This is a genomic window from Leptospira alexanderi serovar Manhao 3 str. L 60 (genome assembly GCF_000243815.2).
GTDB lineage: Bacteria > Spirochaetota > Leptospiria > Leptospirales > Leptospiraceae > Leptospira > Leptospira alexanderi.
In genome coordinates, this window is the sequence record NZ_AHMT02000005.1 from 72,501 (window position 1) to 127,500 (window position 55,000).

Consider the following 55,000-nt stretch of genomic DNA (forward strand, 5'->3'; position numbering starts at 1 on the left):
CTGGGACGAAAACATACGACTCAACGTTGTTTTAGATCAATATCAGGACTTTAAGGAATTTAGGATTTGGAGAGCCTTTTTTCCGTTTTTAGAATCCCCCACCTGGCCTCCGCTTCGTTCGTTCCTATCCTTGATTCTTTTAATGATTCCGGGAGACATGCCCATCACTTGGAAGGATTCTTTTTTAGGACTCGTCTTTTACGTAATCTGCTTTCCTTCAATTCTTTATATCGTTTACAAAATCACAGGTTCCTTTTGGAAAGCGGGGTTGACATCAATTGTAACAATGGCTCTAACCCTACATACTACGGAAGCGCCTTCTTACAGCCTTTCCTCCATGCTGGAAACACAAGGAATGTTCTTTTTATTATGGGTTTATTATATTCTTTACAAAATCTATAGTTGGACCGAACAAAACCCACACCGCTTCGAGTTTGACAAAACCGAAAGGATAGAACTGTCGGTTTTTCTTTCTCTTTTCGGTTTATTTTTTACGAAATATCCGTATGGACTTCTTTTATTCATCGCAATTTTTCTGTATGAGATCGTTTCAAAACCGAAAGAATATTTTGAAATTCTAAAGTTTTCTTTGGCTCAACGGTATAAGGGCTTTAGAAGACTTTTCGTTGCCATAGTAGTGCTGCTCGTATTTTCCCTACCTATTTTAAGAGTAGTCACGAATATCAATTTGGACCAGAGACAGTTCAAACTCGTCATCTATTATTGCACCGTTTTGTTGTTCATCGATTTCAACCTTTTTCTCTATAAAAAAAGGGAAGAATGGAAACGGATTGCCCCCTCTTCGATTCGGGTAGTTTATCTGTATGCAATCGCTCCGTCCTTGGCTTGGATTTTCGCCAACCCGGACAGAGTGATGAGTCTGATCAACGCACAGATGATCGTAAACGAACACGTGAAAAGTTTTACCCTCGCTTTATTCTCATCCCCGACGACTACGAGCCCGGTCAGCCACGTATTTCAAGAACCTTGGATCTTTCGGTTTTTTTCTTCGGAGTCGCCGTTCTAATTTTCTCGTTCTTCAGAGAAAGAATCAAGGCGTATTCTATTTCCTCAATCACGCGGACTCTCAAAGATCCGTTAGTCGCAGTGACAAGCATTCTATTTTTGCAGTACATCATCATCGACCTGACCACGGGCAACAAACAGTTACGACATGTGTTTCCTCCTCTGCCCGTTCTGTTTACGATTCTTTCCCTTTGGATCTTCCGTTTTATCGAAGACACATTCAAATACGTTCGATACGCCGCGACAGGATTTGGGCTTCTCGTCTTTATATGGAGCGGAAGTCTTTATGTGAGGGAAGGAGGACTTTTAAGAGACAGCTTTGAAAAGGTTCAACACTTCTGTTTGAAGGGTTTTCAAACCGACCTATTTCAACCTGCAAGGGATTTAACGGCTAAGATTTCTCCAGAGGGAAAATACATCGTGTTTAACGGATTTCATGAAGATTTCAATTTCGATAAAAAAGGAAGACTGGTCGCTTCCGAAATCGACCTTCTCATGAGAATGAAAACTTTCATAAAAGGAAAATATCGAAACGACTCCAGACACAAATGGAAATCTTGGGACGAATTTTCATCCGCTCTCATAATCTCTCCGACTTGCGGTCAAAAAGAATTAATGAACAAGTTTGCAATTCGTTCCGCGGCGGTCGGAAAAAGTACGACTCTCAAAAAAGAATACAAACACCCTTCCGGAAATTTTTGTCTGAGGGAGTATTCGATTCAGTAATCAAAACCCGCTAAAACAACACATAAAAGAAGATAGATTTGTAAGCGATATTTCTCTCCAATTCTTCGGGACTCGTATAACCTAATCCGTTATAACACACCTTGAGAAAGCAGTAATCTCAGAAGCATCCAAAAAAGAAGTTTAACAGTTTTTTTACAGTAGCGAAAGGTGGGGTTCATTGGGTGCTCACCGATTTTCTCTGTAGATTTTATGAATATTGATGAACGATTCGATTTCGAGTAGGCTGGAAGAAAATCTGTAATCGTCCCCTATCCAACTTTCATACGATAATTCGTAATTGGTATCTTCAAAAATGATGGAAAGAAAAAAGTTAGTCTCGATATAAACCGGCATGAAAAGGGAAATCAATCCCGATCTTTATAGTATGTTTTCATCCAATCCAACTGAAACTTTTCTTTTACTTTGGACGGTGGTTTTAAAACAGTAGATTTTCTTTTTGCTTTTAAGAGAAGACCGCTTTTTTGTTCTTTCTCAATATAACTTTCGACGGTTAGATCCGAGTTTAGAGTATCAGAAGCAGGTTTTTTGATTTCGGCAATGATTCGACTGTGATCGGTCACAAGAATGAATCGTTTCACCTTCTTTTACAAGGCGTAAAAACGTATTCAAGTTTTCTTTAAGTCTTGACTCCGACAGCTTTCCTATCTCAATAAAATAGCCTTGTGCATTCCGCGAGGTTAACCGGTTTGGTTTTACCAAAAAAATCAACGAGTCCGCATCATCGGAAAGATAAAGTTGATTCCGAAGATCATTCCCTGTGCTTTGACTTCTTCCGGAACCTTTCCGAAATTTTGTCCTCGGATAGAATCGACACAAGCCTGACTAACCACGTCTTGTCCCTGACTGGATACGAGTTTCGTATCCAGAACCTGACCACTTTCGCTTAGCATAAAAAGAACTTTGACCTGTCCCGGAAGAATTCCTTCTCGAATTACAGTTCCCGCCATATCTCGATACGCGTAATTTCCTCCGCCGGGAGGTGCAAAACTACCTTCGATCTGTTTCAACATCCGTTTGAAGTATTCGTAACCTGCGAGTTTTTTTCTAGGAATCGAAAGCGCTTGATTCCCGTCCCAACGAAAAAGAAAGTCTTGTTCGAATCGATAGTTAAACGGAATCTTCGTCATTCTTCCGTAGGTCTGAGAGCTTTGTTTGGTTTCTTCCGTAGTGGTGGTTTGCACTGGGTCGATCTTATAAATTCCCACTTCAAAAACTTTCTCGTCGTTCTTTTCTTTAGCCTCCTGTTTCTGCGCTTCGGAAGGCCTTCTCGCCATACTGCCCATGATAAATTCACGAAAGGGACTCGCGGAATGAAATCCTTCCTTCTTCGTGATTCCCCCTGCGCCCGCGGCGTCCACGTTGGAAAGGGCCTTGTATTCGTCTTTGATATTCTTATCCACAAAGTCTTGTTCAAGAAGTACTTCGTAGATCTTTTCTTTTTCCTCATTACTTTCCATTTTGACCATGGGTTCGCTTCCGAGAATTTTCCAGAGCATATTACGTGTGAGTAAATGTGCGGTAAAAAAAGACGCGAGTACAAGAACTAGAAAGGATGCATAGATCAACCTTTGGTCGTCTTCGGGAATTCCGGAATATTCAGAATAGAGTCGGGTCTTGTCCATGGTTTTCGGAAAAATCTTCCATTCGTTTCAATTGCCGATAGGCCTTTTCGGTCGCCACCCTACCGGCGGGAGTTCGATTGATGAGTCCGATCCGAACCATAAATGATTCGTAAGTATCTTCGATAGTTTTCTCTTCTTCTCCGACTACGACAGCAATCGCCTTTAAACCTACAGGGCCCCCCTTATAACGATCGATCATACAACCCAGTATTTGTCGATCCATACCATCCAATCCCAGGTCGTCAATCCCCATCTTTTCGAACGCCTTGAGACAAAGATCCTTTTTCACGGAAAGATTACCTTCTACTTCGCTAAAGTCCCGAATTCTTTTTAAAAGATGATTTGCAATTCGGGGGGTTTTACGAGAACGTTTTCCGATTTCCAAGGCAGCATCATTTTCGATCTTAACTCCCAAAATCCGAGAAGAACGTAAAACGATCTCCTTCATCTCTTCATCGTTGTAATAATCCAGCCTCAATTGAATTCCGAAACGGCTTTTGAGAGGTTCGCTGATCAGTCCGCTTCTGGTAGTCGCTCCGACTAAGGTGAACGGTTTGAGAGGAATTTGAACCATTTGAGCGGTCACTCCTTCTCCGATCACTAGATCGATCATATAATTCTCCATCGCCGGATAGAGAATCTCTTCGAGTTTTTTATGAAGAGTATGGATCTCATCTATGAATAGAATTTCATTCTCACCCATACCCGTAAGTAGGCGCGCAAGATCGGCGCCTTTGGTAATCACGGGGGCCGAGGTGATGGTGAGTCTGGTCCCAAGTTCGTTGGAAACAATTCCAGCAAGAGTCGTTTTCCCGAGACCGGGAGGGCCGGAAATCAAAACGTGATCGAGCGCTCGCTTTCGATTTTTAGCGGCCTGAACGTAAACTGTAAGATTATCGAGAACTTCCTTCTGACCTATAAATTCGGAAAGAAGAGAAGGACGTAGGCCCGACTCTTCTTCAAATTCTTCCTCAGGATTAAGCGTATGGGATTTTGCCAATCAGTTCGGTCTTTCCTTAAGTTGGATCGAGATTCTAGAAACGTTTCCCTGACGCATAACTGTAACGGTGATACGATCACCTACCTTACTCTTCTTAACCGTGCTGACCACTTCCTCCGGAGAATTGATTTTAGTTCCGGAAATTTCAGTGATCACATCCATCAACTGGATTCCGGCACGATCCGCCGGAGAATCATTCATGATCTGAACGACAACCGCACCGCCCGAAATATTCAACTTCTTTGCGTCTTCCTCATGAAGATAATCCACTCCGACTCCAAGCCAAGCCTGTGCGGGACGTTTGACCTTACCGGTGGTTTTTAATTCTTCCATGATCGCTTTCGCTTCGTTAATCGGAATCGCAAATCCGATTCCCACCGAACCCCCACTCTGAGAAGCGATCATACGATTGATACCAATTACACGACCGTTGATATCGAGAAGCGGGCCGCCGGAATTTCCCTGATTGATGGAAGCGTCCGTTTGAAGATAATGAACTCCGCTATTATCAATTCCGGTTCTACCGACCGCACTGACAATCCCCGCGGTCAGAGACTGTTCGTAACCCAGAGGGGCCCCAATTGCAATCGCCCAGTCCCCGACTTTTACCGCGGAAGAATCCCCAAGTTCGATCGGAACAATTTCACCGTCTGGCTTGATTTTTAAAAGAGCCAAATCAATCACAGGATCAGAGCCGACAAGTTCCGCGTTAAATGTCTTACCCGTTTTTAAACGAACGGTGAGTTTATCCATGGAGCGAACCACATGTTCGTTGGTTAAAATATATCCCTGAGTATTGAGAATAATCCCCGAACCGAGCCCGGTTTGTTTTTGTTTCATCACTCTTCCGCTTCCACCTTGATGACCTCTGCCGAAGAATTGATCGAAGAAAGGATCTCCGAAAGGTCCGGAATGAACGGGAACGTTTTGAATTTTTTCCGTAGCGATGGAAACTACGCTTGGAGAAGCGGTTTGATAAACTTCCTCAAAGGCTTGTTGAATCGTGATCGCCTGACGAGTCGCCGGACTAGGCTCCCTATCACCTTTAGCATTTAAAAAAAGAGGACTGCTTTGACCAGTTCCACAAAACATGACAGGAGATAAGAACGCTCCGAGCAGAAGTGAAATGCTTACGATCGCAACATACTTCAGTTTTTCCATGTTTTTCATTGAATTCTATCCCTCTGAAAATGTATTTCCATTTGGTATCTAAAAGAATCGGCTCGCTTCTATGACTGTCAAGTTAGATTTGGAAGCCAGTCCTTAGAGCACACATTCGATTAGACAAGTTGGATTTAAACGAAAGGGAGAATCCTTCCGTTTTCACTCTTAGACCGAGCCACCCAGAAAAGAGTTTCCGTTTTCATCCGACAAATCGAGAAGATTTACAAATCGGGAGTCCGGTTTTTGGATTTTGGCTGATTGGATTCCCGATTCTTTTTGATCTGCATTTTTGCATTGATATATTTTCGAATCGCCGCTTCTCCTCTTTGAAGAGTATAATAATCCAACTTTTCCACGGGAACGATATCTTCATCCGGAGTGACTTGCAAAATCGCTAAATCGATTTTTTTATCCTGACCGATGATGACCGCTTCGTAGGATTTACCTGATTTTGACTTCACCAAAAGATGATCGTAAGTCCCGATCACATGAGCGTTCGTAAGAATGTAACCCTGCGGATTCAGAACAATTCCATAGCCGAGGGTAACCAAAACTTTTTCCAGAAAATGCCCGCCCTTAGAATGAAGAAACCGAGATTTGGTCGTTTTTTCAGCGAGAATCGAAACCGAACTTGCGGAAGAACTCGGATAGACTTCTTCAAAAATATGATGTACTCGAACTTTATTTTTGGGATAGCGCAAAAGAGAAGAATGATGATCGGAATGAGGAGATTCTTCAGAAAGAATCTCCTGCTTACCTTCGATTTCTGGCTCCGTCTCTTTTGTTTGTGCAATCGGAGAAAAACAGTAGAAATGAAATAACCCGAAATAAAGAATCACTCCGAAAAATTTCAAAATCGAAAAATATGGGCCCATAACGGAATTTTCATTGGATTCTCAATTTCCAAAAGAATCCATGTAGATAGAATGATTTCGTATAAATCCCCCTTTGTCAAGAATTGAATCGGAACCGTAAAAATGAAGATCGAAAAACCAATCTTTGCAGTTTTTGAAGGAATCGATGGAAGCGGTAAATCGACTCTTTGCAAATCCTTAACCGAAAGACTTACGGAACGAGGAATTTCTTCCGTAAACTTTACCGAACCCACAAACTTTGAAACTGGAGAATACCTCCGAAAATTCTTAAGAGGAGAAATAGAACTTGGAAGAGAAGAACAAATCAACGCGTTTTTAAACGACAGAGAAGAATCTTTAAGACAAAACATCCTTCCTTCTTTAGAATCCGGTAGAAACGTTTTACTGGATCGTTATATGTATTCCACCGCCGCTTATCAGAGCGGCGAAGATCTTCTTCCCGAATCAATTATCGAAAAAAATTTGAATAGGAACTTTAGGATTCCGGATCTTCTATTTTATTTGGATCTTAATCCCGTAATCGCATTCGAAAGGCTGAGTCGAAGAAAAAAAAATAAAGAAAGATTCGAAACGTTAGCTCAACTTGAAAAAATTCGTTCCGCCTATGATAGGATTCTTCCGAAAGAAACGATCCGAATCGACGGCGAAAAAGGTCCGGATCAAATCGTTTTCGAATGTCTGGAAATTTTTTTAAAAAACGTTAATAGGAAACTCCTATAAAATCCGAAAACAACCACTACTCAATCCAATTTCAGCGTAAAATTGTCATTTGGTGAACGTAATTTCTAAATAGGAATCAATAAAATGCAGAGTGTTTATCTGTTTGTAGATGAAGAACCTTATCTGTATCACGGAGAAAATGTAGATATGGAAAATTTAGAATATATAAAAAGTATAAACTATAATTACTTCGAAAAAACATCAAGGATAATATATAAAGGGTTCAAAAGAAAAAAAGATAAAGACTTTGCAATTTCAATACGTCTTTTACATAGTCACTGCTTAGAGCACTTTTTCTCGATACTCTTCGCTGCAATACAAGCATACGATGCCATAAATATATGGTTATTGTTATATACTCCGAACGATTTAAGAGAATTAATCAAAAAAACTCAATCAGGGGCACCCTTCTTTCGGAAATTTCCAGATGTTAAACCGAACTGGGAATCAATCTTAAACAAAATACACTTTGGTTTAAATTTTTTTAATTCATTTCCAAAAGAAGTTATTCTAAAAACAGTGGCTGAACTTGCAAATCAATTTAATTCAGAAGCGTATTCCCTCGAATATAATTCCATAAAACATTCTTTACGGAATAAATTTGGATCATTTCAAATTGAAATCGGTCCTTTAGAAAATAAAATAAAAATTAACGGCGGGGATTATGGCTCAACTTTTAGAAAAATAGAAAGACTATCGAAAAATAACAAACACCACTTATCAACAAGTAAAATTTTTTCTCACTGGAATCCGGGTAGATTATTCAGTGAAATTCAAATTTTATCTTTATTGATATCTAATATTAAGAACTTCTTGATAGCAATCAATTGTAAACGACCTCATAAAATTGAATTTAAATTACCAAAGACTGAATTTTTAAACGACTATCAAAATTTACCAAAATCAGAACTACTATCAGGAAAACTTGATAGATGGAGCATATCGCCTAATTATAAACTTATTGATAAAAATGAACTTCTAAAGAGAATCCAAGAAAAATTTCCTGAATTATTTAAACAATAACACGATGTTTAACAACTTTTTTATCATTTGATTATCGGACTTCTAAATGAGATAGTTTTGACCGATCTAATTTTTCCAAACTTTTAATTTTTCGTGACCAGCCTCGTTTTCTTCTATAAGCCATTTAGGATTCTCAAATCCGTTTTTCTTTGATATGCAATATCAATGACTTTCGATTTGAAATTCCTTGAGAGTTGTTTCATGACGATTCGCTTGGCGATCCAGAGAATCCGCCATTTTAAATAATTTCTCTTTGCGAACCCTGGCCTGAAGAAATTTCTCTCCCCTGGAAAGTTTCGCCAATTCTCTAAGCTCATTTGCTCTCGCTCTTTTGGCAACCGCAGTCGCTTTGAGATAATTCGCGATCGCTTGTTTTTGTCCCGGAGTCACCGCACTTTCCACGAGAGCTTTTTCCAAAAGCCTTGCTTCTTCCTCTTCGCTGACCGAAAAAATCGGCGTAAAAACTCCGCATGCCCAAACCAATACAAAAATGGAAACGACCCTCCGAAAAAAAAGTCCTTCCCATAAATTCAGAAACGAAACCTTCATCTTTACCTCTATTTTTAATTTTTAGGAAAACGATTTTTTATACGATTCATTTTTCAAGGACTTTCCTTTACTAAACCTCTTCAGGATTTGCATTTGACAGTCCAAACCTTTTCAAAAGACTCACTTATAAACGTACCTATAGCTCAACGGATAGAGTACAGGCCTCCGGAGCCTGGGGTCCGGGTTCGAGTCCCGGTAGGTACATTTTAGGGATCAGTGGTTAGGGTTTAGGGGCTAGTTATCGTATTACATAATATTAAAGTGGGACTCGAAGCTTTCTCGCAAGAGCATTTGCAGCGATCCTTAGAGAGCGTCGCAAATGCGACATGAGCCAGGGATGGCGAATGAGCGAGAAAGACGCCGTGGAGCTAAGTTTGCCACGATGGCAAACTGCGTAACGGCGAGTCCCGGTAGGTACATTTTAGGGATCAGTGGTTAGGGTTTAGGGGCTAGTTATCGTATTACATAATATTAAAGTGGGACTCGAAGCTTTCTCGCGAGAGCATTTGCAGCGATCCTTAGAGAGCGTCGCAAATGCGACATGAGCCCATGGATGGCGAATGAGCGAGAAAGACGCCGTGGAGCTAAGTTTGCCACGATGGCAAACTGCGTAACGGCGAGTCCCGGGAAACTCAATGTAACGACTCCCTACGAGTCGCTACGGATCGCTCGAAGAAAACTCAGCAAACACCTTCCTATGGGTCGGTGTTTAGGGCGCGTTCTGGGACGTAAGTTTCACAAAGGATTGTCGTAATTCCGACAGATTTATCTTCAGACCCAAGTATTTGTGGGTAACGTTATGGTAGAGAGCGTTTCACTGAGTTTAGGGAAGAACTTGCTGAGTTTCCCGCAAGTCTGCACTAGGAATCAGTGGATAGGGGTTAGGACTTTACAGTCAGTTATACCGGATGTAAATCCGTTTCAGAGCGAGATTTGCTGGAGGATAATTGGGCTGAATTTGAATGGCTTTTTCGTATTCCAAACGAGCGAGTTCAATATGACCTAAAATTTCCAAACAAGAACCTGTGTTGAAATACGGATATACGGGAACCTCATAACGAGGAGCAGACTTCGCCTTTTCAAACCAAGGAAGTGCCTCCTCGAAACGTTTTTGCTGAATCAGATAAACCCCGATATCATTATAAGGATTTCCTAATGTAGGATCCGTTTCGATCGCGATTTTACAGAACTCAATCGCGCGATCCAATTTACCGGCAAGAGAATAAGACCAACCCAAAAACGTCCAGGCTTCTGCTGTCGGTTTTGCCGCAATGGACATTCGATAGTGTTTGGAAGCCAGTTTGAGATTTCCCTTGGTTTGATACTCGTAAGCGGTCAAAAAATGCTTCTTCGCATCTTCGGATTCTCCAAAAGATTGTAAATAGAGTGGATTCATTCTACATTTTAGACGGGATTTACTTCACGGAAAAATTCAAGAATTTCAGAAAGGTCGTATTTAAAAAGCCGTCTATTTCCGGAGAAAAATTGTTGTAGAGAATAAAACCGCACCAGTAAATCAAAGTTGCACTCACAAGAGCCTTTACAAGGGATTTACTTGCGTGGGGAGAAGCAGAATAAAAGATTCGAAATAAAGCGATGGGCCAAAGAAACAACAGAAAGAAATAGAAACCTTTTCCAATTCCGTAAATCCAAGAAATAATTTCCATTGGATAACCCACGGTCAAACGTTCATAACTCGTTTTTAACTCGGGAAAGTATTGAAAGAAATAAAAGACAAAAACGAAAACAAAAATGATCTTCCAGACGAACTCGAAATCGGAACGAAACAAAAGTAGAGTCAATCCGCAGAACCAAAAAAGAAAAATCGGAAATACAATTTGTTCTAAAAGTCCCGGCATAAAACCTCGATTGTAATACGATTCATGAATATTGTAAAATCCGGTTCAGACATTCTACAAAGCTCGTCGAATCCGCAAGCCCTTTCCCGGCAATGTCAAAAGCCGTTCCGTGATCCGGTGAAACTCGGATAAACGGGAGACCCAAGGTTAGATTCACACCCTTCTTTCCTTCCCACATTTTGAAAGGAATCAAACCCTGATCGTGATAACAAGCAAGATGCAGACCGAATTTTTTTCGTGCAGACTCACCGAATACAGAATCGGCAGAAAGAGGTCCTTCCACTTTCAAACCTTGCCTTTTTAAGAATCGAATCATCGGTACTAGAATTTCTTCCTCCTCTTTACCGACCTTACCGCCTTCCCCCGCGTGCGGATTCAAACCGAGAAATGCGATCGGTTTTTGGAGATTGATTTTCTCGCAGGAAAGAATAGAATTCGCAAGCGATTTCAGATCAATCTCTTTCAAAAACTCGGGAACTTTTACAAGAGGGATATGAGTTGTGAGAGGAAGCACCTGAAGATCGTTTCCGGACATAAGCATAAACGTTTTTGTCCGATACGCCTCCGCTAAAAATTCGGTATGACCTCGAAACGTGGAAACACCGGACGCAATTACCCATTCTTTGCTGAGAGGAAGAGTAATCAAATCTCCTCCACCTTCTTTTTGAAACTCTATTGAGAGTAAAAGAGCCGCTAACGCAGATTTTCCCGACAAGGCAGAAGGTCTACCGGATTTCAAAGAAGAGATTTCTTTTTTGGAAAGCGAATCGTGGGCAATCGCAAACAAACCTTTTTTCAGGATTTCGGAGGAAGAAAAAATCGAAACGAATTCTTTCGGGAGCGGAAACTTACCCGAATGAAAATAAACGATCGGTCTTATTTTGGAGATTTTTCTTAAAAGAAAAAGAGAATGAATGAAGATTTCCGGACCGATTCCACAAGGATCGCCTTCTGTAATCAAGATCCGCTTCACTGTTTCGAGAAGTCGGTTTTCATTCCGGAAATTTTTTTCCGAAAGGAAAACCTTTCGAATTATTCTCTCGCTCCGGATTGTTTTCCGAAGATTTTTTCGACGCTGAGAGAATCTTTAGAATACTCAAGGTCAATTAGGTCTTTCGCGGAATGTTTGAGATCATTCGAAATCATACAACGTCCCTCAAGGATCACTCCGTTCTGGATGATCAATTCCGGTGTGCGGATATCTCCGAGAATTTTAGAAGTGGGAAGGAGCATTACCCTGTTTCTTGCGGTGATGTTTCCGATTACGATTCCTTCGATGATAACACTGGCTGCCGTGATATTAGTTTTTACCTTACCTGTAACACCAATATAAAGTTGTTCGGCCTGTAAGGACTTACCTTCGAATTTTCCGTCAATCTTAAGAGATCCGTTGATAAAGAATTTGCCACTGAAGTAGGAATTTTCTCCGATAGTGGAGTTCGTAACTTCGGATGAATTTTTAACGAGTGCCATGCGCCTGTGTATCCTTTTCGGAGGGAGTTAAAATCACAAAATATGTAGATCCCATCAATCGGAAAAGGATTTTTCAAGGCTTCATTTTGAAAATTAACAAAGAGAACAGGAATCAACGGATATTGGGAACGTTGATTCTATCTAAAACTTCGGATGTAAATTCCTGGAATTCCTTAAGAGCATCCATAATACTCTTTCCCTCCAGTTCGGTGGCTCTTTCGAATCTCGGGTTGAACCGGATTGAATCTTCCAAGTTCATAATAACACCTCCGACTTCTTTGGCCTCCCTGATTACCTTGTTTAAAAATTCGTTGAATTTTTGAAACATTTCAAAAGCTTCCGCAATGAAGATCCGAGTCTGTTTATTTTTCATCCTACTCAGCTGTTCTCTGAATTCCTGTTTTTCCGCGGCGTGAAATTCTTCTATAGTTTCGGTGAGAACCTTGATGTTCCTTCGAATGTTCTCCATATATTTCACGACCCCGTCTTTTTCGTTCGTATGTGAAAAGTCGAAACGGACGTGAGTTTCGTTTAATAGAGGCAGATATTCCCGATCCATTATATTGATCCAAGTTCCAATCTGATTGACCTCGGGATCGTTCGAGTTGGGAGAAATTTTCATGATCGGATATTTTGCGAGAACCCTTCCGGCCTCATTCGGGTTCTCTTTGTATCGTTTGATCTGTTCCGCGGTCATGTCGAGATTATCCGGAATTCCTTCGGGAGAAATATCCTTCATCTTCGTTTTGTATTTTTCCAGTTCCCTAGAAACTCGATATCGTTGTTCGTCGTTCTGAGATCCTTTTGCGATTTTTTCCAATTGGAGGATCATCTTCTGGTATTTCTGCAACTCAAGAATTTGTTCGTGACTGATTGCCATTTTAATTCTTTTCTAGTTTCGCGCAAATTGAAGACTTTTGTCAAGGAGTTCTAAAGGAAAGAATCGAGTAGAATAAACTTCACTGAAAAAAACCATGCATGAATAATGCTTGCAAATACATGAAATTCCATTATCGTATGAACTGAACTCACTATGGCAAACCTACAAGTACGCGATATCGACGATAAACTTTATGAATCGCTCAAACGTAGAGCGGAAATCGAACACCGTTCCGTCAGCCAAGAAGTTGTAATGATCATAGAAAAGCACCTTCAAAGAGATCACCTTGAGATGGAATCGCAAACGATGGAATTTTTAAAATTATCCAACTCGTGGGGGGACAAACGAGAAGCAAAAGAGATCGCAAAAGATTTACGTTCTTCGCGATCCAAAAACAATCGGGATAAAACAGTCAATAAGCTATTTGATTGATACAGATATCATCATTTATAGCTTGAAAGAACACGAAAGAGTCCGTCAAAATTTTTTAGACCGAAAGAACTTTTCCAAATCGATTTCAGTGATTACCTACGGCGAGCTGATTTATGGGGCCAAAAAATCTCAAAATAGGGAAAAGAATTTAGCGACCGTTTATCGAATCGGAGAATTATTCCCAATCATCGAACTGACTCGAGGTATCGTCGAAACATTCGGAGAATTGAAAGCGACTCTACAGAAAAAAGGAACCGCTATCGAAGATTTTGATCTTTTAATCGGATCAATCGCATTGTATCTCAACTACACGTTGGTAAGTAACAACGAAAAACACTTTCATAAAATTCCGGATCTAAAAATCGAAAACTGGACAAAGTGATTCGAGACCAAAAAGCGGAAGTCATCACATGGAATTTTTCAACAACTCTAATGTACTTTGTGGAATAAGTATTTCGTATATTCGGTATAAAAGTATTTTTCATAAACCGTCTTCTTAGAGGCGATAGGAATGGCCTCGGGGTCCGCATTCTCTTCGCTTTCCAATCGATTCCATTGATATAAGTTTTTTAAATGTTTAAGAACTTCCTCTTTTCGAGCCCTCTTTGAATCAAACGTAAGTTTGCGTTCCATCGTTTATAAAAATAACTCATGGCAGGATCATAATAACCAAAATCCTTTGTATGATTTTTTTCATCGTATATAAACCGGATTTCTTTTTTATTACAAACCCCTACATAATTGAATGTCATGAATTTTGAGACGAATCCCTGTTTTAAAGGCGGAATTGCGAGCGCTCTATTATATGGTTCTTGAGTAAGAACTTGTCTCAAAACCTAACATTCGGCTTTCTAAAGTTCATATCTCATTACATTTCTTCCGGTTCCGGCCCTTTTTACAAACATAAATCCTGCTTTCTCAAACATTGTCGTAAAACCCGTAAATCTATAACTGGGAGATTTTTTTCAACCGGATACGCTTCCAAGTCGTTCCGGTTGTTTTTATCCGCGAGCTTTATGATCACGTTCTTATTTTTATCATAAGCTTTGGGATAAACGTTTAGGACGATTTCTTATAACGCTCTAAAACCAAACGGAGATAATCGGCATCGGGAAACTTCATCAAAAGGCTTTCTAAAAGTCCAATTCCTTCGCTGGTTCTACCGATTTCGACAAGAGCAGAACCTTGAAGATAAAGCATCTCCGGAGAAAATCGGAAACGGCCACAATGTTCAAGAGACTTCAAAAATTCCTCGAAGTTCTTTTTGAAAAAATAAAGAACCGCCTTGGCCCTTCTCGTTAAATAAGAATCCGGAAGCCTTTTTTCCACACCTCCAATTTCTTTTTGAACGTTCGAGGATTCGGTGGAATTCAAAAGAATTAAAAGTTCGAAAGGGCTCAAAGTATAAACGAGATGATTTTGCTTTAAAATCGCATAACGTTTCTCTAAGGATTCGTCTTGGCCTTCTAAGATCTTATCCTGTAAAGAGCCCAATAAAACCGATCTGCCGTTCTTTCTTTTTTCTCCCTCAAGCCAGGCCTTTCTGTATTCCAGAGGATAAATCCTCTTCAAAACGAAATAATTCTCCAGATAACCGTGACGGGAAGAATAAGCTTTGAAAAAGGATTCTTTTTCTTCGGAACTAAACGTTTCGATCAGGGTAAGGATCCTTCTCTCAATCGGAAATACGGTCCTAAAACCGACGGTCTCGTGTTTGAAAAGGAGCCACGCAAGTCCTAATAAACCGGGTTCTTCGCCTGTAACGACAAGATCGTAGATCATTTCCCTATCCTCAAGTTGGAGGCCTCCAAATTTCCAAAGGGCTCCATATTTCTGAAAACGGGAAGCTCCCTTATCTTTTAAAGAAGCTGAATATTCAATTTTTCCCATAAGCGCTAAGAGTTGTTTCGCTTCCACAATAAACGGAAGATCCTCGTCATAGACACCGATTAATTCCAGATATTCGTCCAGTTTTTGTTCGTGCAATAGAAAGGATTCTAAAATCTGAAAGACCTCGGGATCGGCCTGGTGTTCTTCAAGCGCCTTATCCAAAAGTTCTTCGAAAAAAATCTTGAGAAGATTTTTCTCTCGCTCAGAAAGACCTTCCTCTTCGAAAGGAGAGGTAACGTCGGATTGAAAGCGAAACTCGCCGAGTAGATCGATTCTCAGATTGTAGAAAGGAGAATGGATCTTGTTTAAGGCTCCGGAAAAATATTCTAAAATTTTGGATTTGAGTCTGATGATTTCCGAATTACGGGAAATCGGGCCCTTTGACTTTTTTTCTTGGTGAGAAACTGCTCCGAATAAGAAGACAATGTGATTTCCGGCCAGAGATGGTCCGTTTTTTCTTTTTCCAGGATTTGCATGGGAATTTCCTTTTTGCGATTGAATCCTTAGGCCGAAAAGGTAAGTAAAGAATACGAATGAAAAAATTCGCCCTAACCAGCCTACTCCTATTCATTTTCGGCAACCTTTCCGCAAACGATGATCTCAAATATCTGATCAAATCTTACAGTCTTCAAAAAATCCATCGTATTTTTCGGGAAAGGCACCCGGGAACAGAATCCGAAGCCTACGCGTTAGTCCGATACCACGAAGAACATCCGAACGGAAACCGGGATAAAAAATTCGCTTACCTGGTTTCTCTTCTTAAGGGAAAAATTGTGCTCACACCCGGAAGACAAGACCTTCTGGAGATTCTCCATTCCCCACTGCCCTCGACTTCGGTTATTACAAAACTATCTCTCTGGAAACTCTATGAGGAAAGTTCGCACAGAAAAATTTTGGGAAGAGAAGAATTAATCGGTCTTTTAAAAAAATTTCCCAGAGAAAACGATCCGCTAAGTCAAAACGCAATCTCCGAAATTTTCAGAATTTATTACGAAGCCGGAATGATCCGGGAATGTTTGGAATTCGTCAAAAGTTTTTCCGACCGGGAACAGTCGGAAATTTTTTCTCCGATGATCTTATATCGTTATGCGAAATCTCTTTATAAATCCGGGAACACGGAAAAAGCCGAGACTATCTTTTACTCGATCCTGGAAGACTCTTCCGTTTTTTCTTCCGTAAAAAAATTCATCCAGGTAGATCTTCAAATTTGGAAAGGAAACTCCTTTTATACTTCCTTGACTCCCGAACGCGCGGCCTTGCTTCTTCCGCATTTGGATTCTTCCGAAAGGAAACATCTGATCTTATCGAAAGATCTCAAAAGAGTTTCCTTTTCCAAAGGAGAAGCGTTTCGTAACACCGCAAGAGCCCTCATAACCTTTGAACCGGAAGCTCTCCCGAACTTCTTTAAAAGAAATGCGAACCTCGCAAGGTCCAATCCGGATTTTACGGCCGCGATATCGAGAGAACTCACAAACCAGAATCTTTCCGGTAAGGCCTTGGATTTGTTAAACGACGTGAGTCCAGAAAAAAACGACGAGGTTCTTTACAGCTACGCGAGGGCTTATAAAAAACAGGGGAACAAGGATCTATATTTCAAAAATCTAATAGACTCTCTCGAAAAAAGCCCTACGAATTTAATTCGACAAGATGAACTCATCGATCTTCTGACCGGAGGTCACAAACATTTTTTGGGAGACGCTTACTGGAAGGATGCTCTCCGTAAAATTCCGGATCTTCCCGTCAAGGGAAGACTTGTATATTGGTATCTCCGTTTTCTAAAACAAAACGGAAGAACCGAAGAATTAAATTCCTGGCTTAAGTCTTATTACAGACATATCCCGGGTTCGTATTACACCCGCGTTATCCGAGAGGAATTCCAGGAGGAAATTTCCTCTTTCCCGCTTCCTTCCAATCCGACTTGGAACAAGGACAACCTCTTCGAGTATCTTTCTTTAACTGCGGGAATTCCAGAACTTTCCGAAAAAATCTTGGGCAAGGATTTGGGCTTTGCAACTCAAGCCGCGGCATTTCAATTGAACGTGAGAATCGACGGTGCTCATTCCAAAATTCGAGAGAACACCACTCTGCGATCGGCTAAGGAATATTTGGAAGTCGGAGAGATGGCGTATGCGCTTTCCTTAGTTCAAAGATACAAAGTTCAACAAGGAATCGGAGAAAACGAAAAGGAAGAAATTCTCGCGGCTCTAGGAGAACAAACCGGAACTCCTTACTTGACCGTCTTCTACACAAGATCCCTGATGAAAAAAGAAAAACTCAGCGACGATGTCATCCTTCTTCCATCCAAACTCGCCGCAAGAATTTACCCGAGACCGCATAGAGGACTTGTGGCTTCCGTTTCCCAAAACGTCGGAATCGAAGAGGACATCGTCTACGCAATCATGCGTCAGGAATCTTTTTTTAAGGAAAACGCAACTTCGATTTCGAATGCGCGGGGATTGATGCAGATCATGGGCCCAACAGGAAAAGAAATCGCCAAAAGAATGAATCTAGATTCCTATTCTCTTTTTGATCCGGAAGTTTCTATCGAAATGGGCGCTCGATTTTTACGTTATCTTGTCGCTTCGAACGGAAATCTCCAGTGGGCTTCGATCGCTTATAACGGCGGACCGGGAAATCTTCGCAAATGGAAACGAAATCATTACCGCGGAGACTTCAATCATTTCTTGGAAGAACTCCCGGTTAAGGAACCGAGAGATTACTGTAGAATCGTCAGTTCGAACTACTATAACTATCAGAATTTACGAAGATATAAGAACCTTTAACGGGAAAATCCTGAAGAATTTATATCCGTCAATTTCAAATAACCTAGGCAAATTCCGATTTTATATTCTATCAAATTCCTTACACCAAAAACTATTCATTTGTATAGTATTACAAAATTCTAAAATGAAAATAAAATCTTCAATCAAGTTCTTGGGTCATTTTGATTTTTTAGATTGTCTATCTAACGGAAGGAATAGGATAGGAATCTGAAACGATTTAGAACGCAATTTTTGAACGATTGATAACTTGGTAAAAACAACGAACAATTCTTTAGGAGAAAAACATGGCAGAGGTAGCAATTCTGAAAATCGACGGGAAGGAATTCGAACTCCCGATCATCGTAGGTACCGAAAACGAAAAAGCAATCGATATTTCAAAACTTCGTCAACAGACAGGATATGTAACCCTGGACAACGGATACCTAAACACGGGAGCCTGTACTAGCGCGGTGACTTTTCTCGACGGAGAACTCGGCATATTAAGATACAGAGGAATTCCAATCGAACAACTTGCGGAAAGTTCCACATTTACCGAAGTCGCCTATTTACTGATTTACGGAAAACTTCCATCGGACACGGAGCTAAAGACGTGGAACGACGAACTTACGATACACACTCTCATTCACGAGGATCTCAAACGTCTCTACAACGGATTCCCGAAAGACGGTCATCCAATGGCGATCATGTCCTCTATGATCGGCTCTCTTTCCACTTACTATCAGGATTCTTACGATCCCGAAAACGCGGAACACAGACACATCTCCATGATCCGTCTTCTCGCAAAATTCCCGACGATCGCCGCATTCGCGTATAAAAAATCTATCGGACAACCTACAATTCATCCTCTGAACAGTCTCGACTATTGTGCAAACTTTATGAACATGATGTTCTCCGTTCCTAGCGAAGACTACAAAATCGATCCAGAAATCGTAAAGGCGCTCAACTTATTATTGATCCTTCACGCCGATCACGAACAAAACTGTTCCACTTCCACGGTTCGTCTTGTAGGTTCTTCTCTCGCGAATCTTTACGGCGCAATTTCTGCCGGAATCTGCGCTCTTTGGGGACCAAGACACGGCGGAGCAAACCAAGAAGTGTTGGAAATGCTCCAAGAGATTCAAGCAAGCGGACTGCCGGTTAAAAAGATCGTGGAAAAAGCAAAGGATAAGAACGATTCTTTTCGTCTTTCCGGATTTGGCCACAGGGTTTACAAGAATTTTGATCCAAGGGCAAAGATCATCAAAAAGGCTTGTGATTCCGTACTGAAAAGACTCGGAGTTCAAGATTCTTTATTAGATATTGCTAAAGAACTGGAAGAAACCGCCCTTCACGATCCTTACTTTGTGGAAAGAAAGCTCTATCCGAACGTTGACTTCTATTCCGGAATCATCTATCGCGCACTTGGAATCCCCGTGAACATGTTCACGGTGATGTTCGCTATGGGTCGCCTTCCCGGTTGGATCGCTCAGTGGAAGGAAATGATCGAATCGACCGATATGAAAATCGGTCGTCCAAGACAGATCTACACAGGTGCCACCGCAACTTCCTACAAAGAGGCCAAGAAAAAAGCCTGAACCTTCCTATGGCAAACTTCCGGTTTCGCGGATACCAGCTGAACCGGAAGAGCGAACTTTCCGTCCGACGCAAACATCCCTGGATCTTCAGCGGAAATCTTTCTTCGGCAACTTCCCCCTTTGTCAACGGACAGTGGTTGAGCCTTTTCTCCACGGAAAATTTACCAGTAGCAACCGGAATTTATTCGGACATAGGTCTCGTGGCAATTCGGGTGATACAATTTTCACCTTCTTTTTCCAAGGAAAAAATTCGAGAAAGTTTAATCTGCGCCTTACAAAAAAGAAGCGAACTTAGAAAAACCACTAACGCATATAGAATTTTACACGGAGAGAACGACTTCTTTCCGGGAGTTACGATCGATCGATTAAACTCAACCTGGGTCGTTCGGATTTATTCATCCTCCTTGCTCGCGTATGGACGATGGCTCGTTTGGAATCTCTATGATATATGCAAAAATTCTAAATTAGGAGAACCACAACCGAAACGAATTTTATTCGATCCCGCCGAAAAGATCGGAGACGACAGGTTCGTTTTTCGAAGACACAATTCCGGAGACACATCGACAACTTCCTTCTCTTCTGGAATATCCGATTTTCCCCGAAGTTTCACCCCTTCGACACCGAATCTCAAAACCGAAGAAAATAATATATTACTAAAATCGAATTTATACAATACGACAAAACGGATCAAAGAGAGGTTTTGGAGAGGAAAGTACGAACCAATCAAGATGAAAACCGGCCCAACAAAAGACAGCCAGAAATTTGTTAAACGAAAAGATAAGTCTGAAAAAGAACCTCTTCGGATCCGAGAAACGATCCAACTCTACGGCATCCAATTTCCGGTTGAACTCCCGGGACAAAAGGGAGGCATCTTTTTAGACCTTAGAAACCTGCGCAGATTTCTCCTCGAAAAAAAAGAACTCAGCAAAGATAAAAACTGCCTTCATCTTTTTTCCCATACTGGACTCACGTCGATTTGTATGGAAGTTGCGGGGGCAACTTCCGTTCTCTCCGTGGACGGCTCAAAACAGGCTTTGGATTCTTTTCAAAGAGTTTTGAGTTTAAGGAAGAAACGCGAAAGCGACTGCAAACATAAATTCGTTCAGAAAAATCTTTTCCAAGAATTGGAAGATATTCTCAAGGACAAAACATTCGGGCTGATCGTAATCGATCCTCCCAATCTCACACCGGACGCAAAGTCGAGACAAAACGCACTCAGATCCTACTCTTATCTGTTCGGGAGTTGTCTTGCGTCTTTGGAAGAATCGGGAACGATCATTCTTTGTTCTTGTTCCGGAAGAATTCGGTCGGAAGAATTAGAATCGCTCGCTCAGAACATTCTAAAAGCAAAAGGCCGGACATTTGAACGTTTTACGAGTTTAAAACCGGAAGCGGATCATCCGATAAGAAAAAATTTTCCGGAAGGAAATTATTTTAAGGTGCATATCTATGAAAACTGCAAAAAAAACTGAACCTCAGCGATCGAAAACGAATTCACTGAAAAAGTTAGAACGCCCCTCCCAAAGTCACAACGCGATCATCGTAGCAGGTTCTTATAAACTACTCGATTCCGGGGATTTTCGAAAACTCGAACAAATCGGTCCTTATACGATCATTCGCCCTTCTCCCGTTTCCGCCTGGCCCCCAACAAGGCCGAATTTATGGAAAAACACCGACGGAGAATACGTCCGTTCGGACAAGGGCGGTGGCGCCTGGAACTGGCACAAAAAAGTAGACGAAGAATTTTACATTCAAATTTTAGAATATTCTATTAAAATTAAGTTCACCCCCTTTGGACACCTCGGAATCTTTGCCGAGCAGTTGGAAAACTGGAAAAAAATCCAACAGCTTTCCTCCGGACTAAAAAAGGAAGAGGAGGTTTTAAACCTGTTCGCGTATTCGGGAATTTCCACCTTGGCAGTGTTAGACGGAGGGGCTTCGGCGTGTCATCTGGATTCTTCCAAAGGAATGGTGGATTGGGCGCGGGACAACGCTAACGCTTCCGGTCTCGCGGACAAAAAGGTCCGTTGGATGGTGGAAGACGTTTTGAAGTTTTTAAAACGGGAAATCAAAAGAGGCAAAGATTATCGCGGTTTTATTTTGGATCCTCCTACATTCGGAAGAGGAGCGAGTGGGGAAGTTTTTAAGATCGAAAAAGATCTTCCCGAACTCATGGACCTTCTGATGCAACTCTGCGGAAACAAACCGGACTTTATCGTTCTCACCTGCCACTCCACAGGTTTTAGTTCATTGGCTCTTCAAAGAATTTTAGAGGGAAGAATTCGCAACAAAGGTCGTTTTTATCTTGGGGAACTTTCCATCCCGGAAGAAAACGGAAGACTTTACCCCGCCGGTTCGAATTGTATTTATGTATCGGAGAGACTTTCGCTTTGAACTGGGAAAGGGATATTTCATTTTTAGAGATCACCAGTTTTTCGAACGAGAAACTGAAACATATTTCCAATCTCAAAGAAAAAAAACACAGGGAAACTTCGGGGCTTTTTTTTATCGAAGGGTATCGCGAAATTCTCAGAGCGCAAAAATCGGGTAAGGTTCGGTTTCAAAACGTACTCTATTCTCCCGAATGTTTCCTTGGTGAAAACGAATTTTCTCTCATCCATTCGATCGGAGCCAAAAACATCAAAGTTCCTAAAAAGGTCTTCGAAAAAATTTCCTATAGAGATAGGCCGGACGGGCTTATCGCAACCGCACATTTTTTTCCGATAGGACTGGATTTTTTTGAGAGAGAATCAAACACATTCAAAAAGTTGAAACCGATTTTAGTCATTGAAGGCGTGGAAAAACCGGGAAACCTCGGGACGATCCTTCGAACCGCGGAAGGCGCGGGGTTCCATACGGTAATCGTCGCCGATCCGAGACTGGATCTGTTCAATCCGAACGTGATCCGCGCTTCCACCGGAGCTTTGTTCACTCTGGACGTTTATCTCGGAGAAGTCGAAACGATCTACGAGATTTTGAAGAAAAATCATTATAGAACATTAGCCGTAACACCGGAGGCAAAAAAATTTTACTTTGACGCGGACCTCAAAGGAAAGATCGCTCTCGTCTTTGGATCGGAACAATACGGACTTTCTTCTTACGCAAGAAATTATTCCGACGAATATCTTTCTCTTCCTATGTTCGGGGAAGCCGATTCTCTCAATCTCGCGATGTCTGCAGGAATCTTAATGTACGAAGTTATTCGACAGGGTTCCCAAACGTGAAAATTACATATTACGTTAGCGGTCACGGATTTGGTCATATCAGCCGATCCATGGAAATCATCCTCCATCTACTCCGTAGTTTTCCCGATTTGGAAATCGATCTCGTAACCGTTCGGGAAAAATTTTTAAACACACTTTCTCTTTCGGAAGAGGATTCGACGAACTTAAAACGCCTACAAGTCCGCAAAAAAGTCGTGGACGTGGGAATGATTCAGAAAGATTCTCTTTCCATCGATATTCGCGCCACAGAAGAAAAGCTCAAGGAATTCGATTTAAAAAAACAGTATATTCAAATTTCCGAAATAGATTCCTGTCTTGACTTCGAAACAGAACTCATCATCTCGGATTCGGCTTCTCTTCCTTTTATGGTAGCGGATAAGATAAAAATCCCTTCCTTATTCGTGGGAAATTTCACTTGGGATTTTATCTACTCCGGTTACATTAAAGAATCTCCCGTTTTTGAACGAACCGCAAAAAAACTCTACGAGGAATACTATCATGCTACGTTCGGTTTACTTCTTCCTTTCGCCTGTCCGGCACCTTCCTTACCGGAACAAAAACAAATCGGACTCGTAGGAAGAAGGCCGCACTTGAATAAAGAAGCAGCAAAAGAACTTTTCCAACTTCCCAAAGATAAAATTCATCTTCTGTTTTCGTTCGGAGCGTACGGAGTGGAAACTTCCCGATTTCACTGGGAACAATTCGATCCGGAAAAATATACAATCGTTCTTTCAGGAACGGATTTCGATTTAACACAAATTCCCGAAAAACAAAAAGATAGTATTGTTCAATTTTCCGGAATTCATTACCCGGATCTTTTAACCGCTTGCGATTACGTGATCACCAAACCCGGCTACGGAATCATGAGTGAATCCGTTTATGCGAAAACTCCTCTTCTTTACACAGATCGAGGTAATTTTCCCGAAATTCCTTACCTTCACAGAAGTTTGAACGAAGAGATTCCTTCGGCTTATATTTCCAACGAGGAATTATTCTCGTTTCGATTTGATCTTTCGATTGCAAACGTTCTCTCTTGGAAGGGAAACCCTTCGTCTCTTTTTCAAAGGGATGGAAGAGAAGATGTAAAACACGCGGTTTCGGTTTTTTTGAAGTCGCTTTAGTAAATCCGCTTCCAACTTCGAGTACTCTTACAATTCCTTTTCCTATTAACAAAACTCATTGAACATTAAAAAAGTTTGTTAATATTTTATACGCAGACTAAAAGGACATTTAACTTGAGGAAATCCCTGTAAAAAGCATATCCCCATTGCTAAGTAACGTGAGTTCGGTATAACAAAATGCGAAAGCGATTGTAGTGGAAATTCCAAAGGAATTGGAGCGAAAAGCGCGGTCGCGAGCCATTTTATCTATGAAATTCGCGAGCGATTCGCCCAAACTTTCTTACGCCGAACTCACGTTAAGTAAGACCGCCAGTTTTTCATTCTCATCAACACAAGACCAGACGATGCAATCATCTGTGAAAGGTGTATAGAAAAAACAATATTTTTTAAAAAATATAGCACCTTAAAGCCCCAACTCCAATAACTGAGAATTCTGTCATAGTCAATTCGCGCGTCGGAGGCCGACGAAGTACAAAAGCACAATTATTTCAGACAACAGTCTAAGCTCTCCGACGTTGCATCTCCAAGCGCCTGTAACCAACCCCACAAGTTAGGAGGATTTTGGAATAAGAAGGATCAAAAACGCAGATCTTTCAAGTGTTCCGACGTGTTAGTGATTAGGGGTTAGATTTTAGGACTTTACATTATGTACAATAAAACGCAAGTGTTCCGACAAGAATGAGGCTTTTTACTTGCAAAAAGTATGATTTTCTGATAGAGAAAAGTCTCCCGAGTTTTCCCGCCTATTTCGCGACCCGTAGAAAGCGAAATAGAGTTATTCTCCTCTCCCCACCACCCAAAATCAGGGGAAACTCAGGCACAACGCTTCCTGAACTCAGCAAACACCTTCCTATGGGTCGGTGCTTAGGGCGCGAAAGGTATAACTCAGCAGAACGCTTCCCATGGGGCGCGTTCTGGGGCGTAAGTTACACAGAGGATTTGTCGTAATTCCGACAGATTTATCTTGAGATCCAAGTACTTGTGGGGTTGGTTATGGTAAGCGCCTGTACGCGCGGAAGAATTGGCACAGATTTAAGTAACGAACGTCTTGCAAAGACCGAGTGACAAAGCGAATGTGCGAAAGCCGGAGTGAGGGTTGCAGTAGTAATCCCGAAGCGAAAAGAGAAGCCGCGTTATGCGTTCGTTTGTGCCCCACTGTGGTTTCTCCTCACGTATGTTTTCTATAGTGAAGAGCAACGACGCCAGATTGAAAAGTTTCCGAACCAAGAAAGTCCAACCGAAGACTTTCCTGCGGCCTCACGGTATCGAATAGCCGTGGCCCTTTTCCTGCAACAACCGGATGAACCACGAAACGATACTCGTCAATCAAATCGCGTTCCGAAAGCTGGGACGCAATGCTCAAACTGCCCGCGAAAATGTCCTTTCCGGGCTGTTGCTTCAACGCAAGCACCTCTTCTACAATGTTTCCCCGCACAAGTCTCGTATTCGTTTCCTCAACCTGTTTCAATGTAGTGGAGAATAAAACCTTATCGAGTGAGTTGAATACTCGAGCAAACTCATTACCTACTTCTGACATCGATTGGTCTTTGGCGACTTCAGGCCAAAAGGGCACCATGAGTTGATATGTGATTCGGCCATAAAGGATGAGACTTGCAGTACGCAAAAGATCTGTGAAATACTTGTGCAGCTCCTCGTCGGCGATCATGTCCGTGTGGCTACAAAACCCGTCGGTAGTAATATTGATCGCAAAAACAATTTTTCTCATAGATCTACTTATATGGTGTTCACTGAAAAGTTCAAGCACCAATTCATCGACTTTTGATAATCGAATACAGCGACGGGCATGACGCCTAACGAAATAGTCTCTTCGACATTGTGTCTCCAAGCGCTTACGCGCGGAAGAATTGGCGCAAGATTTGAGTAGCGAACGTCTTGCAAGTCGAAACGACAAAGCAAATGTGCGGAAGGCCAAGCGAGGGTTGAGAAGCAATCCCGAACGGAGCGAGGCGTCTGTTGAAAAAGAGATGCAAAATTTGTGAAGCTGTTAGATTTGCGTAATGGCAAAGTTCAAGAATACGGACCCGAATCAACTTAGGATGCATGTTTTAGACTTTCAGGAATTATGCGGAGAGGGACATCCGATCCACGGATTTAAGAAAGTTATAGATCGTTTAGATTTTGAGAATTTTGAAAAGAATTACCAAAACGATGAAACAGGTCGACCTGCAATATCACCTAAGAAAGTAATTTCAGCACTTTTCTATTCGATATTAATCGGAAATCTCTCGATGAGAGAACTCTGTAGTTTATCTCATCCAACTTCGCATCTGGTCCAAGTATCTATTACTCTTGATCGTTTTTACGTTCAATATATCCGCGTATGTTTACGATCGATACGACTCGAAGTTTAAAACGAACGAAGTACGGGCATCGCTCGTTGTGCACGCTCCCGTAAAAGAGGTATGGAAACAAATCACTTCTCCATTTGTATTCGGTGAAGCGGATCATTTTTTCTTTCGCAACGGAATTTCATATCCTGTTTCCATGAATCTTATTCAAGAAAACGCGCGTTCTCTTCTGGCCGTTGATTACAGCAACGGCGCAACGATCGCAGCCGTAACTACACTAGTTTCTTATTCGCCCAAACTTTCTTACGCTGAACTCACGTTAGTTACAACTCGCTACGTCAATAGTCTCGGCCCTAAGTTTTATTGGAAGCTCTTGGGCGGACTATCTCATGGATGAACTGCATCAACACGTATTGCATAAAATCAAACTAAAAGTTGAAGAGAAGAATGACCTAAAATGACAACATTTGTCGAAAAGTCGGGTAGGATTTATTTCGATAAAATCGCGTATCAAAGAAGGTTCTTTAATCGATTTTCGACGAGCTATTGGTTTCTAAACATTTTTTCATTCGGTTTGGCGAACCAAGCGAGAAGACGTTCGCTTGCCGAGTTACGAATTCGAGAAGAGGGAATCGTTTGTGATTTGATGTGCGGAGACGGCAGCAATATAGGAATTCTACGGAAATATTACCGATGGAAAGATCATAGGGGTCGACATATCCGATCGAATGATTCAATGTACGTGGAATCGTTTCGGGGAATTGGATACGGTCTATTTGATCGAAAATGTTCTTTCTTCCTCCGTTCCATCCGATTCTTGCGATGCAGTCAGTTGCACTTTCGGATTAAAAATTTTACCTCGCGAGCAAATGGGCATTCTTATCTCCGAGGTGGATCGGATTTTAAAATCTTCAGGCACATTCGTTTTTATTGAATTATCAAAACCGAAGAATGAAATATATTAGAGTTGTTGTGTTTCTAAAAAGGATTTTTTTGGAATAAGCCGTAAGAATTATAAAATTTTTCAACAAGTTTGTTTTTTGGCTTAGACACATTTAAAAAAAGAATTTTCTCTAAAACTTTTCTTGATCTATCAATTCGTTTTTATAAAATTTCGTCTGCGAAGGTTTGCTTTGAATCTGTAGATACGTATTCAAGCGAATCGGGCCAATCTTTTTGGGATATCAAAAATTCATCCTATCGGTTTTCAAAATTCGAAGATGTATTGAAGAACTTGCTCCAAAAAGCGCTTGAGGCTTGTACGAAATTGCTTTGAAAGAGAGTATTACAGAATTCGAATGGGAAAAATTTCATAGAATGAGGAAGCGATTGGAAATGAAACATTTATTAAATAAACTATTTTCTTTTTGGAAAAAACTTCCCCTCCGGACTCGCAGGTTTTTGGAAATTATTTTCGTTTTGATTTTTTTTGTAAAACTCAGTTTTGTGTTTTTGATTTTCTGGAAAGCCCCTCGTTTGTCGGGAGAGCTGACGGTGCCCGGACTTACCAAACCCGTTTCTGTCGTCCGAGATTCCTACGGAGTTCCTCATATTCGATCCGAAGATTCCTCGTCCGCCTATTTTGCGTTAGGTTACGTAAGCGCAAGCGATCGTTTGTTTCAGATGGAAATCCTAAGAAGAGCGGCTAGGGGCGAATTATCCGAAGTTTTAGGGGCCGAATTGGTTCCAGCCGACACTTTTTTAAGACAGATGCTATTAAAGAGAACTGCGGAAAAGATGTTACAGGAATCCGTAAAAGGCAACCCTCAAATTTTGAAAGAATTGGATTCTTTTTTGGAAGGAATCAATTACTTTTTAAAAACGGAATCGCTTCCGATCGAGTTTACGATTCTGGGATATCAACCCAAACCTTTCGACCGACTCGATGTGCTGAGCGCTCTTTCTTTATTATCTTTTTCTTTTGCGGAGGCCCTGCGGAACGATTCTCTTTACACAATTTTAGAAAGAAAACTTCCGAATCGAAACATCGCCGAGTTATTTCCAAGACACGATACCGAAGATCCGTTTTCGATTCGAGAGAATCAACCTTCCTATTCCCCTAAAAGATTAACCGAAACTCGAAAAAATTTTTTCCTCTTAGCAGAAAAATCCAAATTCGTAAAATCGAACGAACTTTCCGATTTCGGTTCCGTAATCCAAAGAACGAATCAGATCCTAGAAGAACTTCCTTTGTTTCTGGGAAGCAATTCCTGGGTGATCGGTCCTTCTAGATCAACGACCGGCGGTGCAATTTTAGCAAACGATCCGCATATCGGTTACGGTAATCCCGGAACTTGGTATGAAGTTCATTTGATGGCGGGAAATTACGAAACGTACGGATATCACCTTCCTATCTTTCCTTTTCCAATAATCGCGCATAACGCAAAAAAAGCTTGGGCATTGACTATGTTGGAAAACGACGACATGGATTTTTATGAGGAGGTCCTACATCCGACAAAACCGAATTTTGTAAAAGAAAAAGGAAATTGGGTTCCGGTTCAAGTTTTCAAGGAATTGATTCCCGTCAAAGGAGAAGAGGCGCGTGAAATTACGATCCAAGTAACCTCTCACGGTCCGATCCTCTCCAAACCGATAGCGGGATATTCGGGTCCAGTTGTCTCTCTCTATTGGATTTTTCATCATATTCCGGCTCCTGTTTTGGAAACTGTTTATTCATTGGGACGTTGTTCTTCTTTGCAGGAGTGTTCTGGAGTTGTTTCAAAGCTGCCTGTTCCCGGTTTGAACATCTCTTATGCGGATGCGAGCGGCAACATAGCATGGTGGAGTGTTGGAAGATTTCCGATTCGTAAGAATAAAACCAATACTCGCAAAATTTTGAATGGAGCTTCCGGAGAAGACGACGTAATCGGTTATCTTCCGTTTGAACAAAATCCAAAGTTGATCAATCCTCCAGAAGGAATTATTCTCACAGCAAATCATCTACCTACCTACGAACTCAAAGGTTATGGAAAACCCGAAGGTTATTGGCAAGAATCGGATCGGGGAAGAAGGATCTACGAACTTCTTTCCCAGAAAAAAAATTGGTCCGTGGACGATATGAAAAAAATCCAGACCGATATTCATTCTTTTTCCGCAAGATCCATCGTTCCTTTGATCTCTTTGGAGCTCGAGTTGGATAAAAATTGGTCCGGAGTATTCCGAGAAGCTCTGGACGTCTATCGAAAGTTCGACGGGGAAAACACATTGGATTCGCCCGGAGCCACGATCTTCCATACGCTTAACCAATTTGTAATGTTAAATTTATGGATGGACGAATTCGGAGAATCGAATCTTCAAGTCTTCGGTCAAACTGCGGAACGTTGGAATTCTTATAAATCGATTCTTGCTAATCCGAAGTCTGATTTTTGGGACGACCTTTCCACTCCGGATCTTCAAGAAACAAGAAGAGATATTCTCATCCGTTCCTTTGCACAAACGGTTCGTTATTTGTCCAAAGAATTCGGCGGTTCTCCCTCTTCTTGGAAATGGGAAAAGGCTCACGAAATCACGTTTGAACATCCGATGGGAAAAGTTCCCCTTCTCGGTTTGATTTTCAACCAAGGACCGTTTCCCGTCGCTTCGGGAGAAGCCGTGGTCAATCTAATGAATCAAAAAGAAATCAATCCGAAAATGACACCTCGCGTGGGACCTTCCAAACGAAGAATCATCGATCTTGTGCATCCAGAAAATTCTTGGTCGGTATTACCAACGGGAAATTCCGGAAATCTGGGTTCTCCTTTTTACGGCGACCAGATTCAAATGTTTTTGAACGGAGAACACCGCACAATTCGATTTACACAGTCTCAAATCGAAAAGGACTCGAAGTACGTATTGAAATTTGTACCACGGTAAAAAATCAGTTTTTCTAATATATATGGTTCAACATTTCTGGTAGAAAAAATTAAATATGTTTGTTGATTGAAAATTCGAACCCAAATTCTACCGAACCAAGCGGAAGATTATAGCTGATTTCTTTTAAGATTTTGGGAAAAATTCTTCAGACATCATATGAGATCCCAATGAAGATCCGTAATTTCTCTCTGTTCTCGATTTGGTAAAATATAGTTTAGAATATTCTGAAATACGAATTTATTTTATCAAATGGAATACGGCTTTGCGGAAGTCGCTTCGGAGAAAAACGTATCGCATTCCAGGATTTTAATTGGTTTGCAGATCGAATCGGGAACCGTTTTGTAGTCTCCGCCGGTTACTGTATTTTTCCCTTGTATTCGATTCGATTCGAATCTGAGCGGAACCTAAGATAGGATCGGCGGAATGAAAACTGATTTTGACTCCGTTTCTATAAATTGCCTGACCGTAACGAAGCGTTTCTACATTCGATTTTTTTCCAGACGTTTTTTGTAAGTGAAAGTCCGGATTCGACACAAAGATAACAGCGAGTCCCTTTTCTAATATGATCAGAATGAGTGTGCCTGAAAATCGCTTTTGGAGATTTCCTTTTATGAATTCGCGTATACATATTGCGGAATATAAAGTTCTACTTCTATAAGATGATCATTTCCATTGACTCCATAGAAATTCTTTATCAAATTGGATGAAATGTATTTCTATGAGCAATGAAGAAAAACTAAAAAGACTCGATCTCATTCAATCCGAGGTATTCGCGTGTAAACTCTGCAAACTCCATACGACCCGCACTCGAACGGTTTTTGGAGAGGGGAATCCAGATTCGGAAGTGGTTTTCATCGGAGAGGGTCCCGGTAAACAAGAGGATCTTACCGGCCGTCCTTTCGTGGGCAGAGCCGGTGAACTACTTACAAGAATCATAGAAAAGGGAATGAAAGTTCCGAGAGAATCGGTTTATATCGCGAACATTGTGAAGTGTAGACCGACCGTGGACATGAAATTCGAAAAGGACAGACCTCCCGAAGACGAGGAAACCAGAGCCTGTGCCCCGTATCTTCTGAGACAACTTGAAATCATTCAACCGAAAGTGATCGTAACACTCGGAAATCCTTCCACAAGATTTATCTTAAATACAAAAGAGGGAATTACAAAACTCAGAGGGACCTGGGGAACTTTTTTCGGAATTCCTGTGATGCCTACGTATCACCCTAGTTTTGTGATTCGCAACGGCGGAGAGAACAGCCCTCTCAAACGCGAGGTCTGGGAGGACATCAAGAAGGTTATGGATCTGCTGGGTTGGAAGTGGTCCTAGTGATTTCTATTTCTTTCAGCCAATCGGCGATTCTTTGGTAAATGTCGGAAGGGGCGTCTTTATAGGCGAAAAGTCCCAAATGATCATAGTCGATCGACATCCCATTATCCCTTCCCACTTCCCAGTACTCTTTTTTCCCTTTTTTTCTTTTATAAGTCGGATGAATACTTTCCGTCGGAGATACATTGTCGATTCTTCCTCCGATAAAAAGGGAAGGGAAATTCGTAGATTCAAACGGCTCCCAAGTTTTCGGATTTTCCTCCAAAGTAGGCAAGTAGTTAAAAAGATTCTGATATACAAATAAAATCGTAGGATCGTCTTCGTCGAAAGAGATAAAACGTTTGCAGAAACTATCCTTGTTTTTGCATGAAACACTTAAGTCGGTTCCGAACCTTTTTTCGGTCTTCATTTGTTCGATAAAACTATCGTTGTATTTATAGTCCATTCCAGTTCCGAGAAAAAACGCTTTGGAAATATCCGGTATCTTTTTGGCTTTGAAAGAATGTAATATCGCTTGTCCTCCCAAAGAAACCCCGCCGAGAATATATTCCTTTTGACCGGTGACTTTTTGAATTCTTGCGATAACATCCGGAATTAGATTTTCCCCCACTTCCTTGAGATTTACGGATTTGTAATCTTCAAAGTGTAACAGCCAAACCGAAAAGCCGTTTCCGTTTAAAACTCCGATTAATCCCGATTTGTCTCCTAGATATAAAACCTTTTTGTTGATAAAAACTGGATCCACGAGAAGGATCGGAGGATAGTGGGAGTTTTCATAGGAAAAGGTGGTTAGGAATACATTTGGCCCTATGTTCGCGGTTTGTGACGTGAATTTCTGTTCCGTAATGACCACATAACGTGTGCAGCTTACAAATGCGGCCACAAAAAATACGATCACCGCCAATTTCATGTTCGTAGGTTTCATTTTTAAATCCAAAATAAAAATTAGTTTCTCTTATTCAACCAAGCTACGAGAGGAATGAAAACATCCTTATCGGCATTCTTTCCGACAATCAAATCCATGTGACCATAATCTTCGGAATGATTGTTCGCTCTGGATACGATAAAAAGGGTTTTATCTTCGGAGGAAATTGTATCATAAGCGTAACGAAGAGAATAGGCCGTTCCGATCTTGTCTCTTCTTCCCGCAATCAACAAAGTCGGAATTTTAATATTCTTAAGTCCGTTTGAGTAGGAAATTTTACGATCCAAACTTCGAAGTTCTCCGCTTTCTACAAGATCCTGAAACTGAAGGACTTCCTTCTTTGTTCCCGGATTGATCGAAGTCGTTTTTACTCCCGAAAGAATCGAAGAATCGATATTGGGTTCGTGCCAAAAAACCTCTTTGAGGAATTTTTGGGGTAGAAACGGAATTCCCGTCGCTCCTTCGATTCCAATCCAAGTTTCGGAGGGAACGACGGGCAAAACGTTCGCCAACCAAGAAAGGGAAACCCAACGTTTCAGGGCGGAACTCGGGGAATCGAGAATTGCGGAAGAACCGATCGCAACAAAATTTACGATTCTTTTTTCGCCAAGGCTCCCAATTCTCGAATAGATGATCATACCACCCATACTATGACCAATCCAATTGACCTTATCTTTTCCGGTAGAATTTAACACATGTTTAATGGCTGTGTCCGCGTCATACTGAATATAGTCGTCCGTGCCGTAGGAGAAAGTTTTATCTCCGAAAAACAAAGAAGGATAACCCGCGTCCCTTCTCCCTCTCAAATCCAACAGCCAAACGTCATAACCTTCTTTTTGAAGTCTTCCGACGATGGAGCTTTTCTCATTGATCTTCATATAGGTTCTATTGGCTATTGATCCGTGGCATAGTATAACCGGATATTTTTTGGAAGGGGAACCAGGTGCTGGTGGAAAATGTTCCAACGTCAGATCCCAACCGTCTTCGGTTTTAGGATGATGAATTTCACCTTGAAGTTGTATACTTGCCTTGCATTGGGAAAGGAACGTTCCCAGGAGGAGAATCAGAAAAATTCTTCGTATAGTAGCGTTCATTAGAAAATCAAACTATCCTCCGATTCGAAGAGGGGCAAGTAGAATTCTTAGACGATCTAGGAGCCTTCTTTCCTAACTTTGAAACCCGTTTTGAGATATTTGTCGATTTTCGGTTTGATCACATAATGACAGTAAGATTGTTCCGGATTGGTTCTGAAATAATTTTGGTGATAATTCTCCGCAGGATAAAATTCTTTCAGCGCTTCCACCTGCGTTACGATCGGATCCGAAAAAAGTTCTCCGGCTTTTTGTATGGATTCTTCCGCTTGTTTTTTTTGTTCGGGAGAATGGTAAAGAATAATGGATCGATACTGAGTTCCTACGTCGTTTCCTTGTCGGTTTAGCGTTGTAGGATCGTGAGAGATCCAAAAAATTTCGAGAATTTCGAAATAACGAATAACCTTCGAATCGAAAGTGATTTGAACCACTTCTGCGTGTCCCGTCGTTCCCGAACATACGGAGCGGTAGTCCGGATTTTTCGTCTGTCCGGCCGCATATCCGGATACGACGGACTCGACTCCTTCCACCATCTGATATACGGCTTCGAGACACCAAAAACAACCGCCGCCTAATGTTGCTTGTTCCATACTTACAACCTTACCACAAATTCCGTTCGATGTGGGAATCTTCGAGAGATTTTCTTTTGTTATTTTACTTCCGTGCAACCGAAATTCGAAACCAAAGTTTAGATTTTCAGGGAAATCGCAAAAACGATAAATTTTTCCTCTTTGGATTTGGATCGATCACGATCAAAAACCGCATCATAAGAACGAAAATAACGTCCTTCCAGCCGAATCATTGCGTTTTCGTTTGGAATATAATCGAAGGTGACTGTGGCACCCGAAGTTAAAAATCCGTTTTTCGTGCCGGTTTGAATAATCGTCCGCTCCGGATCAAACATTCTTTCTAAACGCAAAGAAGTTCTGAATTTCTCGACCGGTCTCAGAGTTATCCAAAACGTTCCGTGATACCATTGTCTATAAGCTTGAACGCCCGGATCGGGTACCCTTTGGATTCCAATGTCACCCGAGCCTGCCACGATGATGTATTTTGTGAAATGATATTGAAGTATTAAATTATTATAATATCTTGTTTGCCTAGATTGATTATCGGGGGCCTCGTTTCCGACAAAAGTGTTGTGCGTGATCTTGAACTTATCCGTAACTTTATAATCGATTTGAGTTCCGATCGCTTTATCCCGATTTGTTTCGGTGATATTCGACCAACCGTTCATCAAATGGAATTGAAAGGATAATTTATCCGAATATTGATAAGAAAGTCTGAAACCGCTCGAATAATAAGGCACGTAATCTAGAGCGAGTGCCCTCGAATAATTCCAATTATTCTGAGAAATCCAATTTTCGAGTCCTATATTTCCGAAGTAAACTCCTCCGTCGAGCCAGAGATTTTTTGCGAGTTTGATTCCGGCATACGCTTCTTGAATGTTTCTTACGGAAAGTTCGTTAGAATTTTTTTCCGAACTGACTTCGTTTTTGTAATTCGCGTTTACAGAATTTCCAAATTGGAAAGCGACTCTGCCCCGATATTGATCCGTTTCGATTTTCCCGTCTACATAAGCAAGATTGATATTACCTTCATCCCAGCGTGCCGGTTGAGTGAGATATCGATTGTCCCTTGAATTGGAACGATACGGATTGTGTGCATAATACGAATCTATAAAAAAACCGAATCTGGGCGGATATTTGTTTATCTTCTGTTCTTCGGTTTCCTTTTTGGGAACGTCTTCTGGAAATTGGGGTTGTGTTTGCGCCGAAATTTGCGTTTTTGTTTCCGGTTGTTTGAAGGAATCCGAATTTTTTTCTTGAGAATACAACGGTGCAACGTAAAGAGTCGTCCATAAAAAATAAATCAACGCGGCGTTTTTGCGTTTTAAAAACAAACTAAGGTCGATCCGCTTTTTCTTTCGGAAACATTTGAACTTTGTAAGACTTCGTTTTTGAATCATGATTCCAAGTCGTTAATAACAAAACGCTGTAGTTCCCGCAGATTGCGTCTCTTTGGAGAATTTATAGGTTTTCGAATCGTATTTTCACCGTTAAATCAACACCCTTGAGGGCGAGTTCTGAAATTCTGCACTTGATGCCTTTAAAAATCCAGCTAAAAAGAAAGATCAATTCCGAATCGATTTTGGTCTATGTTGTCGAAGTATGAAACACTTTCGAAAGGTTTCGCCAAAATTCATCGATACAATACAATTATACCAAAAGGACCCCATAAAAACTTTATCTGAGATTTGGAAAATGGCGTAGATTCTCGGTTGTAGGGTTGTTAAAAAGAAGACAAAGAAAAAACGCGTGCTCATTTTGAATCGCACTTGAAACCAATTTAGAGTAGATTGGAGTTCCCTACAAAACGAATCGAGAGCGCAACGATCCTTTTGTTACGCTAAAAATGTAGGGGCTATTACAATTTTCCTTTTCTCGGCCTTTCCGATCTTTTATACTGACTAAGTCCCAGGAGACTCTATGATTCAAAACAACTACTTTTCGGATAACCAAGATATCCAGAATCATTTTGAGCACATTCTTCCCTGGACTGAAATCATACTCGATTACGAAAACGAATTCCCCGATTTTTCTGACGGAGGACCGACAAATCCATCCGAAACAAAAGAATATTATAAAACTCTTTTAAACACCGTAGGAGATTTAGCCGGAAATATTCTTTCTCCGCATGTAGGGAAACTCGACAGAGAAGGACTGAAATTCAAAGATGGCAAAGTCGAATTTCCGCCCAAGATGCTCGAACTGGTTTCCAAAGTCGTAGAAGCCGGAGTTCAAGCTTACGGATTTTCGAGAAAATACGGCGGACTTGGTATACCTTGGACCGTGAAATCTTTTATTTCCGAAATTTTCTACAGAGTGGACACATCACTCGCCATTGCCATTGGATGTGTAAATCTCGCCGAAATTTTGGAACACCATGCGGCTCGGGAAATGAAAGAGGAATGGATTCCGAAACTTGCCGCTGGAAAATTCGTTTGTGCAATGGGGCTTACCGAACCCGATCACGGTTCTGATCTTTCTAATCTTAGAACCAAAGCCACGAAAGATAAGGACGGAAATTGGGTGTTGAATGGAACTAAACGGTTCATTACACACGGTTGTGGGTTCGGCGACATCCCTGCCATTTTATTGACTTTGGCACGTTCGGGAAAAACAGGTTCCGGTGCAAGGGGACTTTCGCTTTTTCTAGTTCAAAGCAAAGATGTTCAAATTGCGGGAATTGAGCGTAAACTAGGGCTTCATTGTTCTCCTACTTGTGAAGTAGTCTTCGAAAATTCTCCCGGACTCTTGATCGGGGAAGAAGGTCTCGGACTCGTAAAATATACGATGGGAATGTTGAACGGAGCGAGAATGGGAATCGCACAACAATCCACCGGACTTGCAACCGCAGCATATTATGAATCCGTAAAATATACAAAGGAAAGAATTCAATTTGGAAAACCTTTGATAGAAATTCCTGCGGTAAAAAAAATCATCGATCGAATCGAAAGGGAAATGTATGCGATGCGATGTCTGACTCTGGAAGGTTCCCGAGTCATGGATCGTTATTATTGGAGAACGTTTCGTCTTAAAAAACAAGGAGCTACCGAAAAAGAAGCAAAGGATGACACCGTCGTGCACTATTGGGAAAAGATCGCAAATATACTTACTCCGATCAGCAAATTCTATTGTTCCGAAACCTGTTTGAAAGTGGTCAACGACGCGCTTCAAATTCACGGAGGTTCTGGTTACACCGAAGACTATGATATTTCTAGAATTTATCGTGACGCAAGGATCACCACGATTTATGACGGAACCTCGCAAATTCAAGTCAACGCGTGTATCGGGGGAATCACTTCCGGTTTGACTCATTCGTTCGGAGAATATATTTCCGAACTCGTAAATCGATCGAATTTCCCTCTTACTCATAAATTGTTTCGCGAATTTCAAGAGTTTGTATTCCTTTACAAAAATTTTTCAAAAAAAGAAAATAAGGACATGTACGCGGAAGAAATCGTTTTTACTTGTTCCAGACTTTTAGCGGGAGTCCTGCTCGAACTTTCCTGTAGAAGACTCCCGGAAGAAAGAAAACAAGCCCGACTCAAACACACGAAAGATTATCATCTTGATACTCTTTTCTTTCTGGAAGGTAATCTTGCAAAATTAAAAGAGGCGAACTGAGTTCCTATTTAAACGAATAGTTTTCCAAGTCACTCTGTTCGTTACAGCCCAAAGCTCCCACTTCAAGCCCTTCCATCGCCAGACGGAGCTTTCCTTTTAAGTTTGTATTTAAGAATTGACTTAATTAAATTAATGCTTTAATATGGTTATATGAATGCTTTTGCTGCTCTGGCAGATGATACGAGAAGAAAAATTGTGAAATTGGTGGCCAAGAACGGAGAACTTACTTCGACTGAAATAAGCCAAAATTTTAAAATGAGTCCACCCGCTATTTCACAACACTTAAAAGTATTAAAAGAGGCGAAAGTTCTTCACATGAAGAAAGAGGCCCAAAAACGTATCTATAGCCTTAACGACTCGGGGATGAATGAAATGGAAAATTGGCTACTAGATATTAAAAACCTATGGAATAAACGCTTAGATAATTTGGATAAATATATTTTAAAAATAAAAAAGGAAAAATCCCGTGATAAAAAATAACGTTGAGACAATCATCGAAGGTAACAAAGTCATTTATAAAAGATACTTTGATGTATCAATCGATCTTCTCTTTGAGATATGGTCATCTCAAGAGCATCTTTTGCAGTGGTGGGGACCGGATGGCTTTACATTGACGATTAAAAGTATGGATTTTTCAAATGGTGGAATTTGGGACTTTATCATGCATGGTCCTGATGGACACGATTATAAAAACAGAATTCAATTTATAGACATTGAAAAACCTCATTACATTTACTATAAACATCTTGGTGACGGCGAAGGTGCTGAGGATGTTGATTTTCAATCGAAAATTATATTCGAAGAAGCTGGTGAAGGTACAAACCTAACAATGGAACAGATTTTCCCGAGTAAAGAAGAACTTGAAAGAGTTAACAACAAATACGGTGCAATTGAAGGTGGTATTCAACATATTGGCAAGCTTGGTAAATATTTGGAGGCACTTAAATAGGAACATAAAATTACTACGGGGATATTTAATGTATCTCGCGAAATTCCAGCGAATATGTATAGGTTTTTCACAAAAATATATAGATTCTGGTTGATATGTATAAAAAATTAATATTTTTATGCATATGGTAACCGATCCATGAATTCTGGCTTTGTATTGGAAGAGCTACCTCCGGCATGTGAGCTGGAGACCAAGGCGGTTTTGAAGAAGGTTTCCGTCGCCCAACGGTATCTTGCGGAATTGAAAGGAGTTTCTTCCAGTATTCCGAATCAGAATATTTTGATTCATGCTCTTTCCTTGCAGGAAGCCAAAGACAGTTCCGCTGTGGAAAATATCATCACCACCCACGACGAACTTTTCAAAGAGGAAATTTTTCCGAACGAGACCATTCATCCCGCTGCTAAAGAGGTGGGGAATTACGCATCCGCATTACGGAAAGGGTTTCAATTGGTAAAAGAATCCAAGCTATTAACGGGAAATCATATCCTTGTCATCCAAGAAGAGTTGGAAAGAAATAAAGCCGGTTATCGAAGATTGCCCGGAACCGATTTGAAAAACCAACTTACGGGAGAAGTGATTTATACTCCTCCGCAACATTTAGAAGAAATAAAAATCCTAATGAAAAATTTGGAACATTATATCAATGACGATGATTTGTCCGATACAGATTTTTTAATCAAAATGGCTGTGATTCACTATCAATTTAAAAGCATCCATCCGTTTTACGATGGAAACGGTAGAACCGGAAGGATCTTGAATATTCTTTATCTGGTATTAAAGGATTTATTGACACTTCCAATTCTGTATTTAAGCAGATACATCATTCAAAACAAAATCCAGTATTACGAACTTCTCCAGGGAGTCCGAGACAAACAAGATTGGGAATCTTGGGTTTTATTTATTCTCACGGGAGTAGAGGAGACAGCAAAACAAACCATTGAAACCATCCAATCTATCAAACAGGTCATGATGGATTATAAACATAGAATCCGGAGTTCCTGTAAATTCTATAGCCAAGACCTGATCAATAATTTATTCTATTATCCTTATACAAAAATAGAATTTATAGAAAAAGATCTGGGAGTCGCTCGCCTCACCGCCGCTAAATATCTGGAAGAACTTTGCAAACTAGGGTTCTTGAAAAAACAAAAATGGGGTCGATCCAATTATTATATCAATTTGGGTTTATATGAGATTTTGGTTGGGTGAGAGTTGTTGGATTAACAGATATCTGCGATTTTCAAGGAGGCAGGCAGCCGCTAAAGGATGAATGGAGGTTCATTCAAAACCGAGTTATGTTCGGATGCTTCAAATTCGCGATTTTACTCAAAATAAATCGGAACTTACATTAAATTTATCGCATAGATACTTGATCAAATCGTCATTGTTATCAATGAGGTCCTCCCCATATTTTCACGCGAAGATTTCAATTTCATTATACTGAAACGATTTGATACTTAATTTTTCAGTAACTCTAACTATAATATTTCCACGGATAAAAATGTGATATCGTCTTGAATTTTTTGACCCGAAAGAAAGGATTGAAGATCTGCGAATACGGATTGTACGATTTCTGAAACGGGCCTGGAGGTCTGTTTGAGTATAGATTCTGAAAGCCTACGATCCCCGAATTCTTCTTGGAATGGATTGAACTCTTCTGTCATTCCGTCTGAAAAGAAAAATAATTTATTCCCTTGGGATATCTCTAAAAACTGAGAATTATATTTTATATTTTCAAGAATACCGATGATCGGTCCGCTTCTGGACAATTTTGTAATCGTGTTTCCGGAAAGATAGAATTGATCTGGATGGCCCGCTGCGGAGTAGGAAAGTATCCCCTGTTCGACGTCCACGTCGGCGACGAGGCAACTGAAAAAGGATTTGAGGGTTTTGTATTTTGCGATGATTTCCTGGTTGAGTTCGGAAATTATTTCGCCCGGAGGTAGGTCCAGATATTTCAAACTTTCATATTCGGATTTAATCAGCATGGTGACTAACGCAGCTTGTACTCCATGGCCGGTGGCGTCCGCTAAAAAGATTCTCACCTTACCGGGAGAAATTTCCGCATAGTCGTAGATATCGCCTCCGACTTGGGTCATGGGAACGTATTTCGTGAAAATATATATTTTGCCTAACGTAGCTTCCGGTTTAGGCAAAATTCTGTCTTGAATCTTTTGCGCGTAAAGTAGGTCTTTTTGAAGCAGATTGATCGTATTATTGAGTTCCGCTGTTCTTTTCGCAACCTTTGTTTCGAGTTCCGCGTAAAGGTTTGCGTTTTCGATTAAAATTGCCGCTTGTCCGGCGATCAGCTTCAGGGTTTGAATATTGTTTTCAGTGAACACCCCTTTGACTAATTGATTTTCGAGATAAAGAACCCCTTTGAGTTCTCCCGCGTGTAGCAGAGGAATACAAATCATAGATTGAGGTTTTTTCTCTTTAATGTACTGATCGGTAAAATCTTTGATCAAAGAGGAATCCAATTCGCGAGTGGAAATTATCTTATGCGTTCTAAAAACGTAATTAAGGTATGAAATAGGGTATTGAGTTTCGTCGATTTTCGGAAAATTTTCCACTATAATTTCCGTTTCACCACTTTGTCCCGTAAGATAGACCGTTAGATTTTTGTTGTGTAAATGGAAATAAATAGCTCTTGTCGCACCTGCGGTCTCTATGGCGATTTGAATTAATTTTTTCAAAAGGTTATCTAAGACGATCCCTTCAGAAAGAACATTATATGTTTTTAATATAATTTCCTGATCCAAATTCGTATTTTGGTTGTTAGGTTTTTTTTGAGTCGTTTCATGGGAAAAAGTGAGATTGAGCCGTTTTGCAAAACGGTTTTTAAGATCGACGACTTTGGTGGAAGCTCCCCATTCGGAATAAAAATTGATTGCGAGCTGTATGTAATGGTTTCCTAAGGAAAAGTTTCCGATTTTATAATGAAATCTTGCGGCAATTTCGCTGGATAGGGCTTGAAACGAAACAAAACCGGCTTCTTGAAAAAGTTTGATCGCTTTTTCGTAACTTGTGATCGCTTCTGAGATTTTTCTTCGTACTCTTTCTCTTTCCGCGTGTAAAAGTTCGAGAAGTCCCATGAAATTTTCAGGACAATTTTTACTCCACTTAGTAAAATAAGAGAATATAAGATTTAGCTTTTTTGAATATATAATTCTGTTAAAAAAGGGAAATTCTTCGAAATTCGCCAAAATGGTAAGTCCGTAATAAAACCAGAATTCGGCGAAGGGAATCAAACCGAACGCATTCTGAATTAGATCTTCGCCTTTTTGGCCGTAGATGAGAGCTTTTGAAAATTGTCCCGAAAAATAATGAAGTTTGGTAAGATCGTGATAGTAGTAGAAAAGTGCGGTATAATTCTTATCTTGTAGGATTTTTCTTTCGAAATTTTCCATTTGAAATTCCGAATCGTTTAAGGAATTAGGGGACGAAGTTTTTCCGGCGAGCGCTTTGAGCAACTGATGGGAGCTTTTTGCGATCATAAACGAGAAATTGTCTCTTGCAGTTCTAAAGTATTTCTCCGCGAAATCTGCGTGTATTAAAAGCTCCTCTATCGGGTAGGAAGCGAAGATTTCTTTCTGGATCTTTGCCTGTAGGCTAAATCCCGCATAAAGAATATCTCCGTTCTGTAAGGCTCCTTTATGAACTTCGTCCAACAGCTTTATGTCGGGAGTGATATGTTTCTTCCAATGGCAAAGATAAGCCGAATAAACGTACTGAATTTTCCATTTTACAAGGTCGAAGGGAATCCTTCTGTTTAGATCCATCGCAATCTTGGAATAACGTATTCCTTGATTCAGATCTTTTAATATTTGGTTCACGATCATTCCGTAGCCGCTGTACGCAATCGGACTACTTCTGGAAACTCCTTTCGTTAGAGAAATATTAAATATCTTTAATACTAAGAGCGCAAAGAGATTTTGGTTGTACGTGAATGCGGAAGGACCAAGATCTGCAAAAAGGTCGATCAGGGCCTGGTATTCCGGTTCCGAATTTTCCTTTGGATGAACGAGTTCGAAATCCGATTTTCCTTTGGATAAAATCAAAGAGAGAAGTAATTCCTTAAAAAGCGCCAAATTAATTTTAAATCGAGAATAAGGGATGTGAATCTTACAACGTTTCATCGCGTATAAACCGGCTGAAACGGCTTTTTCGACCTTGTTCATTTTAGAATAGAGCCGAACACGTATCATGTTAGCGCGGATGTACTGTAAATTCGAAATGCTTAAATTTTCTAATAATCCTAAAAGTGATATTGCCCTTTCGTAATTGTTCAGGAGATATTCCGTTTCTGCGGTTTCCAAAACCACGTTGGAATACAACTCCAAATCTTTGATACAAACTTCCCGGTTTAAGGAATTTAATGCGGAGTTCAGATATTGAAGGGAACTTTCGTAAGAACCGAAGCTTTTGGCTTGAAGACCGGTTTTGTAGTTTAGGGTTATAAGATTATTACGAAGAGTTTCTTCTTCGATCTGATCAAGAGCCTGATTAAGATGATTTGTGATTTCAAAAAGGATTCTATTTTTAGGTTGCGGACCGTGAATGGCGAGGAGGGTTACCCCCGCTTGTTTATGAAATTCCTTCCGTTTCGATTCTTCTAAAAGGCTGTAAGCCGCTTGTCGAACTCTGTCGTGCGAAAAACCAAAGGTTTGTTCCGAAGAAAGGTTTTTTTCAAAAATAGATTGATTCTGATTATGAAAGGGTATTAAAAGCCCTTCTTTTACCGCTTCCCAAAGAGTTTGATTAAGTTTTAGAATATCAAAAAAACTTAATTTTGAAATGAATTCTAAAGTGAATCGTTCTCCCAGGCAAGAGCAGATTCCGAGCAGTTCCCGAATTTCCGGAGTAAGTTCCTTAATTCTATCGCAGAGAAAATCGACGACATTATCGGCAGCGGATAGGCTGTCGACCTTTTCGAGATCCCAGTTCCAGAGTTGAGATTCGAATTCGTAAGATAGAATATTCGTTTTTTTACAGGTTCTAAGGAGCTGAATGATCGCTAGAGGATTGCCCAATGTTTTCTTGTGGAGGATGGAGGTTACGGATCGAGTTTGCTCTTCCGGGCTGGGAACTAAATCCTGAATAAGGTGGTAAATACTTTTTTTGTCGAGCGATTCGATTGTGAGCAGACTTTTTTGAATCTTATTCGTTTCGATGGATTTTAGGATTTCGGAAAATGGATTTGGAGATTCGACGGCTTCTGGTCTAAATGAGAGAATGCATAAGAAATTCTTAATTTTCGAATGGATAAAAAAAGTCTCTATGAGATTAAGACTTGCCGGATCGGCCCATTGTAAGTCGTCCATATAAAGGACGAGCGGTCTGCTCATTTCGGAAAGGGCTCTGATAAAGTTATGGAAAGTATAGTAGAAACGGTTTCGATTCTCATCCGGAGGCAATTCGGACAATTTCGGTTGCGGACCTAAAATAAACTCCAATTCGGGAAGCTGATCCAGAAGTATTTTTCCGTTGTCTCCTATGTATTGGTTGATCAGTTTTTTTAATTTCCCGATTTCTTTTTCCTGTTTGGAAAGTAAAGTCGGAACCAGCTCTCTTAAGGAATGTATGAGTCCACCGAACGGAATCGATCTTTCATACTGATCGAACTTACCTTGGATGACAATTTCGCCTCTTTCGGAGATACTCTTTAAAAAAAATTTTGCAAGCGCCGACTTCCCGGAACCAGAATCACCTGTGATGAAAACAAGCTCCGTATCTCCCCGAAGTACTTTATTAAAAGAGGATTCTAAAACGGCTTTCTCCTTATCTCTTCCGTGAAGAACGGAAGAATCGAATGTTAGTTCCGGGATGTCTCTGGAGCCGGGAATGAACATTGAATCGGTTTCTCTTTTTTGAAAATCTTGAAGACAGAGTTTTAAGTCATATATCAATCCATCAATGGATGCATAACGTTTATCCGGGTCTTTTTTAAGTAATTTCGAGATAACGAGCGAAATCGTTATAGGCAATTCTTTCCGAATTATGTGTACGGGAATCGGTTTTCTTGCGAGATGGGCGTGTAAAATTTCGTTTCCGTTCTTGGAAGTAAACGGAAGAATTCCCGTAATCATCTGATAGAAAATGACTCCCAAGGAATAAAAGTCCGTGCGAAGATTTAGAATACGAGAGAGTTTTCCGGTTAGCTCCGGGGAGATGTAGGAGAGGATTTCGACGGGTAAATCCGGCGTAATAGAAATTGAAGTTTTTTTATCCGAGAAAGTTGCGGATGAAAAATCCGTAATTTTAACTATCCCCGTTTTCGCTTGAACCCAAATGTTGTCGGGACGGAGCGCCTGATGGAGAATTTTTTTTTCGTGAATTTCTTTGAGTGCTAAGGAGATACCCATGGCAATCTCAAAAAATTTCTCAATGGAATTCACACCGTTAGGAAACAATCTCGAAAGAGGAACGGAATCGCAGTCTTCGATTACGAGAATTGGAACGCCTTCATGTCGTATTAATTCCAGTGAATTCTGAATTCTCGGTCCTTTAACAAAGTTGGAAATTCTAAAATCGTGATAGATTTTTTGAATGCTCTTAATAGTCGGGTTTTTTTGACGAAGGAGTTTGAGAAGAACGCGTTTCCCCGATCTTTGATCCAGAGATCTATATATTATAAATTGATGATCTACGGAGAAGAACCCGAACGTCTTAAAACCGTGGAGCTGGAATTCCATCCTAGAAGAATTGAATGTCCTTTCTAAAGTCAAAATCGAAAAGAAAAGATTCCATTTCCGAAATTCAAGAAAAACACCGAGCCGCTTCGATACCGCTTACGACGGTACTTTCCACACATCCGGCGTTTAACACGGAATTTTGAATCCAATCTCCCGTAATTACAAGGTTGGAGTATCCGTTATTGCCCGCCGGAAGCCTGTATTTCGTCGAACCTTTCACAGATAAAACGTATCTTTCCGTGGGTTGAATATTTAAACGGACATATTGGGATTCGATTCTTTGGGGTCCTTTTTCCGTCTTGTTTGCATCCAATAGAAAATCCCAATTGAACCCTGAAGTTTTTCCGGGAATCGTAGAAGTTGGCCAAAGAACACGCACGTCTTGCTCTAGAAATTTCACAATCCTTTCCTTTAACTTTTTCATCTGAGTCGGTATATCCGGATCAACCAGAGGATCCTTAGGCGTTATTCCGGCGGGAGAAGGACCGCAAAAATAGGCGATATGATTTGGCGAGAGGGAATCTGGCCAAGACTCCCTGTTGATGAGATGGCTCATGTCGCACCAAGTGTCGAAAGGTTCCGCGTAAGATCCTAACACCGGAGGTTCGTTCTTCCAATACTTCCATCCCAGACCTGCAATATCGGGATACATCCAAAGTTGAAACGCATCCGTTAGACAGGTTGTGATCGATTCCGTCATTTGTTTCCACTTTGAGCTTTCCTCTAAAATCTTCGGACATACAAAAGGAATTGCGCCAATGGAAATTCCGAATACGATTCGATCGAAATCATTTCCGTATTCGAGAATGATCTCTTCTTTATCCTGCCATGTGGACCAATAGTTTTCCAAGTCTATATGGTCTTTTTTTAATATTTCTCCTTCCACAATCTGGTCGTAGAGAGGTTCACTTGGCCAGCACGCAAGTCCTTTTACGTTTATCAAAGGATAGTAATCATCCTTATTTAGGTTTACTTGTTTGCCGATTTTTACGGTTTGAATCAAGGATTGTCCGTTCGATTTTCCGGGAATCAGTTCCCTAACTCGATGAAAGAATTTGATATGAACTCCGCGTTTTTTCAGAATTTCATACAGAGGAGTGAAAATGACGTCTCCCATTCCCGCTTGCATTCTATAAGCGACCGCACCTTTGTAAGTGAAGACCATTCTTAAGGCTCCTTTAAGAGCCGTTCCGGCGGCGAAAGTGTATTGCTCTTTTCCTCCGAATACGAGACCGTAGATCGCTTGTACGATCGCGGAGTTGATTGTGAGTTCATTTGCTCCGTGACGTCTAAGCCATTCCCTATAATCGAAGTCGTCTATGCTTTCAAAACCTTTTTCTAAAAGGTTATCTTTGATCATTCCTTTGATATTGGTGAGACTGAAATCGGTTAAGATCCAAAATCTTCTTACCTCGGTGTTTGATTCGATCTTTTTGTTTACTTTTTCCCAAAGATTATCAATGAATAGCTCTAAGATTTTTAGAAAGCGATCGCGAGCAAAATCATCATTTAGTTTATCCGAAATATTTTTTAGAACGAGAATGACTTTCTCGATCGTGCCCAAGTCGGATCCTTCCTCGTCTTCTATCCATTCCGAGATTAGTTTCCAGATGTTTTGATCTTCAATTTGTTCGTTTTCCTGAAAAATAGATTTCCGATGACTTACATAATATTCGTTCACGTAATTTAGAATCATCGAAGGATAAACCGAAGGATCCGGAAGCTCGGTTGTATCTCCGGGGATTTGATTGTTCATCGGAAATCGCATCGGCCAAGGTTGGTAACTTCCATTTATCTGTTCCTCCAATACGAAAAAGTTCGCCGGTTTAAACGCTTCTTCCCAGGTAGCCAAAGGATCAGTGAGAGGTCTTCCGAGTTCTTGATAACATTTTCTGATGAGTTGAAAAGCGTGATCGTAAAATCCGAACCAGATGTGCAATCCATGTTCTTCAATTCGATTGGAGGAGTCCTGATTTCTGCCGCTTGCGCCTTTCCCGCCGAGTCTCCAACCTAATTGATAAATCGTGATGTCGTATTTCTCCTGCCAATCGGGTTTGGAAGTGATTTCGTATGCAGTAACGAGAGAACTCAAACCGCCTCCGAGTATGATTACTTTTTCTTTTTTGGTCTTCATAAAATCTAACCTACCGTAAATTAAATTATATTTATAGAATATATTAAAATTTTGATATTAAAGATTGAATTTAAATTGACGAATTTCCAAAATCGACGACGTTTTTTATATATGTAAGTTCTCCTTTCCGAAGCGGGTTTATACGTTTTGATGAATGATTTTTCCGGGAGAAAAATCAAAATCAAAATCACACCAAATTCCGAATTGAATCGATACGGAAGTGCTTTTAAGGCCAAAGTCGGAAATGAAAGGGAAATACGCGTTGCTTAAAATATCTAAAATGTAATTCCCTTCTAAAATTCCGCCCTTACGAAAGAGAGTAACGTTGCTGTTCGCCTCTACGATTGCTTGATAACAGGCTAATTTAGGATCGGCCGCATCCCTGAATTGTTTTAAGAAGACCATTCCAACTTCGGGAAAAAATAAATGCTCCAAGAGATTGATTGTCGAGCCAGTGCTCGGAATCTTGATCTTGAAAGGGTCATCGAAAAGAATCTTAGCGAATTCGTTTCCCAACTTAGACAAATCATCGAATGATTCCTTTGAATGAGTTTCTTCTGGAGGACAGGTAAGAGTAAATATCCGTTGGGAGATAGCCTGACGGTCTTTGCCACGAGGAGTGATGGCATCCGCAGAAAAGTATTCGGGAGGAACCTGAAGAGAAGGTATTTGAAATTCGCCTTGAATTTTATGAAAACCGTAGATTTCCCTTCCCGTAGCCATTGCAGTGGGAATATCTACGAAAAGATAAGGTTGATAAAACCGAATTCGAACCGGATCTTTTGCAAAAAGAGGAATCCAGAAACCTACGTCTGTTTCCTTCACCCAGCCGCAATCGTTGCCCGGAACGAGATATTGCTGTTTTGCAAATACAAGAAATAACTTATCTGTAAATGCGGAATAATGCATCTTGCCACTTGCGGGAACGTTTAGATCTCTATCTACGATAAATTGAATCGCATTCTGATTTCCTTGTATACAAAAGGCGTAAAATTCCACTTGTTTCATCTGATAAGGCGGAGGAAGTTCCTGTTCGCCTCCGCGAACAATATAGTCTGTCATGTTGACTCCTGTGTCTTGGCGTTCAATGTTGGATATATTTTTCAGATATTGTAAATAATAAAATTATAGTGTTGTTGTAAAATGAATCATAAACATTGGTAATGCTTATTAAATCTTTATTTTGTTGTGGTTTGTGTCTGGTTGATTGTTACTTTAGGGTTTAATAAAGCTTCGATTGCTTTCGTCTGATGTTTGTTTTTTAGATTCAAGTTTCGATTTAAAAACAAAAGACGTATTTTATGCCCGGATTTTAATAGTAAGTTATGCGTCCTTAAATCGGTTTTATCGCGTTTAAATGAAAAGAAAAGTGGCTTGGAATTACTTAGGAAGTGAGTTTTCTTTCTGCGGAGGTTTGATTCGAGCGGATTTTTTACAAATGGAAAAGTGCTTTTATATGTTTTATTTTATAATTAGAATTTTATAATATTCGCAGTAATTTTTCAAAACGTATCTTTTTAGATTTTTTGTTTGGTTCAAATTTCTTATTACAAAAAACAAAGTTAGTGTATCGTGAGATTAAGAAAAATGCGGATCGGAATTGAAAATCGACTGTAAACCTGTCTTAAAAACCTGAAAAGAAATCAGTTACGATTGTTCAGCGGGTTTGTACTACTCATCCCTACATAATAGAGTATCCAAAATTCTGCGCCTAAACGCGGGATTTATGCTCAAGTTAACGGTATTCTATTTTATAGGGATCAATAAAACGCAGCGGTTCCCACAGGTTACGTCTCTTGAGTAAGTTTATGAACTTTCGAACGTCCTTTTCGTTGTTAAATTTCTATAGGAGTTCCTACGTCTTGAGGCATAAATAAGGCGCTTATAATTTTGTGTCTAAGCGGGGGCTTTGTCTCAAAATCCTAGTATGTAGGACAGATTTTGCATAAAAATACAGACAATTCCGAAAGCGGATTGTTCAATCTGCTTTCGGAATTCGATTCTTATTGTGTAGGTTGATTGGTTCTTGATTGGTTTGGTGGGGTAGTCGTTAAAGTCGGTGTAGGAGTTACGACCGGTTCCTTGTCCACGACTGTGATACCGTTTTTCTTGTCTACCGTTCCGCCTTCTACCATAATTTGTAAAGAGCGAAGTCCAGGTTTGTCACTCGTTAGCCATTTTTGAAAATTAGAAATTTTTTGAACGCAGTAGTGGAATCCCCTGTCCGTGGAAATTTCGGAACCGGGAGACCAAGGGAACAAATCTTTACGTACGGAAATCGTTCTCACCACAAGAGAATTTTCTTCGATCGGAAGATTGAGAATGGAATTCTTAAACTCTTGAGGATAAGAGAAATATTCTTCTGCGTTGCTAAAATAAATAACTCCGATCTTATGACCTACTTTTTTCAAAGTGTTCCCAATTCCGGTTAACGTAATATTTCCGAGAAGATTTCCGCGAACTGGGAAAATTCTTCCCTCAATCGCCAATTTACGGATATAAGAGTATTGTTCTTCGTCGGTTTGGAACATCTTGTAGTTATATTTTTTGGCGAGCATCAAGTTGGTCCTATGACGTTTACGAATAAACGGAGAAGCTTGTTTATAAACTTTCTTGTAGACTTCCGGATCGGAGAAAGAGGTCTGGATTAACTCGAGGGCTTCCTTTTCGCCTTCTTTACCCCAAAGACGGATAAAATCTTCTTTCTTTTCTCCCTTTTTAAGGAAAAGAATCGTGATCGTGTTTGCATGAACGACTATCTGGGTAAAGTCCATAAGATAAATAAAATCCGATTTCGCCCAAGCTGCGATCGTGAGATTTTGTTCCGATCCGACTCCAACATAAGCGTTTCCTATGTTTTGAACGTGAGGAATGAGAAGATCCAAACGATCTTCATTGGAAACGGTAGTATCACCCACGTCCCATTTTGTAGGAACGAGGGTTTCTTGAGGAGTTTCCTTAAAAATCTCGAGCTTGGAAACGAGATCTTGTTCGCTTAAATGGCGATTTTGATTCTCTTCGGTTTTTTTCGATCCTGAACAAAACGAAAAACAGAAAGCTGAGAATATAAGAATAAAATAAATTCCTAATTTAAAATTATTGATCATATTAATTGTCTGCGTCCTTTGCGCAACGAAAGCCAAAATGATGGTATTCCGGAAAGTTCTCCGGAATGTGGGCTCTCCTTTTAGAGCCCCTCGCATAACTTGCCGGCCACCACCAAGAACCGCTTTTTAAAACTTTCTTTGAGTAACCCGGGCAGGATTCTTTTCCACCGCAAGGACCTTTGGGGTCCTTGCCTCTACACGCATCCCCGCAGACTTTAAAAGAAGGGGAATACCAATCCGCAGTCCATTCCCATGAATTTCCGGCCATATCGTACAAACCGTAAACCCCGGGGGCTTTTGTTCCGACGTCGGCTGTCGGCATAAGATGGGGTTTCTCCGTTTTTTTAGCGACACATCCTTTGATATCTCCCACTGCGATAATCGCTTTTTTGCAGGTTGCGAGTTCGTTTCCCCAAGGATATAAATTTCCATCGGGCCCTCTGGCCGCTTTTTCCCATTCCGCTTCAGTAGGAAGTCTCTTGCCCGCCCATTCGCAAAATTCTTTTGCCGTATACCAACTGATTCCTACCGCGGGTTGTTTGGGACCTAAGTAGGGTTTACCATAACGTGGTCCGATGTAATTACATTTACCTGCCTTTAAGCATTCTTGGCATTTGCCCGCGTTTTTGCATTTATCAAATTCTTCGTTCGTGACTTCGTATATATCCATATAAAAGTCGCTCACATAAACTTTCTCCTCCGGCCTTTCGTCCGCGTCGTACGTGTTGCTTCCTCGGATGAATTCTCCGGCAGCGATACATTTCATTCCGGCGATTTCTTTTCCACCGCAGGGAGGGGAGTCCGCAAACAATTTGTACGTACATTCTAAACAGGCTGTCGAAATCGTTGCGAGTAGAAGAATATTTCGGATTTTCGATTTCATGAAGATTCCTATCCTAAAGGATTCCGCAGTAGAAAGAATCTTTTAGAATGAGGATAGACTGAAAAAGGAAACGAACAAATCAAGTATTTTAAAAAATCTCTGGATTCTTAAAACGATCGAAACAAATTAGTTCTAATATTTTAAAGAGAATGAAACCGTATCCCGTCTTTCCATTTCGCGCCATACTCTTTTTTTGTATGAGTCTGTTTGTAATCGTTTCCTGCGGAGGTTTCTTTCGAAAAAAAATCCTAAATTCTCCGTTAAATGATCCAAGAAAAATGCTCCTTGTTCGGATCGATCCTGGACATTTAGGAGAATTTAAGGAAAAAACCGAAGGAAAGTATACCATCAGTTATCAAGAGGCCGATTCTTATTATTCCGTGATGAGTAAGGAAGATGTCGAAAAATTTGGATTTCCGTCTCCGGGAATTACGGTTGTTAAGCAATACTTTCCGTTTAAATACTATTCCGGAAATTATCAAGATCTCATCAAAGAACAGTTTACCGGTCTTGACGATCTCAAAAAAGGATATAAAGATAATATATTAAATATTCATTATTTATTTGGGGTTGCAAGTCGCTACCCCAAACGGGCTCGTGTGGAGGTAATCGGTAAAACTGCGAGAGGTAGAGAGATTCCGGCGTTGCTTCTTACTAACACGAACCTGTCCGATGAGGAAAAAATCTCCGTTCTTTTCAATTGTGCCCATCACGCGAATGAAGTCATCTCGATCGAACATTGTTACGATATTATATATTCCGTTTTATCCAAGCCTAAAAGATATGAGGAAATTCTAAATAAGATGAAGATCTGGGTTGTTCCGATTGTTAATCCGGACGGAGCCAGGCACTTTTGGCATGTGTCCAATTTGATGGGAAGAAAGAATGGTCATCCTGGAATTGGTCCGGTAAATGACAAATTAAATCCGGGGGTCGATATCAACCGAAACTATCCTTTCTTCTGGGGAAAAACGGGAGGAGGTTATTCTTCTTCGAATCCTTCCAACTATTTTTATAGAGGGCCTTCAGCGGGATCGGAACCCGAAACAAAGGCGATGATGGATTTGGCCGATCGGGAAAGATTTGTTGCGTCCATTAGTTATCACGCATATGCAAATTGTCTGTTAATTCCTTATTCAATCGATTCCTTGAACAATCCAGAACCGGACATGGCTAGGGAATTAGGGAAGAAGATCGCGGCTTCGGTTGCAAGCCTGAATCCCGAAAAAGAATTCGAAGCAAAAAAAAATATTTATCCTATCGATGGAGTGGATCAGGATTATTTATATTTCACTCATGGGACACTTGCGTATCTTTTGGAAACCACGCATCTAAATCCCGCATATGGGGAAGTGGAGAAGGTGAATGTTTCTTTGAGAGAAACTTGGAACATTTTGTTAAACGAAGTTTTGGAAGGAAGAAAGATTTTCTTGAAAGTTACGGACGAATTTGGAATACCTCTCGAAGCGAAAATCGAAATTGAAAGAGTAAAATACTTTCATGAGGAAATTCGGGTTTCCAATCCGATCAATGGATTTTTCTTTCAGCTGTTTCCCGATCGAAAGGAAACGAAGATCAAAATTTCCAAAAAAGGTTACGAATCCGTGGAAATTTGGTCCCGACCGCACCGAAGCTGGGAGCCTCTAAAAATCATACTTAAGAAAAGTGGAATTTAATGTTTCGTATCGGAAACGAGATATATCTTATCTTTTGTACGCTGATTTGGGGAGGGACGTTCACCATGACGATTTTCGGACTCAGGGACACTTCTCCCTCCATCTTTTTGGGTCTTCGTTTTGGGATTGCAAGCTTCGTTTTTTTCCGTTCGTTTGGAAGGAATTTAGAAACGGTAAAGTTTGGTACCCGAGCGCATTTTGGCTCGGAATGTTTTTGTATCTCGGGTTTGCTTGTGAAACCTTAGGACTCAAAACTACGACGGCGACCAAATCCTCTTTCTTAATCGGAACGTTAGTCGTCATTACGCCATTTTTGGAAGCGGTCTTCAAAAGGAAAATGCCCGCAAAGGGAAATCTTTTGGGGGTTGCCGTAGTTTTTACTGGAATTTGTCTGATCCTTTTGGGAGAAATCGGGATGGAAGGTTCTTTGATGATCACAAGCGGGGATTGGATTACTCTTGGCGGCGCGTTTTTTTTCTCTTTGTACATCATCCAAATGGATCGTGTGAGCGCTGAAATTCCGATTCGAGTTTCCATTTTTTATCAGTCCTTTGTGGCTGGTTTTCTCGCTTTGGTGTCGGTGATCGGTCTCCATTTTACCGGAATTGAGGAAGCGAGGATTAATCCGAGTATGAGATTGATTCCGGGGGTTTTGTACAATGCGCTTTTAGCTTCGGTGTTGACCACATTTTTACAAACAAAATTTCAACGTTATGTGTCACCAACTCGTGTGGGAATCATCTTTTCTTTGGAACCTGTTTTTTCTTCCATTATCGCCTTTTTATTATTAGGTGAAACTTCGGGTCCCATTCGGATTGCGGGTTGTACGATCGTCTTTGCGGGATTGATTCTTGCAGAATTGATCGGAAAGGATCGAGAAGCCGATTTCTGATTTCATCACTATCACTTTGGCTTTTCTATGAGGAGCGTTCTTTGTGTGAAAATATCATTAGAGTTGTTGAAAAATTCCATGATTCAGTTTAACAAAACCGCTTCAAATACTCATTTCAATAGGGCAGAAACGGACAGAGGATTAATTTTTCAATAACTCTATTCAATTCTAAGGGTAATCTGTTTGGAGTTTAGAAATTCTTAATATGGGATAAAATCAGAGAAACTATCGAAGTCAGAACCTATTTCAAAAATTCGTTACTTTATCCTAAAGTGCGATATTATAGATTATTTTATAAGTAGGTTCCAGTGTTAAAATACTCTATGAATGTTTTAGACAGGGTTTTCGGAACAATCGTAAAAAGTTCGGCGTTTTGAAGAATTTACGATTTTAGAATCTGTCCCAAAACCTTAAAATAAATCAGTTTCTACATTTCGCAAGTTCGTAATAAAGCATAGTAGTTCCCACAGATTACATCCCCTTGGGTAGAATTGAAGATTTTCGAACAGACTTTTCTTTGTTAAATTCTTATGAGAGTTCTCACATCATAGTGCTATATAATATAGTGCCCAGAATTCTGACTTTAAAACAGAGATTTATCTCAAAAATAACTTATCTTTATTTAAAACGTCGATATCGATCATTCTTGGATATTTTTGAGATAGCTTCTAATTAAAAACAATACAAAAAATAGGATGATTTTATTTAAAATTAAATTAATATATTATAATTTACGAAAATAATAATTATTACCTACGTTTCCGATTAATGTGGTTCTGCGGTATAAATTGATTGTAAATGGGGTCGGAGCCGAACGTTCCAACTTGCGATATCCTTCTGTGTAGCGACGCATATCGTTGCCGAAAATTCTCGCATCGGAGAGAAGTTCTATCACATTGTCGTATGTTTCCGGAGAGTTGATAATTCGAGGAATCGTTCCACGGTTCGATTTTAGTTTTTCCGAAATTTCATAAAAATTATTAAAAGATACACGGATGTCTTCCCGGT

The 55,000-nt window shown here is 40.5% G+C and carries 41 protein-coding genes, 1 tRNA gene and 9 pseudogenes (2 of these 51 only partly in view); 24 read left to right on the forward strand and 27 right to left on the reverse strand.

The window, feature by feature from the left end; genetic code table 11:
- Window positions 1–1,752, forward strand: a pseudogene (locus LEP1GSC062_RS01715) (hypothetical protein); it begins 215 nt to the left of the window's first position.
- Between the two features lie 189 nt (window positions 1,753–1,941).
- On the opposite strand, the pseudogene LEP1GSC062_RS01720 reads toward LEP1GSC062_RS01715, so the two are convergent.
- From LEP1GSC062_RS01720 to LEP1GSC062_RS01745, 6 genes and pseudogenes are all read right to left on the reverse strand, one after another.
- Window positions 1,942–2,106: pseudogene (locus LEP1GSC062_RS01720) on the reverse strand (PIN domain-containing protein); the annotation flags it as partial.
- An 11-nt stretch (window positions 2,107–2,117) separates the two neighbouring features.
- A pseudogene (locus LEP1GSC062_RS01725) lies at window positions 2,118–2,413 on the reverse strand (antitoxin PHD); the annotation flags it as partial.
- A 64-nt stretch (window positions 2,414–2,477) separates the two neighbouring features.
- Window positions 2,478–3,395, reverse strand: coding sequence for an energy transducer TonB (locus LEP1GSC062_RS01730; protein ID WP_010576454.1), 918 nt, complete (start codon window positions 3,393–3,395; stop codon window positions 2,478–2,480).
- Window positions 3,370–4,395: a Holliday junction branch migration DNA helicase RuvB gene (gene ruvB, locus LEP1GSC062_RS01735; protein ID WP_004499213.1), complete on the reverse strand. Its 1,026-nt coding sequence runs from the start codon at window positions 4,393–4,395 to the stop codon at window positions 3,370–3,372. The genes LEP1GSC062_RS01730 and ruvB overlap by 26 nt, the downstream gene beginning before the upstream one ends.
- Window positions 4,396–5,565, reverse strand: coding sequence for a S1C family serine protease (locus LEP1GSC062_RS01740; RefSeq protein ID WP_020983311.1), 1,170 nt, complete (start codon window positions 5,563–5,565; stop codon window positions 4,396–4,398).
- Between the two features lie 215 nt (window positions 5,566–5,780).
- Complete coding sequence (locus LEP1GSC062_RS01745; protein WP_010576457.1) at window positions 5,781–6,434, reverse strand: trypsin-like peptidase domain-containing protein; 654 nt, start codon at window positions 6,432–6,434, stop codon at window positions 5,781–5,783.
- Window positions 6,435–6,536: 102 nt separating this feature from the next.
- On the opposite strand from LEP1GSC062_RS01745, the gene tmk reads away from it, so the two are divergent.
- Both tmk and LEP1GSC062_RS01755 read left to right on the forward strand, forming a co-directional pair.
- Window positions 6,537–7,154 (forward strand): dTMP kinase, encoded by a 618-nt coding sequence (gene tmk, locus LEP1GSC062_RS01750; RefSeq protein WP_020983323.1) that lies wholly within the window; start codon window positions 6,537–6,539, stop codon window positions 7,152–7,154.
- A gap of 315 nt (window positions 7,155–7,469) precedes the next feature.
- A complete protein-coding gene (locus tag LEP1GSC062_RS01755) occupies window positions 7,470–8,177 on the forward strand; it encodes a hypothetical protein (protein WP_039940932.1) in 708 nt (235 codons plus the stop codon).
- A gap of 162 nt (window positions 8,178–8,339) precedes the next feature.
- On the opposite strand, the gene LEP1GSC062_RS01760 is transcribed toward LEP1GSC062_RS01755, so the two are convergent.
- Window positions 8,340–8,726 (reverse strand): LIC10421/LIC12816 family protein, encoded by a 387-nt coding sequence (locus LEP1GSC062_RS01760; protein ID WP_039940868.1) that lies wholly within the window; start codon window positions 8,724–8,726, stop codon window positions 8,340–8,342.
- Window positions 8,727–8,858: 132 nt separating this feature from the next.
- On the opposite strand from LEP1GSC062_RS01760, the gene LEP1GSC062_RS01765 reads away from it, so the two are divergent.
- Window positions 8,859–8,930: transfer RNA gene (locus LEP1GSC062_RS01765), tRNA-Arg, on the forward strand.
- Window positions 8,931–9,324: 394 nt separating this feature from the next.
- The gene (locus LEP1GSC062_RS23545; protein ID WP_162142156.1) at window positions 9,325–9,480 is read left to right on the forward strand and encodes a hypothetical protein; all 156 of its coding nucleotides are present in this window, start codon (window positions 9,325–9,327) and stop codon (window positions 9,478–9,480) included.
- A gap of 141 nt (window positions 9,481–9,621) precedes the next feature.
- Here the strand turns inward: LEP1GSC062_RS23545 and LEP1GSC062_RS01770 are convergent, their stop codons facing one another.
- From LEP1GSC062_RS01770 to LEP1GSC062_RS01790, 5 genes are all read right to left on the reverse strand, one after another.
- Entirely contained in the window at window positions 9,622–10,122 is a 501-nt protein-coding gene (locus LEP1GSC062_RS01770; RefSeq protein ID WP_010576461.1) for a tetratricopeptide repeat protein, read from the reverse strand.
- 19 nt (window positions 10,123–10,141) lie between these two features.
- On the reverse strand, window positions 10,142–10,585 hold the full coding sequence (locus LEP1GSC062_RS01775; RefSeq protein WP_010576462.1) for a hypothetical protein: 444 nt from the start codon (window positions 10,583–10,585) through the stop codon (window positions 10,142–10,144).
- A gap of 22 nt (window positions 10,586–10,607) precedes the next feature.
- Complete coding sequence (locus LEP1GSC062_RS01780) at window positions 10,608–11,558, reverse strand: PdxA family dehydrogenase (protein ID WP_010576463.1); 951 nt, start codon at window positions 11,556–11,558, stop codon at window positions 10,608–10,610.
- 59 nt (window positions 11,559–11,617) lie between these two features.
- Complete coding sequence (locus tag LEP1GSC062_RS01785; protein ID WP_001229815.1) at window positions 11,618–12,058, reverse strand: bactofilin family protein; 441 nt, start codon at window positions 12,056–12,058, stop codon at window positions 11,618–11,620.
- 112 nt (window positions 12,059–12,170) lie between these two features.
- Window positions 12,171–12,938, reverse strand: coding sequence for a hypothetical protein (locus LEP1GSC062_RS01790; protein ID WP_010576464.1), 768 nt, complete (start codon window positions 12,936–12,938; stop codon window positions 12,171–12,173).
- Window positions 12,939–13,091: 153 nt separating this feature from the next.
- On the opposite strand from LEP1GSC062_RS01790, the gene LEP1GSC062_RS01795 reads away from it, so the two are divergent.
- Both LEP1GSC062_RS01795 and LEP1GSC062_RS01800 read left to right on the forward strand, forming a co-directional pair.
- Window positions 13,092–13,370 (forward strand): FitA-like ribbon-helix-helix domain-containing protein, encoded by a 279-nt coding sequence (locus tag LEP1GSC062_RS01795; protein WP_010576465.1) that lies wholly within the window; start codon window positions 13,092–13,094, stop codon window positions 13,368–13,370.
- Entirely contained in the window at window positions 13,354–13,752 is a 399-nt protein-coding gene (locus LEP1GSC062_RS01800) for a type II toxin-antitoxin system VapC family toxin (protein WP_039940871.1), read from the forward strand. The genes LEP1GSC062_RS01795 and LEP1GSC062_RS01800 overlap by 17 nt, the downstream gene beginning before the upstream one ends.
- Before the next feature lie 47 nt (window positions 13,753–13,799).
- On the opposite strand, the pseudogene LEP1GSC062_RS20805 reads toward LEP1GSC062_RS01800, so the two are convergent.
- The 3 pseudogenes from LEP1GSC062_RS20805 to LEP1GSC062_RS01810 form a co-directional block, all read right to left on the reverse strand.
- Window positions 13,800–14,203, reverse strand: a pseudogene (locus LEP1GSC062_RS20805) (hypothetical protein).
- An 18-nt stretch (window positions 14,204–14,221) separates the two neighbouring features.
- Window positions 14,222–14,364, reverse strand: a pseudogene (locus tag LEP1GSC062_RS20810) (GNAT family N-acetyltransferase); the annotation flags it as partial.
- Between the two features lie 65 nt (window positions 14,365–14,429).
- Window positions 14,430–15,736 (reverse strand): annotated as a pseudogene (locus LEP1GSC062_RS01810) (hypothetical protein).
- 57 nt (window positions 15,737–15,793) lie between these two features.
- Between LEP1GSC062_RS01810 and LEP1GSC062_RS01815 the strand changes: the two are divergent.
- From LEP1GSC062_RS01815 to LEP1GSC062_RS01840, 6 genes are all read left to right on the forward strand, one after another.
- A complete protein-coding gene (locus LEP1GSC062_RS01815; protein WP_020983194.1) occupies window positions 15,794–18,043 on the forward strand; it encodes a lytic transglycosylase domain-containing protein in 2,250 nt (749 codons plus the stop codon).
- Between the two features lie 284 nt (window positions 18,044–18,327).
- On the forward strand, window positions 18,328–19,617 hold the full coding sequence (locus LEP1GSC062_RS01820) for a citrate synthase (protein ID WP_010576469.1): 1,290 nt from the start codon (window positions 18,328–18,330) through the stop codon (window positions 19,615–19,617).
- 38 nt (window positions 19,618–19,655) lie between these two features.
- On the forward strand, window positions 19,656–21,089 hold the full coding sequence (locus LEP1GSC062_RS01825) for a class I SAM-dependent rRNA methyltransferase (protein ID WP_170875486.1): 1,434 nt from the start codon (window positions 19,656–19,658) through the stop codon (window positions 21,087–21,089).
- Window positions 21,067–22,011, forward strand: coding sequence for a class I SAM-dependent methyltransferase (locus LEP1GSC062_RS01830; protein WP_020983276.1), 945 nt, complete (start codon window positions 21,067–21,069; stop codon window positions 22,009–22,011). The genes LEP1GSC062_RS01825 and LEP1GSC062_RS01830 overlap by 23 nt, the downstream gene beginning before the upstream one ends.
- Window positions 21,978–22,841, forward strand: a complete 864-nt coding sequence (locus LEP1GSC062_RS01835) for a TrmH family RNA methyltransferase (protein WP_078124142.1) — start codon at window positions 21,978–21,980, stop codon at window positions 22,839–22,841. The genes LEP1GSC062_RS01830 and LEP1GSC062_RS01835 overlap by 34 nt, the downstream gene beginning before the upstream one ends.
- Window positions 22,838–23,962, forward strand: a complete 1,125-nt coding sequence (locus LEP1GSC062_RS01840) for a glycosyltransferase family protein (RefSeq protein ID WP_010576470.1) — start codon at window positions 22,838–22,840, stop codon at window positions 23,960–23,962. Before LEP1GSC062_RS01835 ends, LEP1GSC062_RS01840 begins: the two co-directional genes overlap by 4 nt.
- 1,168 nt (window positions 23,963–25,130) lie before the next feature.
- Here LEP1GSC062_RS01840 and LEP1GSC062_RS01845 read toward each other — a convergent pair.
- Window positions 25,131–25,688, reverse strand: coding sequence for a dihydrofolate reductase family protein (locus LEP1GSC062_RS01845; RefSeq protein WP_010576471.1), 558 nt, complete (start codon window positions 25,686–25,688; stop codon window positions 25,131–25,133).
- A gap of 292 nt (window positions 25,689–25,980) precedes the next feature.
- On the opposite strand from LEP1GSC062_RS01845, the pseudogene LEP1GSC062_RS01850 reads away from it, so the two are divergent.
- The 4 genes and pseudogenes from LEP1GSC062_RS01850 to LEP1GSC062_RS01870 all read left to right on the forward strand — a co-directional run.
- A pseudogene (locus LEP1GSC062_RS01850) lies at window positions 25,981–26,256 on the forward strand (transposase); the annotation flags it as partial.
- 16 nt (window positions 26,257–26,272) lie between these two features.
- On the forward strand, window positions 26,273–26,668 hold the full coding sequence (locus LEP1GSC062_RS20820; protein WP_010577144.1) for a hypothetical protein: 396 nt from the start codon (window positions 26,273–26,275) through the stop codon (window positions 26,666–26,668).
- Window positions 26,669–26,728: 60 nt separating this feature from the next.
- Window positions 26,729–27,224, forward strand: a pseudogene (locus LEP1GSC062_RS01860) (class I SAM-dependent methyltransferase); the annotation flags it as partial.
- A 382-nt stretch (window positions 27,225–27,606) separates the two neighbouring features.
- On the forward strand, window positions 27,607–30,123 hold the full coding sequence (locus LEP1GSC062_RS01870; protein WP_039940934.1) for a penicillin acylase family protein: 2,517 nt from the start codon (window positions 27,607–27,609) through the stop codon (window positions 30,121–30,123).
- A gap of 306 nt (window positions 30,124–30,429) precedes the next feature.
- On the opposite strand, the gene LEP1GSC062_RS01875 is transcribed toward LEP1GSC062_RS01870, so the two are convergent.
- Window positions 30,430–30,657, reverse strand: a complete 228-nt coding sequence (locus LEP1GSC062_RS01875) for a hypothetical protein (RefSeq protein ID WP_010577139.1) — start codon at window positions 30,655–30,657, stop codon at window positions 30,430–30,432.
- A 184-nt stretch (window positions 30,658–30,841) separates the two neighbouring features.
- Here LEP1GSC062_RS01875 and LEP1GSC062_RS01880 point away from each other — a divergent pair, with 184 nt between their 5' ends.
- Window positions 30,842–31,450, forward strand: a complete 609-nt coding sequence (locus tag LEP1GSC062_RS01880) for a uracil-DNA glycosylase (protein WP_010577138.1) — start codon at window positions 30,842–30,844, stop codon at window positions 31,448–31,450.
- Here LEP1GSC062_RS01880 and LEP1GSC062_RS01885 read toward each other — a convergent pair.
- The 4 genes from LEP1GSC062_RS01885 to LEP1GSC062_RS01900 all read right to left on the reverse strand — a co-directional run bounded on the left by LEP1GSC062_RS01885 (window position 31,419) and on the right by LEP1GSC062_RS01900 (window position 35,435).
- Window positions 31,419–32,375, reverse strand: coding sequence for an alpha/beta hydrolase (locus LEP1GSC062_RS01885; protein ID WP_020983189.1), 957 nt, complete (start codon window positions 32,373–32,375; stop codon window positions 31,419–31,421). The two genes, LEP1GSC062_RS01880 and LEP1GSC062_RS01885, sit on opposite strands and share 32 nt — an antisense overlap.
- 20 nt (window positions 32,376–32,395) lie before the next feature.
- Complete coding sequence (locus LEP1GSC062_RS01890; protein WP_010577136.1) at window positions 32,396–33,469, reverse strand: alpha/beta hydrolase; 1,074 nt, start codon at window positions 33,467–33,469, stop codon at window positions 32,396–32,398.
- A 56-nt stretch (window positions 33,470–33,525) separates the two neighbouring features.
- Entirely contained in the window at window positions 33,526–34,056 is a 531-nt protein-coding gene (gene msrA / locus LEP1GSC062_RS01895; RefSeq protein WP_039940936.1) for a peptide-methionine (S)-S-oxide reductase MsrA, read from the reverse strand.
- Between the two features lie 98 nt (window positions 34,057–34,154).
- Complete coding sequence (locus LEP1GSC062_RS01900; protein ID WP_010577134.1) at window positions 34,155–35,435, reverse strand: porin; 1,281 nt, start codon at window positions 35,433–35,435, stop codon at window positions 34,155–34,157.
- 520 nt (window positions 35,436–35,955) lie between these two features.
- On the opposite strand from LEP1GSC062_RS01900, the gene LEP1GSC062_RS01905 reads away from it, so the two are divergent.
- From LEP1GSC062_RS01905 to LEP1GSC062_RS01920, 4 genes are all read left to right on the forward strand, one after another.
- A complete protein-coding gene (locus LEP1GSC062_RS01905) occupies window positions 35,956–37,656 on the forward strand; it encodes an acyl-CoA dehydrogenase family protein (RefSeq protein WP_010577133.1) in 1,701 nt (566 codons plus the stop codon).
- A 150-nt stretch (window positions 37,657–37,806) separates the two neighbouring features.
- Window positions 37,807–38,136, forward strand: a complete 330-nt coding sequence (locus LEP1GSC062_RS01910; protein WP_010577132.1) for an ArsR/SmtB family transcription factor — start codon at window positions 37,807–37,809, stop codon at window positions 38,134–38,136.
- Window positions 38,123–38,605 carry an SRPBCC family protein gene (locus LEP1GSC062_RS01915; RefSeq protein WP_010577131.1) on the forward strand — a complete coding sequence of 161 codons (483 nt, stop codon included), beginning with the start codon at window positions 38,123–38,125 and terminating at the stop codon, window positions 38,603–38,605. The genes LEP1GSC062_RS01910 and LEP1GSC062_RS01915 overlap by 14 nt, the downstream gene beginning before the upstream one ends.
- 138 nt (window positions 38,606–38,743) lie before the next feature.
- Window positions 38,744–39,814 carry a Fic family protein gene (locus tag LEP1GSC062_RS01920; RefSeq protein WP_020983199.1) on the forward strand — a complete coding sequence of 357 codons (1,071 nt, stop codon included), beginning with the start codon at window positions 38,744–38,746 and terminating at the stop codon, window positions 39,812–39,814.
- A gap of 269 nt (window positions 39,815–40,083) precedes the next feature.
- On the opposite strand, the gene LEP1GSC062_RS01925 is transcribed toward LEP1GSC062_RS01920, so the two are convergent.
- From LEP1GSC062_RS01925 to LEP1GSC062_RS01945, 5 genes are all read right to left on the reverse strand, one after another.
- A complete protein-coding gene (locus LEP1GSC062_RS01925; protein WP_039940938.1) occupies window positions 40,084–45,300 on the reverse strand; it encodes a trifunctional serine/threonine-protein kinase/ATP-binding protein/SpoIIE family protein phosphatase in 5,217 nt (1,738 codons plus the stop codon).
- Window positions 45,301–45,364: 64 nt separating this feature from the next.
- The gene (locus LEP1GSC062_RS01930; RefSeq protein ID WP_020983200.1) at window positions 45,365–47,434 is read right to left on the reverse strand and encodes an NAD(P)-binding protein; all 2,070 of its coding nucleotides are present in this window, start codon (window positions 47,432–47,434) and stop codon (window positions 45,365–45,367) included.
- Window positions 47,435–47,572: 138 nt separating this feature from the next.
- Window positions 47,573–48,496: a hypothetical protein gene (locus LEP1GSC062_RS01935; RefSeq protein WP_010577129.1), complete on the reverse strand. Its 924-nt coding sequence runs from the start codon at window positions 48,494–48,496 to the stop codon at window positions 47,573–47,575.
- A 941-nt stretch (window positions 48,497–49,437) separates the two neighbouring features.
- Entirely contained in the window at window positions 49,438–50,541 is a 1,104-nt protein-coding gene (locus tag LEP1GSC062_RS01940; RefSeq protein WP_020983226.1) for an LIC_10091 family lipoprotein, read from the reverse strand.
- A gap of 1 nt (window position 50,542) precedes the next feature.
- Window positions 50,543–51,424 carry a formylglycine-generating enzyme family protein gene (locus LEP1GSC062_RS01945; protein WP_010577128.1) on the reverse strand — a complete coding sequence of 294 codons (882 nt, stop codon included), beginning with the start codon at window positions 51,422–51,424 and terminating at the stop codon, window positions 50,543–50,545.
- A 149-nt stretch (window positions 51,425–51,573) separates the two neighbouring features.
- On the opposite strand from LEP1GSC062_RS01945, the gene LEP1GSC062_RS01950 reads away from it, so the two are divergent.
- On the forward strand, window positions 51,574–53,100 hold the full coding sequence (locus LEP1GSC062_RS01950) for a M14 family zinc carboxypeptidase (RefSeq protein WP_010577127.1): 1,527 nt from the start codon (window positions 51,574–51,576) through the stop codon (window positions 53,098–53,100).
- Window positions 53,100–53,992: pseudogene (locus LEP1GSC062_RS01955) on the forward strand (DMT family transporter). The gene LEP1GSC062_RS01950 and the pseudogene LEP1GSC062_RS01955 overlap by 1 nt, the downstream one beginning before the upstream one ends.
- Window positions 53,993–54,716: 724 nt before the next feature.
- On the opposite strand, the gene LEP1GSC062_RS01960 reads toward LEP1GSC062_RS01955, so the two are convergent.
- Window positions 54,717–55,000 carry the 3' portion of an MlaD family protein gene (locus LEP1GSC062_RS01960; RefSeq protein ID WP_010577125.1) on the reverse strand. 517 nt of this gene lie beyond the right edge of the window, so only the last 284 of its 801 coding nucleotides appear in the window; its start codon lies off the right edge, out of view; its stop codon occupies window positions 54,717–54,719.

What these genes read in the sequence shown, in the direction of transcription:
- LEP1GSC062_RS01730 (WP_010576454.1), bottom strand. Translation starts at nt 3,395, where the DNA reads ATGGACAAGACCCGACTCTATTCTGAATATTCCGGAATTCCCGAAGAC.
- LEP1GSC062_RS01740 (WP_020983311.1), bottom strand. Translation starts at nt 5,565, where the DNA reads ATGAAAAACATGGAAAAACTGAAGTATGTTGCGATCGTAAGCATTTCA.
- LEP1GSC062_RS01745 (WP_010576457.1), bottom strand. Translation starts at nt 6,434, where the DNA reads ATGGGCCCATATTTTTCGATTTTGAAATTTTTCGGAGTGATTCTTTAT.
- tmk (WP_020983323.1), top strand. Translation starts at nt 6,537, where the DNA reads ATGAAGATCGAAAAACCAATCTTTGCAGTTTTTGAAGGAATCGATGGA.
- LEP1GSC062_RS01760 (WP_039940868.1), bottom strand. Translation starts at nt 8,726, where the DNA reads ATGAAGGTTTCGTTTCTGAATTTATGGGAAGGACTTTTTTTTCGGAGG.
- LEP1GSC062_RS23545 (WP_162142156.1), top strand. Translation starts at nt 9,325, where the DNA reads ATGGCAAACTGCGTAACGGCGAGTCCCGGGAAACTCAATGTAACGACT.
- LEP1GSC062_RS01770 (WP_010576461.1), bottom strand. Translation starts at nt 10,122, where the DNA reads ATGAATCCACTCTATTTACAATCTTTTGGAGAATCCGAAGATGCGAAG.
- LEP1GSC062_RS01775 (WP_010576462.1), bottom strand. Translation starts at nt 10,585, where the DNA reads ATGCCGGGACTTTTAGAACAAATTGTATTTCCGATTTTTCTTTTTTGG.
- LEP1GSC062_RS01785 (WP_001229815.1), bottom strand. Translation starts at nt 12,058, where the DNA reads ATGGCACTCGTTAAAAATTCATCCGAAGTTACGAACTCCACTATCGGA.
- LEP1GSC062_RS01790 (WP_010576464.1), bottom strand. Translation starts at nt 12,938, where the DNA reads ATGGCAATCAGTCACGAACAAATTCTTGAGTTGCAGAAATACCAGAAG.
- LEP1GSC062_RS01795 (WP_010576465.1), top strand. Translation starts at nt 13,092, where the DNA reads ATGGCAAACCTACAAGTACGCGATATCGACGATAAACTTTATGAATCG.
- LEP1GSC062_RS01815 (WP_020983194.1), top strand. Translation starts at nt 15,794, where the DNA reads ATGAAAAAATTCGCCCTAACCAGCCTACTCCTATTCATTTTCGGCAAC.
- LEP1GSC062_RS01820 (WP_010576469.1), top strand. Translation starts at nt 18,328, where the DNA reads ATGGCAGAGGTAGCAATTCTGAAAATCGACGGGAAGGAATTCGAACTC.
- LEP1GSC062_RS01830 (WP_020983276.1), top strand. Translation starts at nt 21,067, where the DNA reads ATGAAAACTGCAAAAAAAACTGAACCTCAGCGATCGAAAACGAATTCA.
- LEP1GSC062_RS01845 (WP_010576471.1), bottom strand. Translation starts at nt 25,688, where the DNA reads ATGAGAAAAATTGTTTTTGCGATCAATATTACTACCGACGGGTTTTGT.
- LEP1GSC062_RS01870 (WP_039940934.1), top strand. Translation starts at nt 27,607, where the DNA reads ATGAAACATTTATTAAATAAACTATTTTCTTTTTGGAAAAAACTTCCC.
- LEP1GSC062_RS01880 (WP_010577138.1), top strand. Translation starts at nt 30,842, where the DNA reads ATGAGCAATGAAGAAAAACTAAAAAGACTCGATCTCATTCAATCCGAG.
- LEP1GSC062_RS01885 (WP_020983189.1), bottom strand. Translation starts at nt 32,375, where the DNA reads ATGAAACCTACGAACATGAAATTGGCGGTGATCGTATTTTTTGTGGCC.
- LEP1GSC062_RS01890 (WP_010577136.1), bottom strand. Translation starts at nt 33,469, where the DNA reads ATGAACGCTACTATACGAAGAATTTTTCTGATTCTCCTCCTGGGAACG.
- msrA (WP_039940936.1), bottom strand. Translation starts at nt 34,056, where the DNA reads ATGGAACAAGCAACATTAGGCGGCGGTTGTTTTTGGTGTCTCGAAGCC.
- LEP1GSC062_RS01900 (WP_010577134.1), bottom strand. Translation starts at nt 35,435, where the DNA reads ATGATTCAAAAACGAAGTCTTACAAAGTTCAAATGTTTCCGAAAGAAA.
- LEP1GSC062_RS01905 (WP_010577133.1), top strand. Translation starts at nt 35,956, where the DNA reads ATGATTCAAAACAACTACTTTTCGGATAACCAAGATATCCAGAATCAT.
- LEP1GSC062_RS01910 (WP_010577132.1), top strand. Translation starts at nt 37,807, where the DNA reads ATGAATGCTTTTGCTGCTCTGGCAGATGATACGAGAAGAAAAATTGTG.
- LEP1GSC062_RS01920 (WP_020983199.1), top strand. Translation starts at nt 38,744, where the DNA reads ATGAATTCTGGCTTTGTATTGGAAGAGCTACCTCCGGCATGTGAGCTG.
- LEP1GSC062_RS01925 (WP_039940938.1), bottom strand. Translation starts at nt 45,300, where the DNA reads ATGGAATTCCAGCTCCACGGTTTTAAGACGTTCGGGTTCTTCTCCGTA.
- LEP1GSC062_RS01930 (WP_020983200.1), bottom strand. Translation starts at nt 47,434, where the DNA reads ATGAAGACCAAAAAAGAAAAAGTAATCATACTCGGAGGCGGTTTGAGT.
- LEP1GSC062_RS01935 (WP_010577129.1), bottom strand. Translation starts at nt 48,496, where the DNA reads ATGACAGACTATATTGTTCGCGGAGGCGAACAGGAACTTCCTCCGCCT.
- LEP1GSC062_RS01940 (WP_020983226.1), bottom strand. Translation starts at nt 50,541, where the DNA reads ATGATCAATAATTTTAAATTAGGAATTTATTTTATTCTTATATTCTCA.
- LEP1GSC062_RS01945 (WP_010577128.1), bottom strand. Translation starts at nt 51,424, where the DNA reads ATGAAATCGAAAATCCGAAATATTCTTCTACTCGCAACGATTTCGACA.
- LEP1GSC062_RS01950 (WP_010577127.1), top strand. Translation starts at nt 51,574, where the DNA reads ATGAAACCGTATCCCGTCTTTCCATTTCGCGCCATACTCTTTTTTTGT.